Raw genomic sequence first — 54,199 nt, 5'->3', positions numbered from 1 at the left:
ACGCGCGACGGGGTCTCCCTGACCAACCTCGACCAGCCCCTCTTCGACGGCGCCGACGCCACGAAGCGGGACCTGGTCGACTACCTCGACGCGGTCGCGGGCCGGATGGTGCCCGTGCTGCGCGACCGGCCGCTCTCGGTCATCCGGGTACGCCCAGGGCAGGAGCCGTTCATGCAGAAGAACCTGCCCAAATACGCTCCCGACTGGGTGCGGTCGGTGACCGTGTGGGCGGACTCCTCGCGGCGGCAGGTCACGTACGCGCTGTGCGACGACCGCAGGACGCTGCTCTGGTTCGCCAACCAGCGGGCCGTCGAATACCACCCGGCGCTCTACGCCGGTGAGCACCCCACGCACATGGTGCTCGACCTCGACCCGCCCGAGCATGACTCCTTCGCGCCGGCCGTCCGGGGCGCGCACCTCGTCAGGCAGGCGCTCGCCGACTGCGGGCTGGCCGGGGCCGTCAAGACCAGCGGGGCCAAGGGGTTGCACGTGTTCGTGCCCGTGGTGCCGGGCACCGCGATGGACGACCTGGCCGCCGCCACCCGGGCGCTGGCCGCCCGCGCCGAGCGGCTGGACCCTTCGCTGGCCACCACCGCGTTCATCAGGGAGGACCGCGAGGGCAAGGTGTTCCTCGACTCCACGCGGGCGGGCGGCGCGACGGTGGCGGCCGCCTACAGCCCGCGGATCCGGCCCGGCGTGCCCGTCTCGTTCCCCGTGGCGTGGGACGAGCTCGACGGCGTCCGGCCTGGCGAGTTCACCATCCGCACCGCTGTCGAGCGGCTGGGTGAGGGCGACCCGTGGGCCGAGTACATGCCGGCGCCGCAGGCGCTGCCCGCCGACCTCGTCGAGGAGGGGCACACGATCCCGGTGGCGCGTGTGCAGGCGATGCACGAGGGCAAGCGCCGCGCCCGCGCCCGCCGCGTCGATTAGCCGCCCGCGGCGCCGGGCCGCCCTCGCCGCTGGCGGCGCGGCCGGCATCCCGGCCGGCGGCAGTCTTCACCGGCGCGGAGGGCGCTCGACGGCTCGCTTGGCCTTCGACGTGCGCGGCATCCCGCCACGCACCGCCACGCACCGCCCCGTAGCCCGCCCCGTAGCCCGCTTCGCCGGGGCGAGAGCAGTCTCGCCCCGGTCGCGGTCAGCGGGTGATGGTGACGTCGTCCACGCCGGCCTCCACGAGGGAGGCGCCTGAGGCGTCGGCGGCGTCGATGAGGATGCGGACGGTCTGGCCCGCGTAGGCGTTCAAGCTCGCCGACGCGGTGGTCCAGGCGCCGTTGCGGTTGGTGGCGGCGCCGGGCTGGTCGAGCACGGTCGTCGTGGTGCTGCCGACGACGCGGACGCGCAGGTAGTCGGCGCTGGAGGAGTTCGAGCCGTGCGCCAAGTAGTACGACAAGGACAGGTTCAGGGGGCCTGCCGAGGGGAGCGTGATCGGCGGTGACTGGATCGAGGTGACGCCGCCGTCGATGTCGTGGTCGCCCGCCGACGAGCCCGCCAGGCGGCCGGTCACGAGGTCGTTCGTGCCGCTGACCGTGGTGCCGAGCTGCTTGGCGCCGCTTGAGGTGGTGGCCTGCGGGTCGCCGCGTTCCCAGAGCCCGGTGGCGGCGGTGTCGGTGCCGTTCGGGTTCGCCGTCCAGCCCGTGGCCGTCTCGAACGTGTCCTGCCAGACCACGACCGGCGGTACGGCGGTGGCGACGGTCCACACGGCGTAGGCGATGGCGTCGGCGTTCCTGTTCAGCGCGGTGTCGTTGATGTTGGCCGTGGTGTCGCAGGAGCGGTGGTAGCAGACGTCGAACGCCTGCCCCGCGGTGCCGCCCCACAGCGCGGCCTGGGCGCTGGTCTTGATGCCTTCGGCCCCGGTGAACGTGCCACCGGCCGGGATGCCCGCCGCGATGAACGGCCCGTAGTCGGAGCGGCCGTCGAAGTCGGTGCCGCGGGTTTGCACGCCGATGGAGGTGAAGTAGTCCTGGAGGGTGCGCTCCAGGGCCGCGGACCCGGCGGGGCCCGGCCCGGCGCCCGTCCCGTCCGAGTTGTCGCCGTCGTAGACGAAATAGCCGGCGTTGGGGGAGCCGACCATGTCGAAGTTCAGGTACCCCTTGATCCGCGCGCGTTCTGCGGCCGGCAGGTTGTTCACGTAGAACCGCGACCCGCGCAACCCCAGCTCCTCCGCGCCCCACCAGGCGAAGCGCAGGTGCTTGCCCGGCTGCAGCGACTGGCGGGAGACTTCGAGCGCGGTCTCCAGGACGGCCGCGCTGCCCGAGCCGTTGTCGTTGATGCCGGGCCCCGCGGTGACGCTGTCGAGGTGCGCGCCCACCATGAGCACGTCGTCCGGGTCGCCGCCCGGCCAGTCGGCGATGACGTTGTAGCCGGTCGCGCCGTTGTAGGTGAACGACTGCAGGGTGGTGGTGTAGCCGGCCGCGTCGAGCTGCGACCTGACGTAATTGGCCGAGGCGAGGTAGCCGGGCCTGCCGTGCGCCCGGTTGCCGCCGTTGGCGGTGGCGATGGACTGGAGCTGCGACAGGTGGGCCTTGACGTTGGTGAGGGAGATGTCCGGCGGCGCGGCGGCCCGCGCCGGCCCGGCCGGCATCACCGTGATGAGGGACAGTGCCGCGATCGCCGCGATGAGGGGTGATCTCGTTTTCCAGGTCGTACGCCTAGATAAGAGCAAGGCGGCGCCTCCATCCGAGGTCGAGGGTGGAAGATCCCGAGATGGTGCTGAATGGACGGTAACGCCGCGAAGGTGGTTCGCCTAGCTGTTCGTACGAGTGGTGATGCCGGGTTTGAGCGCCGCCACCGCCATCTCGGGATCCTGGGCGAAGAACCGCACCGAGGTCACCTCGGCGCGGCGGCCCAGCGGGCGGACCACGGTGACCGGCTCGGCCAGCTCGACCGTCACGTTCGTCTGCGAGGAGACCGCCACGGTCAGCCGCCCGCCCTCGACCGTGATCATGCCGCCCTGGTGGTACGCCCGCCCGGTCCGTACGCCCGCCACCAGCTCACGGGGCACCCGCAGATCGAGGTAGACGCCGTACCTGACGCGCAGCTCATCGGCGGTGACGACGTGCGGCCTGGTCGCGCAGCCGGCGGCCAGCATGAGGACGTACAGCAGGCCGTACAGGTCGGCGATCAGCACCCCGTACCGCAGCCAGGCGGGCACGCCGAGCGCGGCCAGCAGCAGGTCCACGACCACGGTCTCGACTGCCATCGCGAAGCTCATCAGGCCCAGCATGAACGCCTGCTCCTTGCCGTACGCGAGCGCCGTCGCCCCGTCCGGCACCCCGTGCCGCCGCCGCACGATCCACGCCGCGATGGCGGCCAGGCCCTTGACCTCGAACCCCACGATCCGCAGCACCGCTCTGACCATGTGCTTCCTTCCTCCGGCGGTTTCCCCGCTCATGGGACACGTTGACGTCGCGTCAAGGTCAAGCCCCGCCAGACCCGCTCGGCATGGGTTGAACCCGCCATAAGGGGTGGGCGTACAACCTGTCGGACCTGCGGCACCCGCCGATGACCTGCCGGAACGCGATCACTGGCGGTGCCGCCCACGCTGACCGGCCACCACGGGGACGGCGATGGAATTTCAGGGATGGAGCGACGGCCTGGCTCTTCGGCCGCGCGATTACCTCGGCTTGGGCGAGCCTCTGACCGCCGTCGTCAGGACGGCGGGCCCGCTCACGGGCGAGCGGCTCTACCTGTTCGCCCTCGGCACCGCCACCACGATGGCGCGCCTGCACCTGGGCGGCATCGCGGGGCTGCGGCTCAGCCCGGCGAACGTGCTGATCTCACCCCAGGGGCAGGCGTTCTTCGCGCCGGGGCCCAGGGACAGCCTGTTCCCCGGGCACGACGTCGGCGACTGGGCGGACGTCGTGGTGTTCGCGGCCACGGGGCGGCAGCCGGACGCCGCCGCCGACCTCGACCGGCTGCCGCCCGCCTTGCGCGCGGTGATCGACGAGTGCCGCCGCCCGGATCCGGGTGCCCGCCCGGCGGCGGTGGACCTGGTCCGCATCCTGCTCGGGCATCCAGGGCAGCATGCTGGGCCGCATTCTGGGCCGCATGCTGGGCGGCATCCTGGGCGGTGTCGTGGCGGCTCGGTGCACGAGCTGCTGCTGGCGGCCGAGCGGCGGACGATGCCGTACGAGCGGGTCCGGCATCCTGAGCCCCCGCCGCCTGAGCCGTTGTGGCGGCGGCCCGCCTACCTCGCGGGGCTGGCGGTCGGCGTGCTCGCCGTGGCGGTGGCGGCCGGGGTGGTGATCCTGCTGTCCGGCGGCGAGCGGCGTGCCGCCACGGACGACCTGCTCGACGCGATGGGGGCGCGCACGGCCACGTTCCGGCACGTGAGCGGGGAGACCGTGGCCGAGGGGCGGCTGAGCTTCGACGGAGCGGCGTCCACGGCGTACGCGATGAAGCTGACCTGCGGGAACGCCCCCGCGCCCGTCACGGTCTCGCTGGTCGGGAGCAGGGGCGTGGCGGGCGGCGCGGCGTTCGACGCGGCCAGGCCGCCGAACGGGCCGTGCGCCCAGCAGCAGGCGCCCGGCGTGCGGGAGCTGAGCTCGCCGTACACGATCAAGGCACTGCTGGACGCGGCGGGAACCGCCGTGACCAGCAGAACCGCCGAGGGCGGCGGGCGCGTGCTCACCGGCTCGGCGCTCGCGCACCGGGTGCGGGGCGAGGAGGACGCCGCGTCGTTCGCGGGCGTCGGCGCCGAGGGCCCGGTGCGGTTCACCGTGCAGGTGGACGACGCGGGGCTGCCGGTACGCCTGCGGCTGCGCATGGAGAGCAGGACCGCCGGCGCCCGCGTCGCCGAGACCGTCTACCGCGACTGGCGCGCCTACGAGGACATCAAGGAGGGGCCGCATGGCTGAGGAGTTCAGCGCGAACCGCCTTGAGGCCGCGAGCGTCGCCCGCGACCTCAAGGCCATCCGCGCCGCCCTCGACGGCGGGCCCGCCCAGGCGCAGCCGACCGGCTCCCCGAAGGCGGACGCGGCTCTCCGGTGCTTCGTCGCCGAGTCGTCCGACAACCGCGAACGCATGGACCAACTGCTCGAACGCGCGGCCGGCCTGCTCGACGCCCTGGTGACGGGCACGGGCGAGCTGGACGGTGCGCTCGCGCTGGCCGATCGGCCCGCGCCGCAGGCCCCTGCCGGGGTGGTCGTGGAGCAGGCCCATGGCTGACCTGCCGTACGGCTTCACCGTCCGCGTCCCCGGCTCCTGTTACGCCTTCGACGTCCGGCGCGCGGGACGTACCGGCGACCTGGCCCGGCTGGTGGACGCCAGGGCCGCGGCTGGCAGCTGGAACCCATCACCTGAGCTTCCCGCAGGTGGAGAACAGCGCCACGCGCCTCAACAAGGAGAAGGACATCGAGAGCCGCCTGACCCAGCTCAAGGCGATGATCGGCCAGCGACTTCGTCACCGAGCGCGCCTCGGGCACAGCAGGACCACGATCAGTGGAACAACGGCGCCCGCCAGATCATGCAGGGCCTGGAGGACCTGTCCCCCGATGAGGCGCTCGTCCGCGAGATACGCGAGGAAGTAGGGCTGGAAGTGCGCCCCGGGCGCCCTCTGGCTCTCTGGTCATGGCAACTCGACGGGGAGCGGACCCCGACCGTCGTCGCCGTCGCACATGCTGTGCACAGCCAGCGGCGACCGTGTGGACATGAGCGGGAACGACAAGCAGGACTTCATCGAGAAGTGCGGCTGGTTCGAGCGAGAAGAGGTCCTCGGCCTCAATCTCATTCCCAGTGCCAGGGACGTCATCGAAACTGTTCTGGCGAGCGAGCCTGTGAAGACCCGTACAACTGAATGAGGCTTACAAGCGCGTGGACCAGGGATGAATGTAGGTGCTGACGCGTCAGATCCTCAGGGCTGCTCAGTCGGAGATGAAGCGGCGCATCGAGTTGTGTTTACGACAGGAGGCCGGCTGGCTGCCGGACCGTGCCCTGGCATCGGGTCAGTGTCTCGATCACCCTGACTACGATCAGCGCGGCTTCTGCGGGAACGTACCACCGGCCGATGCCGCATCGATGATCAGGGTCACGACATCGGTGTCCTGCCGCAATCGTGAGCAGGCTCTGCCGGGATCAGTTGGAGTTGCCGTGGCTGGGGTGGAGCACGCCCGGGGTCTCGGCCTTGGTCAGGCGGCGGATGGTGATCGTGGTGCGGTCCTTCCGCTCCTGCTGATTCTGCGGGGCAGGGGGGTTGCTCATGGCACTCCTTACCGGGCAAGTCAGGAAAACAGTGGGATGACGGTATGATTCCCTTCGCATCCCCCTTAATAACAGAAATTACACCCGCTGCGCGTGGGATATCGCGCAAAAACATGCGCATCCGGGTCGAGCAATGACAGGCCGTGGAAATAGCCCGGCGGGGTGACCGACAGCCCGGTCAGCAGTTGCACCACGTCGTACGCCACGAGCTGGCCCGACAGCCCGGCCGACATGCCGGTGACGCCGGGCCAGGCGTAACCGTCGCCGGGCTGCGGCGGGATGCCGGCCCGTACGCACGCGAAACACGGCCCGCCGGGCCCGAAGACGCCCACGCTGACCAGCGGCCCGTTGTAGCCGCCCGTCACCCACGGGATGCCCGCCCGCGCGCAGGCCCGGTTGGCCCACGTCCTGATGCCGTCCGGCTCGCCGGGCCGGTCGGCGCAGAGGGCCAGCACGTCGAAGCCGTCGATCAGGCGGGCCAGTGCGTCGGGGCCGTCCACTGTGAGCGGTTCGCCGGTGACCGAGATGTCGGAGTTGACCCGGCGCAGCCGCTCCACCGCCGCCTCCACCTTCGGGCGGCCGACGTCCGGTTCGGTGTAGAGGACCTGCCGGTTGAGGTTCGACAGCTCGACGACGTCGGGGTCCACCAGGTGCAGCCGGCCCACGCCCGAGGCGGCCAGCGACCAGGCGGCGTGGGTGCCCGTACCGCCGAGGCCGATCAGCAGCACGCGCGCGGACTTGAGCCTGACCTGCGGCTCCCAGCCGTGGTCGCGCGGAGTGAGGTCCACCCAGCGGAAGTAGTCGCGGCTGCGGCTGTAGCGCTCCTTCTCCCGTTCGCCCAGCTCGTCGCAGGGGCCCGGCGCGGTCTCCTCCACGTGGCCCGAGGCCAGCAGCGCGGCCACCAGCTCGTCGGCCTCCTCCTGGGTGAGCATGGCGAAGCCGGCGAGCAGCTCGGCGGCGATCTCGGCGGGCGCGCGGGTGCCGTCCATGAGCGTCAGGGCCGACCAGGCGTGGCCGTCGGCGTCGTGGATCTCCGTGGCCAGGCCGAACATCGCCCCGCCGAGCCGGATGGTCCCGTCGCCGAGCCGCTGCGGGGCGTGCTCGGGCTTGACGCGGGGAAAGCGCATGCCCCCGATCGTGGTCAGCGGCCGGCTACAGGGTCAAGGTCGCGAACTGCACGAGGTCGAGGCGGCGGGCCTGCACCCGGTTCGTGGAGGTGAGCAGCAGCCGTACGCCGGAGCGCAGCGGCGCACGAGCGGGCTCTCGGCCACGGGGGCTCGGGGTCGAGCTTGTCGCTGCCGACGTGGCAGGGCTGGCCTTTGACGGGGAGGGGCAGGGCCCGCAGCAGCGAGCCGATGGGGGTCTCGGGCTCCGCCGTCACCTCGACGTCGGGGCGGTGCCTGCCGCCGGATCGCGGATCGTCAACCGAATGATCATAATCCCCTTTCCAGGGGACTGAAGCAGGATTTACCGGAATAATCTAGTTATGCGGTGAGGTTCGCGAAGTACCCCACCCGCGCGACGCGCCGTCGCTAGAGTGATATTTCCCAATATCAGCGTACCGAGTGCGGTATTTCATGATATCCGCAGCGCGAGGAGCCCGCCCGTGGTGAATCACCGCGTAACGGACGAGGCCATGGTCCGAGCCCTCTATCGCGAATACGGCGCCCCCCTGCTGGCCTTCGCCATCAGACTGACGGGCGGCGATCGCCGCTGGGCCGAGGACGTCGTCCAGGAGACGCTCGTACGAGCCTGGCGCAACCTCCACGACCTGCGCACGGAATCCGGCTCGCTGATGCCCTGGCTCGCGACCGTCGCGCGGCGCGTCGTCATCGACGACCGGCGCCGCAACAGCGCCCGCCCCCTCGACACCGTCGAAGACCTTTCCGACCGTGCCCAGCCCGTGGCCGCCGAGGACGAACAGCTGCTGCGCGAGATCGTCGTGACCGACGCGATGATGTCGCTCTCCCCGGCGCACCGGCAGGTGCTCACCGAGACGTTCCTCCTGGATCGCACACTCCAGGAGGCGGCGGAGACGATCGGCGTGCCCGTCGGCACGGTGAAGTCCCGCGTGTACTACGCCATGCGCGCCTTACGGGTCGCGCTGGAGGAAAGGGGGGTGACGCTGCCGTGACCAAGGTGCGTCACGATGACAGGGGGGTGGCGCCATGACCGAGGTACATCACGAGGATGTGGCCGCGTACGCGCTGGGCCTGCTCGACGGGGATGAGCGGGCGGCCTTCGAGCGCCATCTGCACGGGTGCGGGACGTGTTCCGCCGAGGTGGGGTCGTTCGCCGCCATGGGGGAGCTGATCAAGGGGGTGCATCCGGACGACCTGCTGCCGCAGCCGCCGGATCCGCAGGTCGAATCGCTCCTCGTCCGCCGCGCCGCCACCGAGCGGCGCCGCCGCGGCCTGCACCGCGCGTTCATGACCGCGGCGGCCTGCGTGCTCGTCGCGGCCGGCGTCTATCTCGGCGTCAGCGCCACGACCGCAGGTCCCAATCCCGACAGCATCCACAGCCCGGCCCGCGCCCTGCTCATGACCGGCCGCACCTACTCGGTGACGGACCCGGCCACCGGCGTGACCGGGCTCGTCGGCGTGGAGGACAAGGGCTGGGGCACGCACGTCGCGCTGGAGCTCAAGGGCGTCAAGGGCCCGCTGCAGTGCCGGCTCATGGCGGTCGGCGACGACGGCCGCTCCGAGGTGGTGGCGAGCTGGGGCGTGCCGGACAAGGGGTACGGCGTGCCGGGCTCACCCGACCCGCTCCTCCTGCACGGCGGCACCAGCCTCCCGCAGGACGAGCTCAACCACTTCACCATCCAGACCTTCGACGGCAGAACCCTCGCCACGGTGGCGGTCTGAGGGGGGAGGGCTTCACGCCTCTCGCTCGGCCGGCCGCCTGTGACGGTGGCGGTCTGAGGGGTGAGCGCTTTCGCGTCCTTCGCTCGGCGGGCCGCCGGCGTCGGCGGTCTGAGAGGCGGGCGGGTCAGGGGGCTTGGAGCTGTTTGCGCAGCTCCTCGACCTGCTTCGGCTCGGCGATGCCGTCCCATGGGCGGAGGGCCCTCAAGCCCTTCCTGCGGTGGTCGGCGGCCCGGTCCGGGCGGAGCCTGCTCAGGTGCAGGTGGGCGAGCGCGGTGCTGATGCCGGCGGCGGGCAGGCGGGAGGTGGCCTGGTCGAGCAGGCCCGCCACCGTGTCCGCCCCTGTGCTCGCCCCTGTGCTCGCCACCGTGCCCGGCTCGTGCGCCGGGTCCGCCAGCAGGATCCCGGCCCGGTGCACGAGGCAGCGCCCGCGGCCGAACTCGTCGGCGGTCTCGGCGTAGAGGCGTTCGGCCTCGTCCAGGTGCAGGCCGGCGTCGTGGCTCTGACCCAGGTAGTGGTGGGCGAGCGCGAGCAGCTCGCGCGCGTGCGCCTCCGTCGCCTGGTCGCCGGCCTTCCGCGCCAGGTCGAGCGCCTCGAACAGCACTACCCGGGCGTTGGTGTGCAGGCCGCGGGCCTTGCCGGCGGCGCCCTCGTGGTCGTGCGCCTGGGCCTTGCGCATGAGCAGCGCGGCCACGTTCGCCAGCCTGATGGCCTGCCCGGCCACGTGCCCGCCGGTCAGCGCCTGCCCGTACCTGACCAGCGCGGACTCCACGGCCTCGTACTCGTCGCCGGCCGACAGCAGGATGGCCGCGTGCGCCAGGTGCAGGTCGGCGGGCCATGACTCGACCCTGACGCGCACCGCCGCCGCCCGGTCGAAGTGCCTGCGCGCCTCGCGGGGGTCGCCCGTGGTGAGCAGGATCGCGCACTGCCGCAGCTCGGCCGTGGCCTGCACCTGCTCGTCCCCGAGCGATTCGGCGGCCCGCGCCAGCTCGGCCGCCGCGCGCAGCCGGTCCTCGTGCCGCTGCTCGAGGCGGAACCAGGTCTCCAGCGCGTCGCCGATCTCGGCCAGCGCCCGGCCGGTACGCGGCGCGGGCTCCTCGCGGGCGAGCACCTGCAGCAGCACCCGGTCCTCCATGGCGAACCAGGTTCTCGCCTCCTCGGCGGGCAGCCGCCCGGCGTATCCGGTGGCTTGCTCGGCGAAGTGCTCGACCAGCCGCCGCCAGGCCGCGACCTCCCTCGGCGGGCGCGCGGCCGTGCCGGTGCCGGGGTCCGCCGCGCCGCTGCCGCGGAAGGTCCCCGACACCCGGACCCGCGTCATCCGTACGTTCTCCACCAGCCCCAGCCCGGCCAGCTCCGCGATCGCGTCGGCCGCGGACGGGACGCCGAGCAGCGCGGCGGCCGCCTGGTGGTCGACCTCGGCGATCGGCAGCCCGGCCAGCAGCACGAACAATCGCTTGGCGGTCGGCCGGAGCTGCCTGACGCTGCGTTCGAGCACGAAGTCGAGGGTGTCGGGGATGGACAGGCTGCGCAGGTCGTCCACCAGCGACTGGAGGGAGACGCCGGGGTTGCCGGCCAGCCAGCGGCCGACCCTGACCAGTTCGAGCGGGCTGCCCAGGCAGGCGTCGGCGAGCAGCTCCAGCGCCTTCGGCTCCCGGGTGACCCGGTCGTCGCCGATGTGCCGGGCGAGCAGCGTCCGCCGGGCGTCGGGGGCGAGCGGGCCGAGCTGGATGAGCTCGATGTGCTGCGGCGGCTGGTCGGCGAGCGTGCCCGCGATCACGATGTGCGCGCCGGGCACCCGGGTCGGCAGCCACTCGACCTGGCTCCACGAGCTGACGTTGTCCAGCAGCAGCACCTGGCCGGTGCCGTTGAGCGCCTCGATGACCTCCTCGGTGGCGTCCCCGGGCTCCTGGATGCCGCCGGGCGGGCGGTTGAGCGTGCGCAGCACCCTCTGGGCCACGCTCAGCGGTGTCTCGGGGCGGTCCCGGTCGGCGCCGCGCAGGTCGGCGTAGCGCTGCTTGCGCGCCTCGCCCGCCAGCTCCCACACCGCGTGGACGGCGACCGTGGACGTGCCCATGCCGATGGCGCCGTGCACGACGACGACGCCGCGTTCGAGCGCCTCCGCCTTGATCCGCCGCAGCTCGGCCTCGCGGCCGATCAGTTCGTCGATCCGGTCGGGGAACGGCATCGTGGCCGGCAGCGGCCGCGGCGGGCGGGCGCGGTGACGCCGGATCCGGTACGTGACCAGCCCGGCCACCACCGGCACCACCACCACGAACACCGCGAGCAGCCCGACCACCGCCCAGATCGGCAGCAGCTCGACGAGCTTCTTGGCCAGCTCCTCCTGGAGGATGAGGATCGCGCCGCCCACCGTCAGCGCCCCGCCGACCCCCAGCTCCGCCCAATGCGCCGCGGCCAGCCGGTAGAGCCGCGACAGCCGGAAGCCGAGCCGCTCCCTGCGCGAGATGTCCGTCACCGGCGCACCCCCCGCGTCAGGCCCCGGTACAGCAGGCGCGCGGTCACGGCCAGCACCAGCACGGGCACCGCCGTCGCGAGCACCGCCTGGGCCGCGAGCGGGCTCGCCGCGCTCATGAAGTGGCGGGCCTGCTCCAGCAGGATCAGCGGCAGGTGGTCGCCGGACGGCCAGTTGAGCAGCAGCCCGACGATCGCATCGTTCCAGACCAGGACGAACGTCAGCACTCCTGCCAGCACCACCGAGGGCCGGGCCTCGCGGACGAAGTGGACCAGCTCCCAGCGGTCGCGCGCGAGCATGGGCGCGGGCACCCGGACGAACGCGTTGTGCAGCACCAGCACCGCCAGCGGCAGCACCAGCGCCGCGTGCACGATGGTCAGCGCGGGTGCCGTGCCGAGCGGGCTCAGCGTCTGCTGCAGCGGCACCGCGAACGCCTGCGGCGGCAGCACCGCCAGGGCCACCGAGACCAGCAGGACCGGCCGCCAGGTGCGGCGCGGCAGCAGATGCTCGTGGGCCAGCACGTACGCGGCCGGCACCGCGGCCAGCAGCACCACGCACACCACGGTGACCGCCCGCAGGAACGTGGTGCCGAGCGCCCCGGTGAACGCACTGTCGGACAGCGCCTCCGCGTACGAGCCGAGCGTCCACGGCTCGCCGTTCCACCACCCGCTTCGCGCGGCGGCGACCGGGTCGCGCAGCGAGGTGATGAGCAGCGCCGCGAACGGCAGCAGCCACAGCACCGACACCGCGCCGCCGAGCGGCCAGAGCCGCCGGCCACTCGTGGCGGGCGGCTGCGCGGACGGCGTGGAGCCGGCCCAGGTCACCCGGCCGCGCAGGCCGAGCAGGGCGGGTGCGGCCAGCCCCGCCACCAGCAGGGACATCAGGACGGCCAGCGCGGCGGCCCTGGCGTACCCCAGGTCGTCGTTGTGCCGCCACCAGTACAGCCCGCCGCCCTCGACCAGCGCCTGCATCGACCCTGGCACCCCCATGAGCACCAGGTCGAACACGCGGGCCGCCGCCACCAGCGCGAACAGGTACGCCAGCGCGGCCGGCCCGGCCAGCGCGGGCAGCACCACGGACCACAGCCGGCGCCCGCGGCCCGCGCCGAACGCCCTGGCCACGCGCAGCAGGTGCGCGGGCAGCCTGGCGAGTGCCTCGTGGAAGACGAGGAAGGCGACGCCCGCGTACTGCCAGACGAAGGCCAGGCCGAGCACCAGCCAGATCCAGCCGGGGCCGAGGAAGGCGGTGTCGTGGCCGAGCACGGCGGCGGCCATGCCGCGCTCGCTGCTGGTGTCGAACAGCAGCCGGAAGATCGCCCCCGTCGTCAGCGGCGACACCACGGCGGGCAGCACCAGGATGACCCGCATGACCAGGCCGAGCGCGGGGCCCGCGGTCCTGACCAGCCAGGCCAGGCCGAGCCCCACCGCGCACACCACGACGACCAGGACCCACCAGGTGAGCGTGTTGCCGATCGCCTGCCACGCCTGCGGGTCGGTCAGCACCTCGGACCACGCGCCGGGCCGCGAGAAGCTGATCAGCACGGTCCCGAGCAGCGGCGCCAGGATCACGCCCGCCGACAGCACCACCGCGAGCAGCAGATAGAGCGCCGCCCGCCACCGGCTGATCCCGCGCGCACTGACCGGCCCCCCGCCATCGTGATGCGGCGCCACCTCGAACAAGAACGCGTCACGCCCGCTCATGGCCCGCTCACCCCGGACAGAAGGACGTGAGGTCCGCTCGTTCGCCCGCTCATCGGCCGCTGCCCTTCGCGAGGCTGGTGACGATCTTCTCCCGGGCGGCCTGGGCGGCGCCGGCGGGGGCGGTGGTGCCGGCGGCGACGTCGCCGAACAGCTCCGTGAGGACGCGCCACAGGCCGCGGCCGTCGCCGCCCTCCAGACGGCCGATCAGGCGGTCGGACAGGTCGTAGCGGCGGCCCTCGCGCCCGCGCAGCGCCAGCGCGGGCTCGCGCAGCAGCGGGTGAGACGGCTCGCGGTCGAGGGTGAGGAAGCCGCCCTCGTCGACCCACTCGGTCAGCGCGTCGTGCTCGTCGCTCCCGCGCGGCCTGGTCAGCCACTCCACGAAGTCGAGCGCGTCCTGCCCGCCGCCCCGCATCGCCACCGCCACGTCGCCGCCGGCCACCAGGGGCGGGGGCCCGCCCGCGTGGCCGGGGAAGGAGAAGTGGCGGGCGACGTCCTTGCCGGCGTAGCGCTCGATGACGGGCAGCGCGAAGTCGGGCGCGGCCACCACGTCGGCGCCGCGGTAGCGGAAGACGTCGAGTATCGAGTCGTGGAACTGCAGGGTCAGCGCCCGCCTGCCCTGGTCGGGGGTGAACGCCTCGCGCCAGATGAGCGCCAGCACCGTGAGCGCCTCGGCCACCTCGTTCCTGGCCCACCACTCCGGGTCACCGCGCGTGGCCGCGGTGAAGAGGCCGTCGTAGACCTCGGGCGCGTAGGCGAGCAGCACGTTCTCGAACCAGTCGCTGAGCACCCACCCGTCGGCCGCGCCGATGGCCACCGTGCCGGGGCGGGGCATCCATGAGGTCAGGTTCGGGGGCGCGTGCCGCTCGCCCTTGCGGTGCCAGACGAGCGACTTGTTGGCGAGCTTGAACCAGGCGCCGAGCTCGGGCCCGCCCTCGTACGGCGTCACGAGCCCCCGCCAGAACGCGTCCTGCACGTGCCCGCCCACCCTGGGCTGGATGCGCGGGCTCACCAGCGGGTCGAACAGCAGCCCGAGCCTGGGGATGACGGCCACGTCGGGGATGACGTTCTCGGCGGGGCCGCGCAGCAGCGCGCTGATGTTGTCGCCCGCCGAGTAGACGCTGACCGGCCGCCGGGAGCCGGCCGTGTACGCGTCCACCACCCGCAGGAAGCGCTGTAACTCCGCGCCGCTCCACACCACCGCGACCCGCAGCGGCGGCTGACCCGCGCAGGCCGTGGCGGCCAGTGCGGGCACCCCCAGCAGGAACGCCCTACGGCTGATCGGCATCGGTGATCTCCCAGACGCGCGCGGAGGAGGCGAGGCTGGTCACCCTGGTGCCGTCGTCGGTGACGATGAGCACGGCCAGCTTGCTGTGCAGCGCCCGGCTCACCGCCGCGTGGCACGGCTCGCAGCCCGTACGGTCCTCGACCACCACCATCTTCGGCGGCATCGGCCGGCACATGACCCGCGCGAGCGCGACGGTCAGCCGCTCGTCGTGGGCCAGCTCGTGCGGTTTGGCGCGCATGAAGCCCTGGATGTCCATCCACCCCGACATGTACGCGACCTGCCCGTGCGACACCAGGGCCAGGTCCTTGCGGGCGGCCAGTTCGAGGTTGCGTTTGACGGTCAGGTGCGGCAGCAGCCCGCCGCCCGCGGGCACCAGCCCGATCGCGCGGTCCGCGGTGGACAGCGCGGTGACGTCGCGGCCGTCCAGGCGGAGCCGGCCTTCGTGCGGCGCCTCCAGGCCGAGCAGGACGTCGGCGAACGCCTCGCCCGCCGCCGGGTCGCCGGCCACCACGACCGCGGCCTGCTCGGCGTCGAGGGTGAGCGGGCCGGGTGACAGTCGCTGCCGGACGCCGTGCGTGAGCCAGGTGAGACCGTCGATCTCCAGCAAGGGCACGTGTGCAACCATCCGTCACGTCGGGATGCCGTCCGCCACCTGACGTTCGCACAAACGACGATCTACTTCAACGTGGCCGGGCGACTCCCGCGCGTGTTCACGAAGTGGGTGACGAACCAGCCGCGGGCATGCTCGGCCACGGCGTCCAGCGCGCCCGGCTCCTCGAACAGGTGCGTGGCCCCCGGCACCACCGTGATCCTGGTCTCGGCGCGCAGCCGCCGCGCGGCCTCCTCGTTCAGCTCCATCACCACCGGGTCCCTGCCGCCCACGATGAGCAGGGTGGGGGCGCGTACCGCGGCGAGCCGGTCGCCGGCCAGGTCGGGCCGCCCGCCGCGCGAGACGATCGCGGCGACCGGGTTGTCCGGCTCGGCCGCCGCCCACAGCGCCGCCGCCGCTCCCGTGCTCGCGCCGAAGTAGCCGACCGGCAGCCCGGCCGCGCCGGGATGCTCGCGCACCTGCGCCGTACGCTCCAGCAGCCGCCCGGCCAGCAGCTCGATGTCGAACACGTTCGCCCGGTCGGCCTCCTCCTCCGGCGTCAGCAGGTCGAACAGCAGCGTGCCGAGACCCGCCTCGTTGAGCGCGCCGGCCACGTACCGGTTGCGCGGGCTGAACCGGCTGCTGCCGCTGCCGTGCACGAACACCACCACGCCCAGCGCGCCGTCAGGAACGACCAGATCTCCCGGCATGTCCACCCACTCCCCTCACCGCAGGCTGCCGCTACCCGGTCACGCCCGGCTCTATCCGCCCCTGAGCTGGGCAGTGGCCTGGGAAGGGGGACGGGGACATGAAGACGGAACCGGGGCGCAGGTTCGAGCCGGCCGGTGACCCGCTCGAACGCATCTTCGCGGGCGGGGCGTCGGCGCTCACGCTCGTCCGCACCATGGGGATCGGCCGCTGGCTGCGCATGGAACGCGAGGCGCTGGCCCAGACGGTCAAGGTGACGGCGGCGTGCGCGCTGGCCTGGTGGCTGGCCGCGTACGTGCTCAAGGTCGACCTGCCGGTGCTCGCGCCCATCGGGGTGCTGCTGACCGTGTCGGCGACCGCGTACAGCACGGTCGTGCGCGGCGCCCAGCAGATCCTGGCGGTGATCGTGGGCGTGGCGGCGGCCACCGCGTTCATCTGGCTCATCGGCCCGAACCTGGGCACGCTCGCCGTCCTCGTCGTGGCCGGGCTGGTGCTGACCAGGCTGCTCAACCTGCCGGCCCAGAACGTGCAGATCCCCATCACCGCGCTGCTGGTGTTCGCGCTCGGCAGCACGTACGGCTTCGCCCGCCTCGCCGACGTGCTGCTCGGCGCCGCCATCGGCATCGCGGCGAACCTGCTCGTGCTGCCGCCCCGCTTCGTCGACCACGCGGGCAAGGAGCTGTGCGGCCTGTCGGGGGAGCTGTCGAACCTGGCCGAGGACATGGCCGAGGGGCTGCGCGGCGAGTGGGACCACGAGCAGGCCGCCGAGTGGCTGGACCGGGCGCGTACGCTGTCGCAGCGCCTTGAGGACACCGAGGAGGCCGCCGAGCAGGCCGCCGAGTCCGTACGCCTGTCGCTGCGCCGCCGCCGCTACGACCGCCGCCTGCGCCAGGTCGCCGAGGCGGCCACCTGCCTCGACCATGCCTGCCACCAGCTCAGGGGCGTCGCCAGGGGATTGGTGGACCTGGTCGCGGGGGTGCGCGGGCTGCCCGGCGAGCGTGGCGCCGACCTGCCGGAACCGCTCGCCGACGAGCTGTCGGCGCTGTCGCGCATCTTCCGCCACTTCGGCATGCTCCAGGTGAGCCCGGGCAGCCGCGAGGACATGGAGGACCTGCGCGCCGCACTCGACGACGGCGAGCGCCAGCACCGGCGCATGGCGGGCACCATCCACCGCACGAGCCACCCCGAGCTGCGCTTCCTCCAGGGCGCGCTGCTGGACGACTGCGCCAGGATCCGCCACGAGTTCGACCCCGACGACGGCCCTCACCGCGCCGCCTTCCCGACACCCGACCGCCCGGCCCATCCCGCCGCGACCACCTCTGACTGACCGCCCGGCGCATCCCGGGGCGACCACCTCTGACTGACCGCCCGGCGCATCCCGGGGGCGACCACCTCCGACTGGCCCGCCGAAACCGGCCGCGCGGCCCCCGGCTGATTCCCGCGATCACCCCGCCGACCTCGGAAGAGGTTTGGCATACTGCTCGGATGTCCGATTTCTCCGAGTTCCGCGAGCGAGGGCGGGCGGCCCTGCTGGCCGGCGAGGCCACCCACGACGTGCCCATGGTGGAGGGCGGCGCCCGCTGGGGCGCGGCGGTGGTGCTGCGGCCGGCCGGGGAGGTCGCCGGGCGGCTGACGGACCTGGCGGCCACCGTGCACGCCCCCGGTCACTGGGTGCACGGCGGCCCGGCCCTGCACGTCACGCTCAGGTCGCTGGAGCCGTACCGGAGCGTGATCCCCGAGGACGACCCGCTGCGCCGCGCGTACGCCGCGGCGCTGGCCGAGGCCGCGGACGGCCTGCCGCCCGCCTGGGTCTACCTGGCGGGCGTCGCCCCGCACCAAGGCGGCGTCCTGGTGGGGGCGCATCCCGTGGACGAGACGCTGGAGACGCTGCGCAAGCGCTTCGCCAGGGGCCTGGAGTCGAGGGGCGTGCGCGACCTGGAGTACGGCAGGGTCCGCGACCGCTGGTACGTCAGCCTGGTCCACTTCGCCGCGCCCCTGACGAACGCCGAGGAGATCGTGGCCTGGTGCGACGCCCACGCGGACACCGACTTCGGCCTGGCCGAGCTGCCGGTGGCGGAGCTCGTCCAGTTCGTCCACACCGGCGCGGCGATCAGGGTGGACGAACTGGACCGCGTCCCGCTCAGCTCATCACCAGCGCGGTGAGGAACTGCAGCAGGTGCCAGGCCACGTACGCGCTGAGCGAGCAGAACGCCCACTCCTTGCCCAGCCCGATCCGCGCGACCCAGCGCAGCTCCTCGGCCGGCTCGCGGCGCACCCGCAGGCTCCTGCTGACGAAGAACGCCGAGACGAGCCACGCGGCCCCCGACACCAGGACGAGCGCGGCCGAGAGCGCGAGCAGCACCGGCGACGGGTTCCCGCCCTGCACGTCGGAGAGCTGGCGGGCCCAGGCCGCGAGCAGCCCGCCGAGCACGGCGAGCGTGATCCGCCGGTCCTTGCGCGCCTGTCGCTTGAGCCATTGAAGGTCTTGCCGCAGATGGTTCTTGAGCATCCGGATCACCTCCGCTTGTGAATCGGCCGGTGAGTCCAGGAAACGAGAAGCCGCGCGAAAGATCTGCGACCTCAGAACCGAGATTTCACGACTTTTATCGGTGTTTCACGCGAAAACCCGGAGTTCCTCCGCGGCCCGCCGCGCCTCCACCAGATCGCCCACCTCTTCGAGCGTCCGCACGGCCTCCCGCAGATGCGCGACCGCCGCCTCCTGCCGCCCCAACCGGGCCGAGACGAGGCCGAGCGCCCGCGAGGCGCAGCCGAGGTCGCGCCGCGTCCCGCACTCCTGGTGCACGTCCCTGGCCTGCCGGGCGTACGGCAGCGCCTCCTCGGCCCTGTCGAGGTCGAGCAGGATCATGGCGAGCGTGGTCAGCGCCGCCGCCCAGCGGTCGCGCGTACCGCTCTCGTGCTGCAGCTCGACCGTCTCCCTCGCCGGCTCCAGCGCCGCCGCGGGCCGCCCTGCCGCGTGCAGCGCCTGCGCCACCGACAGCAGCGCGCTCGCCCGGTTGTCGCGCAGCTCCTCCCTGATCGCCAGCGCCGCCTTGGCGGCGCGCAGCGCGGGCCGGTGCTGCCCCAGCGACAGGTACGTGTACGCGAGCGTCTCCTGCACGTCCGCCTCGGCCCGCCTGATGCCCTTGCCCTGCACGATGTCCAGGGCCTCCAGCGCGTACGTGAACGCCACCTGCGGCCTGCCCTGCCGCCGCCGCACCCGCGCCAGCCGGTTGAGCATGCGCGCCTCGACCGGCTCGTCGTTGATCACCCGGCTGATGGCGAGGGCCTGGTTGAGATAGTCGTCGGCGCGCCGGTAGTCGGCCAGCCGCCAGTAGACGAGCCCGATGTCGCCGAGCGTCTCCGCCCTGCCCTGCTCGTGGTGCAGCTCCACCTGGACGGCCAGGGCCTGCTCGTAGCAGGACAGCGCCTCGTCGTAGCGGGAGCCGTTGCGGGCGATGCGGCCGAGCGCGCACAGGGCCCGGCCGCAGCCGTACTGGTCGCCGGTCGCCGTGTAGCCCGCGAGTGCCCGTTCCGCGTCGCGTCGCGCGTCGTGCGGCAGCCGCAGCAGGTCGTAGATCTCGGCCAGGCAGAGCAGCGTCTCCGCCTCGGCGTGCTCGTCGCCCAGCTCGTGGCAGATCGACAGCGCCTCCAGGCCCTCCGACAGCGCGGCGTTCGGCTCGCCCAGGTTGCGCTGCACGGTCGCCAGGATGATCAGGCTCTGGGCGGTGCCGCGCCGGTCGCCGAGCTGCTCGCGTACGTCGAGTGCCTGGCCGGCGTACCGCAAGGCCGGCTCGTGGCGCTCCTGCGACAGGTGCAGCCGGGAGAGCGTGTGCAGGCAGCTCGCCACGCCTGCCTGGTCGCCGATCTCCTCGTACAGGGCGAGCGCCTCGGTGGCGTGGCGCAGCGCCTGCTCGCTGTTGCCGGCGATGCCGTGCACCTCGGCCAGGTCGTTGAGCGCCCGCGCCTGGCCCTCGCGGTCGCCCAGCGAGACGTGGTCGGCCAGCGCCTCCCCGATGAACCTGGCCGCCAGCGTGGACGGCCCGATGTCGCGGTGGATCGAGCCCAGGTTGCCGCGCATGAGCGCGATGGCCCTGCGGTTGCTCACCTGCATGGCCGAGGCCAGCCCGCCCTGCTGCACCTCCAGGTCGTTCTCGTAGTAGCGCAGCCGCCTGAACGGCTCGAACACCGCCGCCGCCAGCCGCCACGCCATGCCGTGCGCGCCGCTCTCCCCGGCCATCCGCACGGCCGAGACCAGCGAGCGCCGCTCCGCCTCGAACCACTCGCCGGGCGTCGCCGGGTCGGCGGCCACCGCCAGGTAGTGGTCGAGCAGCCGCGCCCTGGCCTCGCGCACGCCGGCCTCCGCGTGCCTGCCCAGCTCCCTGGCCAGCCGCTTGACCAGGTCGTGCACCCGGTAACGCGACCCCGGCAGCGGCTCGACCAGGTACGCCCTGTGCAGCCCCGCCAGCGCGGCCACCGCGTCCTCGACCGGCGCGCCGAGCGCCGCCGCCAGCACCTCGGGCGTGAAGTCCCGTCCTGGCAGCAGCCCCACGTGACGGAACGCCCGCCGCTGCGCCGGGCTCAGCGACTCGTACGCGAGGTCGAGCGCCGACCTGAACGCCTCCTCCGGGTCGCCCACCAGCAGCCGATCGGGCTTGCGCAGCTCGCCCACCCGCCCCTGCACGCTGAGCCCGGGGTCCTCGGCGAGCTTGGCGGCCGAGATCCGCAGCGCGAACGGATGGTACGAGCACACCCGCGCCAGCTCGGCCAGCGCGTCCCTGTCGGCCGCCCTGGGCGAGTCCTTGCCCAGCACCGCGATGAGCAGCGCCACCGCGTTGCCCGGGTCGAGCACGCCCAGGTCCATGAGGTCGGCGTGCCCGGTGGCGCGCAGCGGGCCCATCCGCGTCCTGCTGGTCACCAGCGCCACGCAGTCCTTGCCGCCGGGCAGCAGGGCGCGTACCTGGGTGGCGTCCGCGGCGTTGTCGAGGACGAGCAGCAGCCGCCGCCCGGCGATCCTGCTGCGGTAGAGCAGCATCAGCTCGGCCTCGTCCGAGGCCGGCATGTGCTCGCCGACGCCGAGCGAGCGCAGGATCTGCCCGAGCGCCTCCGCCACCGTCATCGGCGGCTGGCTGGGCGACTGCCCGCGCAGGTCGATGACGATCTGCCCGTCGGGGAACCGGTCGGCGTGCTGGTGCGCCCAGCGGGTGACCAGCGCGGTCTTGCCGACGCCGGGCAGGCCCTGCACGACCATGGTGTTGGTGCGCCGCGGCCGGTCGAGCCAGTCGGTCAGCAGGTCGAGGCTCTGCTGCCGGCCGGTGAAGTCGGAGACGTCGGCGGGCAGCTGGCGCGGCTTGGGCATCTCGCGTACGGGCACCGCGCTGTTCGGAGCGGGCCCGCCCGGCCGGGTCAGGAACGGCGTCACCCGTCCCTTCCAGGGTGCCGACAGGTGCTCCCAGCTCCCCGCGGCGGCTCGCAGCGCGACCGGGTCGGCGATGCGCAGCCGCCGGTAGCCCGGCCTGACCAGCCAGCCCCGCTGTGTCCACTGGGTGAGCTGGCGCTGGACCACGTCGGGCGAGCTGCCCACGAGGTCGGCCAGCGTCTCCATGGACAGCGGCGGCGCCGACTCAGAGGCCAGCCCGTAGCGCTCGTCGAGATGCAGCAGCCAGACGGCCAGCCGGGCCGCGACCGGCGCGCGGGCCAGCGCCTCGTGCCTGCGGGCGGCGAGGTTGCGCGCGAACAGCTCCTGCACCAGCGCGGTCGCCACGGCCGGCGCCGCCGCGGCCTGCTCGCGCAGCCGCCGCAGGTCGATGGGCCAGGCGCGGACCTCGGTGAGCGCGTCGACCTTGACGCGGTCGGCGGGGCTCCAGAAGGCCAGCTCGCCGACGATGTCGCCGTCGCCCCGCAGGTCGTGGACGGCTTCGCGGTCGCCGGCCGGGGTGTACTCGCGGGCGTAGCCGTAGTCGATCAGATAAACGCTGTGGGCCGGCCGCAACGGCGAGCACATCGTCTCGTTACGGTGGAACACGTGCGGGCGGGCGCCCTCGTCGACCAGCGCTTCGAACAGACCCACCGTGCACACCACCCCCGGGTGGGACGGCGGTGTCCCTGACATGACAGGCATCAACGGCCTGTGCGACGACCTGTCACATCAGTTGACGACAGCGGGCTGCCGCTGTCAATCGGGGATCAGACGCTCGCGGTGTCGGCCTTGTCGGTGTCGGCGCGGTCGGGGACGAAGCGGTAGCCGACGTTGCGGACCGTTCCGATCAGCGACTCGTACTCGGTGCCGAGCTTGGCGCGCAGCCGCCGGACGTGCACGTCGACCGTCCTGGTGCCGCCGAAGTAGTCGTAGCCCCAGACCTCCTGCAGCAGCTGGGCCCTGGTGAAGACCCTGCCGGGGTGCTGGGCGAGGTATTTGAGCAGCTCGAACTCCTTGAACGTGAGGTCGAGCACGCGCCCGCGCAGCCGCGCGGTGTAGGTCGCCTCGTCGATCGACAGGTCACCGCTGCGGATCTCGTCGGGCACCTCCTCGGCCGCCGCCTGCGAGATGCGGCCGGTGGCCATGCGCAGCCGCGCCTCCACCTCGGCCGGGCCCGCGCTGTCGAGCAGGACGTCGTCGACGCCCCACTCGGCGGTCATGGCGGCGAGCCCGCCCTCGGTGACGATGACGAGGAGCGGGCAGTCGATGCCGGTGGTCCTGATGAGCCGGCACAGGCTCTTGGCCTGCACGAGCTCCTTGCGCGCGTCGACGAGGACCGCGTCGGCGGGCGGGGTGTCGATGAGCGCGGACGCCTCCGCGGGCGAGACCCGGACCGAGTGGAGCAGCAACCCCAGCGCAGGCAGCACCTCGGAGGACGGCTCGAGGGCGTTGGTCAGCAGCAGCAGGTTGCTCATTACGGCCTCCTCAAACACGCAAGGACCCGGGGGCTACGTCGCCCGAGTCCATGTGAGTGAGGATATCCCACGAGTTAGTCGCGTCCATTGCGCGTCCAGCAGGTGAACAGCGCGTCTCCTGAAACAAGCTCGTTAAGGAGAACGCACAATAGAGCTGAAACGATTGTGAGGCAGGCATGGCCACAGGAAAAATACGTTATTGGGCGGCGGCGAAGGATGCCGCCGGAGTCGCGGAAGAGTCGTTCGACGCGGTCACTCTTGGTGAACTCATGACCAAAATCACACGAGATCGTGACGAACTGGCCAGGGTGGTCCTGCGCTGCTCGTTCCTGGTGGACGGCTCACCTGTGGGAAAGCGCGCGCACGATCAGGTCGTGCTCGCCGACGGCTCGGTCGTCGAGGTGCTGCCGCCCTTCGCCGGCGGCTGATCCGCTGGTGAGCAACCGCTTTCCGGGGGAATGAGTCATGCCGGATCGATAGGCTCTTGACCCCCGCCCAAGACAGGGAGCCCCATGCGCAAGCTGATCGTTTCGCTGATCGTGCTCGTCATTCTCCTTGTCGCCGCCGACCGGGTCGCCGTCGCGGGCGTCGAGCGCGATCTCGCCAATCGCATCGCCGCCTCCGCCGACCTGTCCGGCACCCCGACCGTCACCATTACGGGCATCCCCTTTCTGACCCAGGCCATCTCCGGCCACTACCCGGAGGTGCGGTTCGACCTCGGCACGTTCACCTACGGCGGCGTGCCCGTGCGCAACCTGCACGGCGCCGCCCACGACGTGACCGCGCCGCTCGACGGCATCCTGCAGAACCGCCCCGACGTCAGGGCCCGCCGCGTCACCGTCACCGGCACGCTCAGCAGGGCCACCATCGACAAATACGCGCCCCAGGGAGTCAAGATCGGCGGCAACGGCGACAGGCTCACCGCGTCGGGCGAGGTGACGGTGGGCGCCCAGAAGGTGAAGTTCGACGCCGAGATGCGGGTCGAGCTCATCGACGGCGGCATCAGGGTCCAGGCAGAGAAGATCGAGGGCGTGCCCGACCAGGTCGCCAGGCTGGTCTCCTACACCATCCCGTTCAAGGGCGAGCTGCCCTTCGACGTGAAGGTGACCGGGGTCAGGAGCGTGCCGGGCGGGCTGGAGTTCTCGGCAGAAGCGTCTGACGTGCCGATCCGTGGATGAGCGTGAACCGACGCGTCGCCGCGTACGTGATGAGGACGTGACAGCAGCGGACACCGCCGACGAGGAACTCGTGAGGACCCTCTTCGACGAGCACGCTGGGCCACTCTACGGTTACGTGCTTCGCATGACCGGCGACTCGGGCCGGGCCGAGGACGTCGTCCAGGAGACCCTGTTGCGGGCCTGGCGGCATCCCGAGGCCATGTCCGGACGGCCGATCCGCGCGTGGTTGTTCACAGTGGCCCGTAATCTCGTCGTGGACCAGCATCGCGCCAGGAAGGCCAGGCCGCCGGAGACCGGCGACGAGGCGCTGGCGGTCCTGCCGGCCGACGACGAGCTCGAGCGCGCGGTCGAGTCGTGGGCGGTGGCCGAGGCGCTCGCCGCGCTGCGGCCCGAGCACCGCGACGTGCTGCTGGAGGTCTACTACCGGGGGCGATCGGTGAAGGAGGCGTCGGCGACGCTGGGCATACCGCCGGGAACGGTCAAGTCCCGTACGTACTACGCGTTGCGCGCCCTGAAGCTGGCGCTCGAAGAACGGGGGCTGGCGCCGTGATGACGTGTGAGGAGGTCCGGATCGCGCTCGGCGCGCACGCCCTGGGCGCACTCGACCCGGAAGAAGCACTGGAGATCAACCACCACCTGGCCACCTGCGAGGCGTGCGGCGCCGAGCTGGAGGAGCTGGCCGGCCTCACGTCGTTCCTCGGGAAGGTGTCCGAGCGCGACGTCGAGGTGGTGACCAGCCCGCCGCGGCAGGTGCTCGACCGGCTGCTCAACGACCGCGCCAGACGGTCGCGACGCGGCCGGATCCTGACCGCGGTCGCGGCGTGCGCGGCGGTGCTGGTGGTGGGCGGCACGGTCTGGACGTCCATCCAGGTCACGTCGAGCCACGAGGCGACGACCGCCCAGGCGCCCGCGGCCGCGCGGTCCCAGGAGTCGGGCCCGCGGGTCCTGGCCGACCAGGGCGCGTCGGAGGAGAGCGCCGGCGACCGTCCCATGGTCGAGCCCCGCCGCTCCGACCAGCCCGACCAGTCTGACCAGTCCGACCAGTCCGACGCCGCCAAGCAGGCCCCCACCGAGCAGCCGTACGGCGCGGCCGCCACCCCGAGCCCCAGCCGGGCTCTGAAGACCCCGGCCCCGTCCGACGCGGAACTCCGCGCTTCTCCCGCGCCCCGCAAGGCTCAGGAAGGACGCGAGTTCACCGGCGAGAACCGCGCGGACGGCTACCGCGCCACAGTCCAGGCCCTTCCCGCCGAAACCGGCACCGAATTGGGCGTCCGCGTCACGGGCATCCCCGTCGGCACCACGTGCGGCCTGGTCGTGGTCGCCGCCGACGGCCGCCGCGAAACTACGCAGACCTGGCAGATCGCCCCCGACACCTACCGCGAAAGAACGGTCTTCTCCCGCCGCACCTCACTGGCGCTGTCGGAGATCACCCACTTCGAAGTGGTGGACGACTCAGGCAACCCCCTGATCAAAATCCCCGCCGGCAAGTGACCCGCGGCCTCGGCCCGCCCGCGTTTCTCGCTCAGCCGCGCGGGCCTCGCGGCTGAGCGTGCCTTCCGGCGGGGCTCGCCCCGCCGACACCCCTTCCCCCACCTCCAGCCACCGACGGTGGGAAGGAAACGCGGGGGTGGGAGGTTGCACCGGGGGATGACCGGAGGGCGTCGGCGGCGGCGCTCGGCTTGTTGATCGGGGTGAGTCACCTGCGTCGGGACGATCGCGCACATGAGGCTGCCCCCGAGCGTCTTTCCGCGGAGGAGCTCGGGGAAGGGCTGGGGGAGCGGGCGACGCTCGTGCAGTTCTCGACGGCGTTCTGTCAGCCGTGCCGGGCGACCCGCAGGATTCTGGCCGATGTGAGCGCGCTGGTTCCGGGGGTGCGGCACGTCGAGGTGGACGCCGAGTCGCGGCTGGAGCTCGTCCGCAGGCTGGGGATCACCGGCACGCCGACCGTGCTGGTGCTCGATCCGGCGGGGACGGTGGTGAAGAGGGCTTCTGGGCTGCCCAGAAAGACCGAGGTGCTGGCGGCGCTGGCGCTGGCCGTACCGAAAGTGTGACCGGAAGTGTGACCGGATGTGTGAGAGGCGATGCGTCTCACATGTCGTCTCACCAACCGGACGAGATGTGACAGATGACGAGACGCCGAGTACTGTCATGTTCATGAACCCATCGACAGAGCTGCTGACGAAGCGGCGCGCGGTTGATTTCTGCCGCGTCGCCACCGCGCTCTGTCGCGCTGCCTGAGGACGATCTCGCGCGGATTCGCCATCCGCCTCAAATCGACCCTTCAGGAGCATCCTGCGATGCGTGCCGATCCTAGAATGCTGCGCTTCGGCGCGGCCGTCATCACCCAGATCCTCGCCTCCGCCCTGATCTCCGAGAGCCTCCGGCTGCTCGCCGTCAGGGCGCTGAGTCGCGCACTGGGTGCGTTCCGTCGCTCACCGCAAATGATGCTCCGCCCGGCGCCCGGCGCCGGGAAGGACCCCGGACTCGTCCGGCCGGTCCTCGCGGTCGTGGGGCCGGCCGGATTCGCCGCCGTAATCACGCCGCAGGCCCTTTCGGCCTCGGCCGCGGCCACCCTCGCCGCCTTCCTCATCGCAGCCTGCGGATTCTGCCTTGGCTGCGCGATGTACCTGCTCATTCGCCGACTACTGCCCGCCGCCAACATGGAGGTATCCCAATGAGCCGCTCCGCCGCCCTGGTGGACGCCGACTGGGTCGAGGCCAACCTCGACACGCCCGGAGTCGTCCTCGTCGAGGTCGACGAGGACGTCAGCGCCTACGACAAGGGCCACATCCGTGGCGCCGTGAAGGTCGACTGGCGTCAGGACCTGCAGGACCCGGTGCGACGCGACTTCGTCGACAAGACCGGTTTCGAGGCCCTGCTGTCCGACCGTGGCATTTCCAACGACGACACCGTCGTGCTCTACGGCGGCAACAACAACTGGTTCGCCGCCTACGCCTACTGGTACTTCAAGCTCTACGGCCACGCGAACGTCAAGCTGCTCGACGGCGGCCGCAAGAAGTGGGAGCTCGACTCCCGCGAGCTGGTGCGCGACGTGCCCCAGCGGCCCAAGACGCAGTACGTCGCCAAGGACCAGGACACCGCGATCCGCGCCTTCCGCGACGACGTGGTGTCGGCGATCGGCAAGCTCAACCTGGTCGACGTGCGCTCGCCCGACGAGTTCACCGGCAAGCTGCTGGCCCCCGCCCACCTGCCGCAGGAGCAGGCGCAGCGCGGCGGCCACGTGCCGACGGCCCGCAACATCCCGTGGTCCAAGGCGGCCAACGACGACGGCACCTTCAAGTCCGACGACGACCTGCGCGCCCTCTACCAGGAGGCCGGGGTCGACTTCGGCAAGGACACCATCGCCTACTGCCGCATCGGCGAGCGGTCGGCGCACACCTGGTTCGTGCTCCACGAGATCCTGGAGCAGTCCAACGTGAAGAACTACGACGGTTCGTGGACCGAATACGGCTCGCTCGTGGGCGTGCCGATCGAGCTGGGGGAGGCCCGCTGATGAGTGCACAAGGGTGCGGGGCGCCGGAGCAGACCGTGGCGCTGCCCGCCGGCATCGATCTGTCCAACCAGGCCGTCATCCAGGGCGTCGTGACCGGCGCCGGCACCGCCTACGCGCGGCTGCTCGACCACTCGGGTGAGTTCACCGGCGAGGTCGTGGTCTCCGACGACGGTGTCTTCCGTTTCTTCGCCGCCCCTGGCGACTGGACCGTCCGCATCATCGCGGGCGGCGGCGTCACCCGTGACGTCCAGGTCCAGGCCAAGCTGGGTGAGGTCGCCCAGCTCGCGGTGGCCGTCTGACCCATGACGAAGGGCCCGCGTCCGGCTGACGGACGCGGGCCCTTCGCGTGTCTCACGCTGGTGGGGTGGGGTAACGCATGAGGAGCGTGGCGCGTACGACGTCGGGACCGTGCGCGCGGTAGCCGTGCGGCACGTCGGACCGCCACGAGATGTGGTCGCCCGGGCCGGCCGTGAGCGGCGCGTCGACGGGGCCGGCGCTCAGGGTGCCGGTGAAGACCGTGACGTGCTCGCTCACCCCCTCGTGATGGGCGGGTGAGGTCTGGGTGAGGCCGGGCGGGACGCGTACGCGGTAGAGCTCGTACGTGACCCGGTCGTCCTCGAAGACCTCGAGCAGCTCGGCCTCGATGGCCGTGCCCCGCATGACCTGCGGCTCCGGCGGCGCGTCGAGGATGGCCCCGATGGGCACGCCCAGCTGCGCGGTGATCGCCCACAGGGTTTCGAGCGTGGGGTTGCGGGTGCCGGTCTCCACGCCCGACAGCGTGGCCTTGCCGATGCCCGCCCGCTTGGCCAGCTCGGAGAGCGAGACGCCGCGCGCCTGTCGCAGCCGCCGCAATCGATCGCCCACCACGCGGGGATCGGTGTCGATCGCGGGTTGCGGTTTCATACCGCAATGGTGCCGCACGGGAGGCGGGTCGTGACCCCGTTCGCCGAGGGGAAACCTTTGTCACCGCCGGGGTAAGGCGCCGCTCACCTGGCTCTTGATCGCGCAGCGTCTTCAAGGGTTGCGGCTGCGTCACATGGGACAGAACGCTACGATTCCACAGATGTCCGGTTCGACAGGTGTGACGGCGCCGCCGCAACCAGGGCCCCCGCCGGCTCAGCAGATGCCGTCGCCGTACTCACTGCCCCTGCACGCCCTCCGCCTGGCGGGCAAGTGCGCCGCGCCGCTGATCCTCTGGTACGCCGCGGGCCAGCTCGTCCGCTTCGTGCTGCTCTACGCCGCATCCGAGGTCGCGTACGGGGACTACCGGCAGGTCCGCCTCGTCGCCGTCATGACCCTGCTGACGCTCATCGTGCTCGCTGCGATGACCGTCACCGCCGGCATGCTGCACAGCCTGCGCGGCGCGCTGTGGGAGGTGCGCGCACGAGCCGGGGACGGCGTCAGGGAGGAGAAGTTCTTCCGCACCCTCGACCGGATCGCGCCCGCGTTCGCGGTGCTCTATCTGGCCTGGGGCTTCCAGAAGGAGGACGCCAGGGACGTCTTCCAGATGGACATCTTCCACCACCTCTACGACCAGCAGGACGCGTCCTTCTTCGGTGAGCAGAGCGACGTCGGCCGCGGCCTGGTCGACCTGGACTGGCGGGTCTCGCTCGGCGCCATGGCCGTCACCTTCGGGCTCAAGTGGCTGTTCTCCAAGTTCGTCGAGCAGAACAAGGGCAGGTTCTTCGGCTTCCTCGCCGCCTTCTCCGAGTTCGCCTTCGTCTTCTACGGCCTGAACGCCACCGTCGCCTTCAGCGACGCCCGCTCGGAGTGGGTGCAGCACCGCAAGGCCATCGCCGGCACCGAGGAACTGCTCACCCAGGCCAAGGAGAACGTGCCGCTCTGGGACACCGTCACGAGCTGGTGGGGCGAGGTGTGGCCGCTGTTCCTCGACGGCGTGGCCGTGCCGCTCGCCTGGCTCACCGTGGCCATGCTGGTCTTCGGCGCGTTCTCCGACGAGGCCCGCACCCTGCTCAGGGGCACCCGCCTGGAGCGCGGCATCGACCGGCTGGAGAGCAGCCACGACATCACGCAGAAGTCGTTCGACCAGCTCACCGGCGGGTTCAGGGACCGCTGGGTGCCGCTCGCCAACTCGCTGCGGATGATCTTCAACGGCGGGATGCCGCTGTTCGGCATGATGTGCCTGTGCTACGCCGCCCTCGAGATAGGCGGCCAGTACGCGCAGCGCGGCGTCATGATGCTCATCGGCGTCCGGGACGAGTGGGTCGGCGTCTACCAGGCGGTGCCCGTGTCGTTCGTCCGGGACATGGTGGTGACCGTGCTCAGCATGGCGCTGCTGGCGGCCACGTACGATCTCGCGGCCACCCGCGCCCGCCTGGCCGGCCGCCCGCTCGAGGACGGGTGACCGGCCGGCTCAGCGGCGCCTGAACCGCAGCACCTCCACGTCCGGCACCAGCTTCTCCGCGCCCTCGCGGGTGAACAGCTCATCGGTCGGGGTGTCGGAACGGTAGTTGCTGGGCCGGAACGACAGCTCCACCTCGTTCGCCACCGGCGTCGGCACGATCGCCAGCCCCTGGATCCTGTACTCCCTGCCCACCACGAGCCGGTCCGTCGGCCGGTCGCCCACCGCCTCGATGGGCGCCGTCCAGATCCGTCCCGCGCGGTCCTGCACCTGGACGTCGGTGGGCTCCGCCACCATCGTGGCGCTGCCCTTGTCGACGACCTTCCTGGAGATGTCCACCTTGAGCCAGGTCACCTCGGGGCCGTGCGCGCTGCCCGGGGGCGCGTCGGTGCGGGACAGGGCGGCCTTCCACTCGACGCCGTTCACCTTGCCCGCCTGGCCCGCCGCGACGACGATCTCCTTCGTCTCCTTCTCGGTGGTCTTCTCGTAGAAGACGTGGCCGTCGTAGGTCTGTGCGGCGGTCGTCAGCAGGCACGCCAGCACGGCCGCCGCGGCCACCAGCGCCGTACGCCGCTTCGACCTGCCCCCGCCTTGGGCCCCGGTGCTTTCCGCGGGCCCCTGCCCGCTCGCTTCGGGGCCGGGGAACGGCTCGGCGCCTGGGGCCGGGGCGCCCTGCGCGAAGGACTGCCCCTCTCCGGCCGCGAGACCCGGCGCTCCCGCCGCGATGGGCGGGGCAATGGGTGGGGCGATGGGCGGTTGAGCCGGGGCGCCCGGCCGGTACTGCGGCGGCGGCCCGGCCGTCCTGACGGCGGGAATGGGTTGCGTCGCACCGCTGACCGGCTCGCGAGGAGCGGGCGGCCACACCTGCTGATCACTGGTGGCCCGCCGCCCCCGCACATCACCGACCTGCGGCCCGCCCCCCGGCCCGAACCGCCGCCCCCGCCCGGACCCTTGACCGGCCCCCCGCCGGTCACCGGGCCCCTGGCCGGGCCCCCGCTGGTCGCCGGGCCCTTGACCGGGCCCCCGCTGGTCGCCGGGCCCTTGACCGGGACTCCACTGGTCACCGGACCCCTGATCAGGGCCACGCTGGTCGCCGGGCCCTTGGCCGAAGCCGCGCCCGTCGCTCTGTCCGAACGCCGCCTCAGGGCCTTGCTCGCCGTAAGCGGGCCCACCGGAGTGCCTGCCGCCGCGCTGCCCGCCCCCGCCATCACCCGGCACCGCCGGCGCGCTGCCGGGCCCGAACACGGGATCACCCGCCGGCGCCTGGGCATGCCTGGGCGCTCCGGCCGGAGTGCCGCCCCAGCCCTGCTCAGGGGCGTAGGCGGGGGTGTCGGCCCGGCCCTGGTGAGGGGCGTGGGGAGGGGTGTCGGTCGGTGGGCCGGCCCAGGCTTGCTGAGGGGCGTCGGGGTGTGCGGCGCTCCAGGCTTGGTCTGAGCCGTAGGAGGGGCCGCTTGGCTGCGGGGCACGGGGGGCTGGCGCGGGCGCTTGTGCGGGGTCGTAGGCGCCTCTGGGAGCCCAGCCGGCGGGTTCGGCCGGGTGGCCGTGGGGCGCAGAGGGGTCAGGGGCGGCGTGGCGGCGGCGGGGCTGAGGGGCGGGCGCGTTCCCGGGGGTCCAGTCGTGTTCGGACGGGGACCAGTCATAGGCGGACGGGGCGCCCTGACCGGACGCGCGGCCGGGGAGCCCGCCCCGCATGCCGGGCCCCGGCGGAAGGCCCTTGCCAGGGGCCTGCTCGTGGGCCGACCGCGGCGGGACGTCGGACCCGGGCCCGACGGCGGGTTCTGCGGCGTGTCTTGCGGTGGGCCCGACGGTGGGCCCGGGGGTGCGCCCGACGGTGGGGCCGACGGTGGGGCCTTTGTCGGGGGTTGCGGTGGGTTCTGTGTCGGGGTCGGGCTTGGGGTCTCTGCGGGGCGAGAACCAGTCGTTCGTGCTCATCCTGAGCTCACTTCTCAACGATCGAGTAGACGTCCTGCGGCGAGTCGGCGAGCTTGCGCGCCGCCGCCTCGTCCAGGCCGAGATCGATCTCGACCTCAGGCCGGTACGGCTCCTGGGCCCCCGCCTGCGGCGGCAGCTTGAACACCACGCGCGCCCCCGGCAGCGCACCGGCGGGGACTTCGAAGAAGAACGGCCCGCTGACCCAGATGTCCGGCTGCACCCACACGTTGGCCAGCGTCTTCTGGCTGTCCACCCGGTCGGTGGCGGCGAACCGCACGCCGTCGGGGGTGAGCAGGTCGGGCTGCCCCAGGTGGTACGGCTTCATGCTGGACCTGGCCGACGCCCGGACGATGAGGAAGACGTTCCCCGTCTCGATGGTCTCGGTGTCGGAGAGCTGGATCTTCCTGGCGGTGGTGAACGAGTCGAGCCGTACGGAGAACCGCTGGGCGTCCACGACCTCGCCCTTGCCGCCCGTGTAGCTGAGCGGGTCGCTGACGGTGCCTCCGAGCGCCTTGGTCTGCAGCCCGACGGCGGCGAGCAGCATCACGAGCCCGGCGGCCACGCCGGCGATCCCGGAGCCGCGGCCACGACGCCGGCCGCCCCGCCTGGACTGGGGGCCGGGGACGGCCTCCGAGCGTTGGTCCGTGAGGGTCATGCCGTGCCGCCCTTCTTCACCGGCAGGGTCACGCGGGCCTTGACGACGGGCCGCAGGGACCGCTCGCCGGCCTCCTCGGTGACCATGGTCCACTCGAGCCGGGCGTTGTTGAAGCTCTCGCGCTCCTCGAAGGAGGCCACGTCGAGGGTGACCTTGTCGGGCACCTGCACGCCGTCCTGCAGCCGGTACCTGACGACGACCTCGCTGGTCACGCCGGGGTGCAGCTGCCGGGTCTCGCCGCCCTTGCTGAGCGCGAACACGGCCGGCCCCCACTCCTCCTTGATCGTCGGCGTGATCTTCACGAGCGACCCGGCGAAGGTCGTGGACGTGAACGCCTGCTCGGGCTTGGCGGGCGGCGTGCCCACGGGGAGGGTCTCGTCGCCCTTGTTGGTGACGTCGAAGACGAGCTCGAGGAAGCGCTTGTCCTCGTCCCACGTGTTCTGGGCCCGCTCGACCCTGAAGCGTGACTCGACGAACTTGGTGTCGTACAGGCCCTGGTCGAGCACGGCGCCCGGGCTCAGCGGCTCGACCTCCTCGGGAGCCTCGCCGAGGCCGCCCAGCAGGGCGGTGATGCCGATGACGGTCAGAGCCGTCAGGGCGATGGCGGGCACCACTACCGGGCGTCTGGGCTTGTCAGTGCGGTCGCCGGAGGGTTCCGTCATGGGTAAGGATGGTAATAGCTCACGTTCGTCTCATCTGCCGCAATGCTCCCATCGGACTGGTCAAATTGCCGAGAACCCTGCCGCTACGGTGGTTCTAGCTCATACGCTGTCACGGAGCGGGAATGGGCTGAGCCCTACACCTAATGACATATCGGCGGCCGGAGGGTCACGTGGCGGACGTGCATCCCGAGCATGCCCAGCTCCAGGCGGACCGCATCTACCTGGGCTGGCAGTACATCCTGCTCCATCCCGATCCGGGGCCGCCGCCCAAACGCCCCTCGCCGGGCGAGGAGGCCGCCGCGCAGGAGCCGCCCGACCCCGCCGCGTCCGAGCTGCTGCGCCGCGAGCGGCAGCTGGAGGACATGCTCAACCGGCCGGTACGCCACGTCCGCCTGTTCATGCTCGTCCTCACCGTGCTCATCCTGGGCGCCGCGCTGTCCGGCTACCTCGCCTGGCCCTTCGCCCTGCTCGGGCTGGTCGCGGCCGGCGGCGTGGCGGGCATCTGCAGCTACGCGCTGCTGCAGGGCGACCGCGCGGTCAGGTACCGGGTCCTCGAACAGCAGGCCAAGGACGAACGGCGACGTCAGGAACGTGACAAGGAGCTGTTCCGCGCGCAGGAGGAGCACGCCCAGCGCTACCGCGAGTGGCAGGAGTCGAAGGAGCGCCACGACAGGCAGCTGACCTGGTACGCCGTCTCGGTGCCCGACGAGATCGACCGCATCGACGTGGCGGGCGGCACCTTACCCGGCTGGTCGGCGCTGGTGACGCTGATCGGCGCGACCCGGCTCTACAGCGGCGGCCACCTCACGGTGCTCGACCTGTCGGAGGGCGCGATCGCCAAGGACCTGATCGAGCTGGCCCGCAAGGGCGGCGACGACCCGCTGGTGTGGGTGCTGCCGGTCGACCTGCCGCGGCTCGACCTCGGAGCCACGCTCAAGCCTGAGGCGTTCGCCGACGTCCTGGCCCATGTGGTGAGCGTCAGCGAGGAGCACCGCACCACCCGCGACCTGAGCTTCGACAACGCGATCCTGGAGCGGGTGCTTGAGGTGCTCGGCGAGAACGCCACGATCAGCCAGGTCACCGCCGCGCTGCGGGCCCTGGCGCAGGTGGGCGACCCGCGCGACGACCTGAGGTACGGGCTGATCACCGCCACCCAGCTCGAACGCATCGGCACGCTGTTCGGGCGCGGGGTGAGCGACCGGGTGGTGATCGAGCGGGCCTGGGCGCTGGAGTCGCAGCTGCGCAAGCTGGAGTCGCTCGGCACCCAGGCCGTGCGCCTGCCGCCGGCCCGGCTGCGGGTGGTGAGCATGGACCGGCAGGCGGGCGTGTTCGGCAACCGGGTGCTCGGCACGTACGTCGCGACGGCCCTGACCCACATCCTGCGCCAGTCGCCCGCCTCCGATCGTCCCTGGTACCACACGATCATCGTGGCGGGCGCCGACAAGCTCAGGGGCGACGTGCTCGACCGGCTCATGGACGCCTGCGAGACCTCGCGTACGGGACTCGTCCTCACCTACCGCTCGCTCACCCCCACGGTCAGGGAGCGGCTCGGCAGGGGCCACGCGGCGGTGGCGTTCATGCGGCTCGGCAACGCCGAGGACGCCCGGGTGGCCAGCGAGCACGTCGGCACCGAGCACCGGCTCGAGCTGGCCCAGCTCACCGAGACGATCAGCGACTCGCTGCCGGGGCTCGACGGCGGCTACACCTCCACGATCGCCCAGGTGGACGACGAGCACGAGGACCGCGACGAGCACGCGCCCGACCTCGCGGGCGACATCACCGAGTCCACCGAGTGGGGGCGCACCGCCGACAAGATCTCCGAGAAGGAGCGGGTGCTGCAGCGCTCGCGCGAGTTCCTCGTCGAGCCGCACCAGCTCCAGCAACTCCCCACCACGTCCGTGATCGTCACGGACGCCACCGCCGAGGGGCGCCGGGTCCGCCTGGCCGACGCGAACCCGGCCATCCTCACCTTCCCCAAGACCACGCTCGGCGAGCTGGAGGAGGTCCGCGAGGCGGTGCTGGCACTCGACCCCAGGGCCGGCGACGGCGACGGAGAGCCGCCACCGAACCTCGGGCCACCACCGCCACGCCTGGACTGGCGCAAGGACAGGCAATGACATGGTCAATGTCAAGGTGACGAGCTGACGGTTGGCGGAATTTAACTACGAACCGTCTGTGGGGGATTGAAATGCAGCCGAGCGTCGCGTTGAGCGGGCCCTGGTATCGAATTCAGTCGATCGCAGCACCCTCGCGAAGCTCGTCGGCGGAATGGGATTTCGTCACCGTGCTTCCCGCGGTGTTGTCGGCGGCGCAGCGTGACCGGCCTTTCGTGATCGGGTGGTTGTCGCGTGGATCGGGGGCGCCGCTAGAGCTGATCACGAACGCGGGGCCGCTGTCGCCGCCGCGCCAGCCGCGCAGGTCCACCGACCTGCCCGACCATCCGAGCGGGCCGCAGCCGCTGCTGTTCCCAGGGGGAGCGCGCGGGATGCGGCTGGACGAGGAGTACCTGGCCGACCTGGCCGACCTGGTGTGGACGCCGTGTCCTGGACGCCAGGCGCCGCCGCTGGGCAGCAGGGGGCGCGAGTTCGACCCCGACGAGCTCAGGCGGCCCACGTTGTTCGAGTCGACGCTGGTCACGCTCATGTCCCGGCCGTTCGCCTGGCTGGTGGTCGCCGAGCCGACCGACCTGCTGGACGCCGAGGTGGCGCACCTGCGCACCCAGCTCAACGTGCTGCGCCAGTACGGCGACGCCTCCGAGCGCTCCCGCTTCGACGCGGAGCGGGCCGAGCGGCGCATGCAGGAGCTGGACGCCTTCCGCGAGGCGGGCCTGTGGAACGTGCGCGTGCTGGCCGGGGGCGCCACCGCCGAGGAGCTGCGGCAGATCGCTCCCGTGCTCGTGGGGTCGGTCGAGATGAGCCATCATCCGTACCGGCTGCGCAGCTCGCACGGGGCCGCGTACGCGCTGCCCGAGGCGCTCGCCATCACCATGCAGGACCCGGCCGACGGCGCCGCGGCCCCCTTCGCCGCGACGGCGGGCGCGCTGGCCGCGCTGGCCGGGCTGCCCCGGCGTGAGGTGCCCGGCGTGCGGGTGCTGGAGTCGGGCTTCTTCGACGTGACGTCCGAGTCGGACGGCGGCGTGGACGGCGGCGAGCTGCTGCTGGGCGAGATCCTCGACGGGCAGGACAGGGGCGTCGGCTCGTTCCGTGTGCCGCTCGCCACGCTCAACCGGCACGCGTTCGTCACCGGCGCGACCGGCTCGGGCAAGTCGCAGACCGTACGCCACCTGCTGGAGCAGCTCAGCCGCGCCCGCATCCCCTGGCTCGCGATCGAGCCCGCCAAGTCCGAGTACGCCGCCATGGCGGGCCGCGTCCCCGACCCGGTCACCGTGATCAACCCGTCGGCCCCCGACGGCGTGCCGTTCAGCGTCAACCCGCTCGAACCCGAGCCCGGCTACCCCGTCCAGGCCCACATCGACATGGTCAGGGCGCTGTTCATGGCCGCGTTCGACGCCGAGGAGCCGTTCCCGCAGATCATGTCGCTGGCCCTGCAGCGCGTCTACGAGGCCACCGGCTGGGACGTCGTCACCGGCGGCGCCGTGCCGGGCTCCGACGTCCCGCCCAGCATCCCCACCCTCGAACAGCTCCAGCAGCACGCCATGGACGTCATCAAGGAGATCGGCTACGGCCGCGAGGTGCAGGCCGACGTCGAGGGCTTCATCTCGCTGCGGCTGCGCTCCCTGCGCGTCGGCTCCGCAGGGCGTTTCTTCGAGGGCGGCCACCCCGCCGACATCGGCGGCCTGCTCGAACGCGACGTCGTGCTCGCCATCGAGGACGTCGCCAACGACGAGGACAAGGCGTTCCTCATGGGCACGCTGATCATCCGCATCGTCGAGCACCTGCGCATGCGCGCCCGGCGCGAGCGCTCGACCGGGCTGCGGCACGTCATCGTCATCGAGGAGGCGCACCGGCTGCTGCGCGACCGCGGCCACGGCCGGGCCTCCACCCACGCCGTCGAGCTGCTGGCCGGGATGCTCGCCGAGATCAGGGCGTACGGCGAGGGCATCGTGGTGGCCGAGCAGATCCCCACCAAGCTCGTCACCGACGTGGTCAAGAACACCGCGCTGAAGGTCGTGCACCGGCTGCCCGCCGAGGACGACAGGCGGCTCGTCGGCGCGGCCATGAACCTCAGCGACGAGCAGTCGCGCCACGTCGTCTCCCTGCAGCCCGGCTCGGCGGCGGTGTTCGCCGACGGCATGGACCGGCCGCTGCGCGTGCGGGTGCCGCTCGGCGAGTCGCGGGAGAAGGTGCTGCCCGGGCCGCCGCCGCCCATCAGGGGGCGCAGGTCGGCCGCGTGCGGGGCGCAGTGCCGTACCGGGCAGGCGTGCACGCTGGTCGAGCTGCGCGAGGCCGACGTGCTCGCCGGGGCGCAGGAGTGGGCCTGGCTGCGCATCTGGTGCGACACGGTCGTGCTGGCCTTCGTCAGCAACCGGCCGCTGCCCGGCGTGCCGCGCGCGCTGTCGGCCGCCTGGGGCGAGCTGCCCGCCCGGCGCAGGGAGTGCCTGCTCGCCACCCTCATCGAGCGCTGCGTGCAGCGGCGCGCCTGGTCGCTGCGCACGTGGTTCGACCCTTCGCTGCTCACCGAGAAGGCCGCGGAGGCCGCCGGCCGGCTGCTCGGCGGGCTCGACAGCGGCGGCGAGCGGCCGGGCGCGTCGTGGGTCATCCCGCAGGTGCGCTGGCTGCACGAGGTGGAGCGGCTCTTCCCGTACGGCCACCCCGCCCCGAACCTGCGCAGCCCCGCGCCGCCCATGGAGTACGCCCTGTTCCGCCCGTCCGCGGGCACCGGCGACCTCGGCCACACCGAGCTGCTCGGCCACCGGGCCAAGGCGCTGCGCCACCACCCGCTGTCCATGGAGGTGGACCACAACAGGGAGCTGGCCTGGCGGGTGATCCTCGGCGACGACGAGCACGAGAGCGTCCAGCGCGACATCCTGACCGTGGCCATCGGGGTCGAGGCGGCGGCCAGGATCCGGCACGTCGGGCAGACCATGGGGGCGGGCTGGCTGGAGGGCGTGCTGTCGTGGCCGCGCCGGTTCGTGCTGCCGTTCGAGCAGGGCGGCGCCCCTGAGATCACCTTCGCAGAGCCGACGGGCCCTCCGGTGAACGCCACCCCTGCCTACAGCACCCCCTCCCCGTGACACGTTTGTGGCACAGCGGAGATCGGGTGGGGTGAACCTTCGCTTGGGCGGTCAAACCGGGCGGGGTTTTCGCGCGCCCCTCCGAACCAGGCGGTAACCCGGACTAGGATCCATGCACATGACCCAGCTTCCTCTGCGGGCCCAGCTCGCCAGCGCCCTGGGACGCAGTGCCGCCACGCTGTCCAGGATGACAGGGCGCGGTGACGGATCGGTGATCGGCGGGCGGGTCGGTCTGCTCCTTGAGCCCGACCTCCTCCGCAAGCTGGCCCGTGACCGCAAGCTGGCTCTGGTCAGTGCGACCAACGGCAAGACCACCACGACCCGGCTGATCACCTCGGCCCTGCTGGAGCTCGGCGAGGTCGCCACCAACGCGTTCGGCGCCAACATGCCGGCCGGCCACGTCTCGGCGCTCTCCCAGCACAAGCGCGCCCCCTACGGCGTGCTGGAGGTCGACGAGAAATACCTGCCCGAGGTCCTCGACACGACGGGCGCGGGCGTCGTCTGCCTGATGAACCTCAGCCGCGACCAGATGGACCGCGCGGCCGAGATCTGGCTGCTGGCCCAGAAGTGGCGCAGGGCGCTGTCCGGCAAGCCCACCCACGTCATCGCCAACTGCGACGACCCGCTCGTCACCTGGGGCGCCTCCACGGCCGCGAAGGTCACCTGGGTGGCCGGCGGCCAGCGCTGGAAAGAGGACTCGTGGTGCTGCCCCGAGTGCGGCGGCCCGCTCGACCGCAAGGACGCCGACTGGGCGTGCCGCGAGTGCACGTTCCACCGTCCTGAGCCGCAGTGGGTGGTCGACGACGATGCGGCGATCGACCCGCGCGGCCAGCGGTGGCTGCTCGACATCCAGCTTCCCGGCCAGGCCAACCGCTCCAACGCGGTGATGGCGCTGGCCGTGGCCGAGGCGTTCGGACTGCCGGTCGAGCAGGCGCTGCCCCGGCTGCGCGAGGTCACCTCCGTCGCGGGCCGCTACACCACGGTCGAGCGCGACGGCCGGCACGCCAGGCTGCTGCTGGCGAAGAACCCGGCGGGCTGGCTCGAGGCGTTCGACGTCGCCGACCCGCAGCTGCCGATCATCCTGTCGGTCAACGCGCAGGGCCCCGACGGCCGCGACACCTCGTGGCTGTGGGACGTCGACTACCGCATCCTGCGCGGGCGCCCGGTGTTCGTCACCGGCCAGCGCCGGCTCGACCTGGCGTTGCGGCTCGACGTGGCGGAGGTGCCGTTCACGCTGTGCGAGTCGTTCAACGAGGCCCTGGCGATGCAGCCGCCCGGCCGGGTCGACGTGATCGCCAACTACACCGCCTTCCAGCAGATCCGATCGGAGTTCGGCCGTGCCGTCTGACAGCGCCCTTCGCATCGTCTGGATCTATCCCGACCTGCTGAGCACCTACGGCGACCAGGGCAACGTGCTGGTCCTGGAGCAGCGGGCGCAGCGGCGGGGCATCGAGACGGAGACGATCCACGTACGCTCGGCCGACCCGGTGCCCGAGACCGGCGACATCTACCTCATCGGCGGCGGCGAGGACCGCCCGCAGATCCTGGCCGCAGGGCGCCTGCGTAAAGACGGCGGCCTGCACCGCGCCGTCGCGCGGGGGGCGTCGCTGCTCGCGGTGTGCGCCGGCTACCAGATCATGGGCAGCACGTTCGGCGGCGAGGAGGGCCAGCCGGTCGACGGCATCGGCCTGCTCGACATCTCCAGCGCGCGCGGTCCCGCGCGTGCGGTGGGCGAGCTGGTGGCCGAGGTGGACGCCGCGCTCAACATCCCCACGCTGACCGGCTTCGAGAACCACATGGGCGTCACCCGCCTGGGCCCCGGCGTCAAGCCGCTGTCGAAGACGATCGTCGGCACCGGCAACGGCGACGGCTTCGAGGGCTGCTACGCCGGCCACGTCGTCGGCACCTACCTCCACGGCCCCGCCCTGGCCCGCAACCCCGGCCTGGCCGACCTGCTGCTGTCGTGGCGTGTGGGCGACCTCGCCCCCCTCGACGACACCCGCTACGAGGCCCTCCGCCAAGAACGCCTCACCACGGTCCTCCAGCAGCAACACTGACCCAGCAGGACACCCCCAGCCCCGCCCGCGCCCCCGCCGCTTGCAGCTCCGCCGTCCGCGGCTGCGCCGTCCGCGGCCCCGCGACCTGCGGCTCTGCCGTCTGCGGCTCTGCCGTCTGCGGCTCTGCCGTCTGCGGCTCCGCCGTCCGCGGCGCGCCGCTGAAGGGTTGTGCTCGCACTCTCTCGCATCCCTCCCTTCCCCTTACCCCTTCCGGCCCGGCTCCCGCCTGCGGGAGCCGGGCCGTTGGTTGTTCCCCGGTTGACAGGCAGCCGTATGGCTGCCTATTTTGGCGATAGGCAGCCGGACGGCTGCATGTCAGGATGGCGAAACGATGGACGACGTGTTCAGGGCGCTGGCCGACCCCAGCCGCCGCCGCCTGCTCGACAGCCTCAACGCCCGCGACGGGCAGACGCTGCGCGAGCTGTGCGCGGGGCTCGACATGGCCAGGCAGTCGGTCAGCAAGCACCTCGCCGTGCTGGAGGAGGCCAACCTGGTCACCACCGTGCGGCGCGGGCGGGAGAAGCTGCACTTCCTCAACGCCGTACCGATCAACGCCATCGCCGAACGCTGGATCAACCGGTACGACCGCCACCGGGCAGGCGCCCTGGCGGACCTCAAGACGGCCTTGGAGGAACGTCCCATGGATCAGGACGTCGTCTACACGACCTACATCCGCACCACCCCGGAGCGCCTCTGGCAGGCGCTCACCGACCCCGCGTGGACCCGGCGCTACTGGGGGGTCGAGCTGGAGTCCGACTGGCGGGAGGGGTCGGCGGTCACCTGGACGTACAAGGGCGTCAGGATGGCCGACCCCGAGCAGGTCGTGGTGGCCTCGGAGCCGCACCGGCGGCTGGCGTACACGTGGCACTCGATCACGCCCGAGTTCGCCGAGCTCGTCGGCCTCAGCCCGGAAGGGCGGGAGGAGATGGCCAAGGAGGCGCGCTCGACGGTGTCGTTCGAGATCGAGCAGGCCGGCGAGCTGGTCAGGCTGACCGTCGTGCACGGCGGGTTCGAGCCGGGCAGCTCGATCAGGGAAGGCGTCGGCCAGGGCTGGCCGGAGATCGTCTCCAGCCTCAAGACCCTGCTGGAGACCGGCGAGCCCCTGCCGTCAAGCGATCAGTAGCCGACTCAGTAGACCAGCGCCTGCACGCCCTCGGCGGTGACCTCCTCGACGAACGCCGGCGCGCCCGCGATGCGGATGCCGTCGATGAGGTCGTCGACGGTGATGTTCCTGCGGGCGGCGCACTGCGTGCAGAGCGTCACCCGCCCGGCCGCGAGCAGGGCGTCGAGCAGGTCGGTGAGCGGCGCGGCGTGCGGCAGGCTGAACTCCTTGGCCCGGCCGGGCAGCGCGAACCACGACGACTCCCCGGTCAGCCACAGGGAGACGGGTACGCCGCTCGCGAGCGCGGCGGCCGCGACCGTGAACGCCTGGTTGCAGCGCTCGGGGGCGTCGGCCCCCGCGGTCACCTTGATCACCAGTGATCGTGCCATGTCCGCCACCCTAACGCCCCGCAGCTCCACCGCCACCGGTCGCCGCCACTAGTCTTGGACACCATGGAAGAACCTGAGCTGCACCCCGGCCTGGAGCCGATCGCGTTCCTGCTGGGGCGGTGGGAAGGCGCCGGCGTGGGCGGCTACCCGACGATCGAGAGCTTCAACTTCGGCCAGGAGATCGAGTTCGGCCACAACGGCAAGCCGTTCCTGACTTACGTGAGCCGCACCTGGCTGCTCGACGACGCGGGCAACCGCGTCAGGCCGCTCGCCACGGAGTCCGGCTACTGGCGTTCGCTGCCCGAGCGGCAGATCGAGGTCGTGCTCTCCCACCCGACGGGCATCGTCGAGATCTACATCGGCGAGGTCGTCTTCCACAAGATCGAGCTGCGCACCGACGTCGTCGCCCGCACCGCCTCGGCGAAGGAGTACACCGCGGGCCACCGCCTCTACGGCCTGGTCAACGGCAACCTCATGTGGGCCTACGAGATGGCCGCCGTGGGCCACCCGCTCACCGACCACATGTCGGCAGAGCTGAAGAAGGTCGCCTGATGAGCACGCCGTTCACCCCTGACGTGGTCGAGGCGATCAAGCGGCACATGAACGACGACCACGCCGAGGACGGCCTGCTCATCGTGCGCGCGCTGGGCGGCAGGCCCGACGCGGGCACCGCGGTCACGAGCGACGTCGACGCCGAGGCGATCACGTTCACGATCGACGGCGGCGAGCGGGTGCGGGTGCCGTGGGGCGAGACGCTGACCGAGCGCGCCCAGGCGCGCAAGGCCGTCGTGCGGCTCTACCGCCAGGCGTGCGAGAAGCTGGGAGTGCCCGCCCGCGGGGAGCACTGAGGCTCCGGCCGAGGGCGGGCATGAAAAAGGGCCCCGGACAACACTCCGCCGCGCTGCGCGGGCGGGCCGGATGGACCAATGGCCGGGATCAGACGTCCCGCCCTCCGGCTGTCAGGGGCCCCGGTGGTTGCCTCGTATTCGCTGACGTCACGAGACAACAGTCCGCGAGGTCAGCGGACAACCACCTCGCTAGCCCGACTATGACTAACCATTATTCGGACCACCTCCTTTCCGCGTACCAACGAAGCTATGCGGTCTGCCGCGAAACGGGCAAGTGAATATCGTCGCGGCATAGACTCGGTGCATGACGGAGACGCAGTGGCACGAAGAACTCCGCGCCAAGGGCTACCGGGTCACCCCGCAGCGTCAGCTCGTCCTCGAGGCCATCAAGGAGCTTGAGCACGCCACGCCGGAGGAGATCTGCGTCAAGGTGCGCGAGACGGCGCGCGGCGTGAACATCTCGACCGTCTACCGCACGCTGGAGCTGCTGGAGGAGCTGGGCCTGGTCACCCACACCCACCTCGGCCACGGCGCCCCCACCTACCACCTGGCCGCCGAGGCCGACCACGTGCACCTGGTGTGCAGGGGCTGTGACCAGGTGTTCGAGGTGCGTCCCGAGCTGGCCGAGGGCCTGGTGAAGGGGCTCGACCAGGAGATGGGCTTCGTGGCCGACGTCCATCATCTGACCGTGTTCGGCCGCTGCCGCGACTGCCGCTGACCCGGCGAAAAAGCGACCGGCCGGGCGGATAGCCTGGAAGGCATGCGTAGCCCTCTGCTCGATCTCCCCGGCGCAGTCGCCGCCGACGCGCCGGACTCCGACGTAGCCGCCCACTACGGCGACCTGTTCGCCGAGCAGCGCGCGCTGGCGAAGGGAGAGGCGGTCGTCGACCGCAGCAACCGCGAGGTCGTCCGCATCTCCGGCGCCGACCGGCTGAAATGGCTCAACGATCTGACCTCGCAAAAGCTCGACACGCTGCGTCCAGGTGAGTGGACGCAGACGCTCGACCTCGACCTGCAGGGCCGCGTGCAGCACCACCTGACGCTGGTCGACGACGGCGAGACCATGCTCGCCCACGTCGAGCCCGGCACCGGGCAGAGCCTGGTCGACTACCTCGACCGCATGCGGTTCATGCTGCGGGTCGAGGTGTCGCGGGCCGACGACCTCGCGGTGCTCTCCACGGCGTCCGAGGACTTCCTGGTGCCGCGGTCCGAGCTGGCCGAGCATCTCGGGCGGCCGCTGGCGGGGCTGTGGGCGTACGAGGCGCTGCGCATCGAGGCGCACCGGCCGCGGCTCGGGTTCGAGACCGACCACAAGACGATCCCCCACGAGGTGGGCTGGATCGGCGCGGCCGTGCACCTCAGCAAGGGCTGCTACCGCGGCCAGGAGACGGTGGCGCGGGTGCACAACCTCGGCCACCCGCCGCGCCGCCTGGTCTTCCTCCACCTCGACGGCAGCGTCGACACGCTGCCCCCGCACGGCGCCCCGGTGATCTTCGAGAGCCAGGAGGTCGGCGTGGTGGGCTCGGCGGCCCGCCACCACGAGCTGGGCCCGATCGCGCTCGCGGTGGTCAAGCGCACGGTGCCGATCGACGCGCCGCTGCTGGCCGGCGGGGTGGCGGCGGCCCAGGAGGTCGTCGTGCCGCCGGACGCGGGGCGTAACGTCAGCATCGACCCGTCGCTGCGCCGCCGCATCCGCTAAAACTCGAGGACGACCGTGATGGGGCCGTCGTTGACCAGGGACACCTGCATGTCGGCCCCGAACACCCCCGTCTCCACGTGCGCGCCGAGCGCCCGCAGCTCCTCGACCACGGCGTCCACCAGCGGCTCGGCCACCGGGCCTGGGGCCGCGGCCTGCCAGGTGGGGCGGCGGCCCTTGCGGGCGTCGCCGTACAACGTGAACTGGCTGATCACCAGCAGCGGCGCCGACACGTCGGAGCAGGACTTCTCGCCGTGCAGGAGCCGCAGCCCCCACAGCTTGGCGGCGAGCTTGGCGGCCTCGGCGCGCGTGTCGGTGTGCGTGACCCCCACGAGGACCAGCAGGCCGGGCTCCGCGATGGCCCCGACCGTGCGCCCCTCGACCTCGACCGAGGCCGACCTGACTCTCTGTACGACTGCTCGCATGGGATCCCATTCTGGACCAGGTCAAACCCCTCCATACACTCGTGTCGAAAGGGGTTAAGAACATGTCGATGGTTGTGGAAGTCGTCCGGTCCGGGTTCGTGGAGTCCACTCACCTGGCCCGCATGCTGACCGTGGACGCCGCGGGGTGCCCGGTCGAGACCAGGGGAGCGGTGCACGTGCCGGCCTCGCCACGGTCGTCGATGAAGCCGCTCCAGGCGCTCGGGATGCTCCGGGCCGGCCTGGACCTGGAGGACGAGCTGCTGGCGCTGGCCTGCGCCTCCCACTCGGGCGAGCCGTTCCACGTGGAGGGCGTCAGGAAGATCCTGGCGGGTGCCGGGCTGGACGAGTCGGCCCTGCTGTGCCCTGAGGACTACCCGTTCGACCGCTCGGTGACCGAGCGCGGGCGGGTCTACATGAACTGCTCGGGCAAGCACGCCGCCATGCTGGCCACCTGCGCGCTCAACGACTGGCCGCTGACGACGTACCTGGAGCCGGCGCATCCGTTGCAGCGCGCGATCAGGGAGACGGTGGAGGAGCTGACCGGCGAGCGGGTCGCCGCCTCCGGCGTGGACGGGTGCGGGGCGCCGCTGTTCTTCGTCTCGATGCTCGGGGTGACGAAGGCGTTCCGCGCGTTCCCTATGTCGTCGCCCGACTCCTGCGAGCGAAAGATATTCGACGCCATGCGCAGCTACCCGGAGTGGACGTCGGGCACCGACCGGCCCGAGGCGAAGCTGATGCGCGCGCTGCCCGGCCTGATGCTGAAGGCCGGGGCCGAGGCGTTCGACGCGTTCGCCTTCGAGGACGGCAGGGCCGGCACGGTCAAGGTCGAGGACGGCTCGCCGCGCGCCCGCGTCGCGGTCACCGTGGCGGCGCTGCGCTCGCTCGGCCTGGACGCGCCCGAGCTGGCCGAGCTGGGCGCCCCCGCCGTGCTCGGCGGCGGCCGCCCGGTCGGCGAGCTGCGGGTGCGCTAGAGGCTGCGGAACTGGCGGGTGGCGGAGATGGCCCCCGAGGTCGTCGTGGTGAACGTGCGCATCGACCCGGCGAACTTGGACAGGTCCCACTCCGCCGGCCCGTGGTACCAGTAGAGGTTGTCGGCCCGCTGCCCGTTGCCGGTGACGGAGGCCACCACCCGCGACCAGTGCTCGACCCCGTCGAAGATCACGGCGTACGGCAGGTAGCGGGAGAACAGCTCCACCCGGTGCTGCTCGGGCACGTCGCCCAGTTCGCCGGAGAACAGATATTGGCGAAAGCGCATCGTCTGGGCGAGCGCGGCCGAGCCCTTGGCGGTCTTCGCGGGCATGTACTGCCCGCCGGCCGCCAGCGCGCCGCCCGCGATGACGACGGCCAGGCCGAGCAGCCCGTACGTGGTGAACCAGGCCAGCGCGACGGTGGCCAGCAGGCCCACCCCGATGAGCACCACGCCGAGCGTCGTCCAGCGAGTGCGCTCGGTGTCGGGCCTGCGGGCGAACCAGCCCTGCTTGACCACGTCGGCGTAGAGCGCGTCGCGCACCTCGCCGAGGTGGCTGGCGAAGGAGCCGGTCAGCTGCGACAGCAGCACGTGGTCGCGGCCCTCGAAGACGGCGTCGTACAGCGCCCGCTCGTAGGGCAGGAGCGCGTCCACGGGCGCGCTGGGCAGCTTGACGAGCATCCAGTCGGGCGCGTCGTACGTCTGCCGCGGCTGCTCGTCGATGCGCAGATAGCCGCGGACGGCCAGGTCGACGATGGTCGCGGTGACGTCGACGACGTCGGCCTGCTCGTCCACCAGCGTACCGATCTGGCCGGGCCGGACGCCGTCGGGCGGGGTGAAGTGGCCGTTCTGCACCGCCGCCATGGGGCCGCCCTCGTGGCCCGCGGCCCTGGCGTCGCGCCCGCGCGTCCAGTAGAGCAGCCCGATGCCGCCGAGCAGCAGCACCAGCAGGCCGGTCAGGGCGCCGCCGGTGATGGCGTCGAGGGTGAAGGCGGCCGACAGGGAGAAGCGCCGGTCGAGGATGGGCTCGGCGCCCGTGACGCCCTCGGGGTAGCCGACGACGACGGTCAGCGTCTCGCCTGACGCGAGGTCGTCCTGCTCGAATTCGGCCTCGGTAGCCTCGTGGTTCATCGAGGCCGAGGTGCAGCCGACGGCGGAGGTCAGCTCACCGGCGAAGCACGACAGGCTCTGGATCTGGCCCGGGCCTTTGACGTGCACGGTCGCCTTGGTGACGGGCTGGTTCCAGCCGCCGACCGCGAACCAGCGCAGCTCGTCGACGTCGCCCGAGGGGGTCACCGCGCCCTTGACGTCGTACTCGACGGTCTGGCCCGTCACGGTGAGCTCGTCGCCCGACAGGGTGCCGCCCTTGACGTTGGCGATCTGGTAGAGGCGGTCGCTGGCGTCGTCGTAGCGGGTCCGGGTGAGGAACGTCCGCTTGAGCTCTCCCGACGCCCCGCCGATCTTCTCGACGACGTGCAGGGTGCCGTCCTTGCCGAGGGTCATCGTCACCTCGTCCGTGATCCCGGCCTGCGCCGCTGCGGCCGGGGCTGCGGCTGAGGCTGCGGTCAGCGTCAGAGCGGTGGCCGCGAGGGCGGTCAACGTGAGTCTGAAACCCGTCATGGCGGGACATCGTAGCGGTTTGTACCGTCAGTCCAGCGTGATGGCGTTGGCCGCCCGCTGCACGCTCTCCGGGGAGGCGGGCCCGCCAGGGTTCTCCACGGCGAGCGCCTGGTTGGCCGCGACGAAGGGCCGCAGGCGCCGCTCGTAGCGCTCTCCGGCGCCCAGCGGGTCCGCGATCAGCTCCTCGGCCAGCACGTACGCCCCCACCATCGCCAGGCTCGTGCCCTGGCCCGACATCGGCGAGGCGCAGTAGGCGGCGTCGCCGACCAGCGCCACCCGCCGGGTGCTCCAGCGGTCCATCCTGACCTGGGCGATGGCGTCGAAGTAGAAGTCGCCGGCCTTCCACATGGCTTCGAGGAGCCTGGGCGCCTCCCACACGTGGGCGCAGCGCTCCTGCACCAGCCGCTTCTGGCCCTCGACGTCGCGGTGGTCGTACGGGAAGGGCTCGGCGGCGAAGCCCAGGTTGACCAGCATCCGCGCCGGGTCGCGGTCGCTGAACACCACGCCTCCCGCCTCGCCCTCGGTGAACCAGGTCTGCCAGTGGTCGAGGCCGAGGAAGTTGTCGGCGGTGAAGATGGAGATGTACTGGCCGAGGTGGTGCACGTACCGCGACTCGGGGCCGAAGGCCAGCGCGCGCACCTTCGAGTGCAGGCCGTCGGCGCCGATGACGACGTCGTAGCGGTCGTGGCCGCCGCTGTCGTACGTCACCTCGCCGTCCTCGGTCAGGGTGGCGATCGAGTCGCCGTAGACGCGGCGGGCCGGGCTCGCGGCGGTGAGGACGGCGATCAGGTCGCCGCGCATGATCTCGACGTCGGGGCTGTCGAAGCGGCCGCCGCTGACCGTCTGCTCGGTGTCGCGCATCAGCTCGGTGCCGTGGCTGTCGACCATGGACATGCCGCGCATGGTCGTGCGCAGGCCCCTGATCTCCTCCAGCACCCCCATCCGCTCGGCGACGGTGAGTGCCGCGCCCCTGACGTCGATGGCCTGCCCGCCCTCGCGCGGGGCCGGTGCCCGCTCGACCACGGTCACCTCCGCCCCCGCGCGCCCGAGGAAGTGGGCCAGCACTGCACCGCCCACCCCCGCACCGGAAACCAGGACTCTCATGGTGTCGCTCCTCGCTGTTGACATTGTACGCAGACGTGAATGTATGCAGTACATACAGCGGGTAGCAAGCTATAGTTGGAAAGATCTGTACTAGTACAGGAGGGAAATCGATGGCCGACCCGGTCCCGCCCCACGCCCGCATCGCCGCCGACATCAAGCGGCGCATCGCGGACGGCAGGCTCCGCCCGGGCGAGCGCGTGCCCTCGACCAGGCAGCTCGCCAGAGACTGGAACGTCGCCCTGGCCACCGCCGCCAAGGCGCTCACGCTGCTGGCCAGAAAGGGCGTCGTGGTCGCCGAGCCCAGGGTGGGCACCGTCGTGGCCGAGAGCCGCACCCCCAAGCTCAGGCCGGCGTCGCACGAGCACGACCTGACCCGCGAGCGCATCGTGCGCGCGGCCGTCGAGATCGCCGACGAGGACGGGCTGGAGGAGCTCACCATGCGGGGCCTCGCCACCCGCCTGGGCGTCGCCACCATGTCCCTCTACCGCCACGTGGGCGGCAAGGACGACCTGGTCATGCTCATGGTGGGTGCGGTGATCGGCGACTTCCCGCTGCCGCAGGAGGCGCCCGAGGGCTGGCGGGCGGCGATGGAGATCGCCGCCAGGACGCAGTGGGCCGTCTACCGCGCCCACCCCTGGGTGGCCGGCACGACCTCACTGACCAGGCCGATGCCCTCACCGGCGCTGCTGGAGCACGCCGAGTGGGCGATGCGCGCGCTCGCCGGCACGAGCCTCGACCCGGTGACCAAGATGCACGTGCACACCCTGCTCTTCAGCTACGTGCAGGGCATGGCGGCCAACCTGGAGCTCGAACGGCGGGCCCGCGCCCACACCGGCATGACCGCCGACGAGTGGATGGACGCGCAATATCCGGCGCTGCTGGGTCTCACCGCGTCGGGCCGCCATCCCGCCTTCACGCGGCTCATCGAGGAGCTGGGCGACGACTTCGACCTCGACCTCGACCTGCTCTTCGAGTTCGGCCTGACGCCGCTGCTCGACGGCCTGGAGAAGGTGATCGGCTAGTCGGCGACGCGGATGCGCAGGCGGCGGAAGCCGCGCCCCTTGCTCTCGACCTTGGCCACCTCGATGCGGCCGATCTGCTTGGTGGAGGCCACGTGGGTGCCGCCGTCGGCCTGGGTGTCGAGGCCGACGATGTCGACGATGCGGACGTCCTGCACGCTCTCGGGCACGAGGTTGGTCGCCGTGCGCACGATGTCGGGGATGGCGAACGCCTCGGTCCTGGGCAGCACCCGTACGTCGATGCGCCGGTCGGCGGCGATCTCGGCGTTGCAGGCGTGCTCCACGGCCTCCTTGAAGCCGGGCGGCACCTCGGGCAGGTTGAAGTCCATGCGGGCGCTCAGCGGGTCCATGTTGCCGCCGGTGACCAGGCAGCCGTAGTCCCTGAACACTACGCCGCACAGCACGTGCAGGCCGGAGTGCGTACGCATGAGCGCCGAGCGCCGCTCGTCGGCCACCGCGCCCCTGACGACCGTGCCGGCCGGCGGGATCGGATCGTCCTCCGCCGGAATCAGGTAGAGATCGTCGCCTTTGCGCACCCCGACGATGCGGGTTTCGACGCCTTGCCAGATCAGAACGCCGTGATCCGCCGGCTGGCCGCCCCCACCTGGATAGAATGCCGACCTGCTCAGCACGATGCCCTCGGGTGTGGCGTCCAGGACGACGGCCTCGAAGTCACGCAGACTCTGGTCGGACAACTCCAGTCGTTGCGTGCGTCCGTGGAGATCAGTGCTCATATCGGCAGCCTAGTGCCCTGGGGTGGTCATGCGGAGCCTGACGCGAAGCGCCGCGGTCCTCGTGCTGCTGGCCCTGCCGGCCTGCGGCGACGTCGCCGACCCGCCGCTCGGGGCGCGGCTGCCCGCGCCCGTGCTGATGTTCGTGGGCGACAGCTTCGCCGTGGGGTCAGGGCCGGTGCCGCGCTGGGAGAGCTACGCCTCCCAGACCGCCAGGCTCATGGGCTGGCAGCCGATCATCGCGGGCGCGAGCGGCACCGGCTTCTGCAACGCCGGGCGGGCGGGCCGCACGTTCCGGCGCTCGTACGAGCTGGAGCTGGCCTGGCGGCCGGCCCCCGACCTGCTCGTCATCTCCGGCGGCCACAACGACCGCCGCTGGAGCCCCGACGACGTACGCCGCGCCGCCACCGCCCTGCTCGCCCAGGTGCGCACCCACTGGCCCGAGACCAGGACGGTCATGGTGGGCCCCATCTGGCTGGAGGACCCGCCGCGCCGCGCGTACGGCGTGCGCGACGCCCTCGCCCAGGCCGCCGCGGCCGGGAAGGTGCCCTTCCTCGACCCCATGCTCAGGACGTGGCCGCGCGAGGCGGTGCTGCCCGACGGCATCCACCCGACGCGCGCCGGCCACGAACGGCTGGCCGCCTGGCTGGCCGGCGAGCTCAAGGCTCATCAGAGGGCTTACCAGGGGCCGTAGGGGCCGCTGTTGCCCCGGCCGCCCATGCCCTTGACGGCCGGCTTCACGTCGACGATGTAGACGGTGGCCGCGATGACCGCCGCGATCGAGAAGATGCCGAGCCCGATGCCGAGGAACCCGCTGCCGCCGACCATCATGAACCCCTGGAAGTAGCTCAGCGCGCCGGCGGCGGAGAACAGCGTGGCCAGGGCGAGGATCAGCAGCCACAGGTTCTTCTGCAGCTTGCCCGCCGCGACGAAGGCGTTGGCCGGCACCCGCAGCGCGTGCACCAGCGCGTAGACCGCCATGCCGAGGATGGCCACGGCGAGCACCAGGAAGAGGAGGTTGAAGACCCCGTAGATCATGTTCATGTAGTCGTCTCCGCCCAACGCCGCGAACCAAACGGCTTCAGCCTAATAGGCGCCCCCGACCCGCGGGCACCCCGGAAAGGAAAGGCCCGCCTCCGCGCTGGGAGACGGGCCGCGGGCATGGGTCAGGCCTTGGCGGCCTTGCCCGTGCCGGACGCGCGGGTCGCGCGCGGCTTCTTGGCCGGCTCGACCGGCTCGGCGACGGGCGGCTCGGCGGCCACCGACACCTCCTCCAGCTCAAGGGCGGCCTCGCCGGTGGTCTTGCTGACGACGCGGCGGCCACGGGTGGCGAACTCGTCGTAGACCTCGGTGGCCTTGTGGGTGAGCGTGTCGGCGTACGTGCGGGCCTTCTCGGGCAGCTCCCTGGCGATGCCCTCGGCCTTGTCGGCGTACTCGCGGGCCTTGACCGGCAGGTCCTTGGCCAGGTCGTAGCGGCGGGACTGGAGCTTCTGCAGCTGCTCGGGCAGCTCGCGCAGCTTCTCCACGGCGAAGTCGCCGACGCCGGCCACGGCGTAGAACGGCTTGGACTCGGTGAGCTTCTTGACCTCGGTGGCGAGCGTCATGGGTTAACCTTCCTTGGTTTCCTGGGTGACGTTGCCGTTGCGTGAGGTCGCCGCATAGGGCTCAAGAGCGGCGAGAAACTCCTCGGGCAGCGGCTCGTCGTCCGAATCGGCGTCGCGCCGGGGGCGGGCATTCTGGGAGGTCTGCTCGTCCTCGGCGGGATGCTCCTTGCGGAACGACTCATAGATGTCGATCAGCACCTGGCGCTGACGTTCGCTGAGATGCGAGTCGGCTCTGATCGCGGTGAGCACGTCGCTCGGCGGCTCACGGTCCTCGATGAGGCCCGCCTGCACATAGAGCGCCTGCGAGGAGATGCGCAGACCTTTGGCGATCTGGTTGAGAATCTCCGCGCTCGGCTTGCGCAGGCCGCGCTCGATCTGGCTCAGGTAGGGGTTGGACACCCCTGCCGCCGCGGCGAGCTGGCGCAGCGAGATCTTCGCCTGCTGCCGCTGATCGCGGATGTATTCACCGATCGAGCCGACTTTGGGTAGTGCCATGCCTCATAGTCTGCCTCGCCCTGCTTGCAATTGCAAACAGAGTGGTTAACAGCTGCAAGCGCTAGAGCTGGAAGAACCAGAGCAGCGGAGCGCTCGTGACCAACGTCACAGACAGGGCGATGTAGCTGGAACGGACCGTCATGGTCAGCTCTGGCAGCGGCTTGACCAGGCGATCGACCCTGGCCATGACGTTGTGGACGTGGACGCCGAGCATGCCGTGGGGCGTCGGCATCGCCCCTGACGCGCCGAAGCGCAGCAGCGCCGTCGCCAGCCGGCGTGGCGAGCAGTAGCGGCGGGCGCGGTCGTCGGCGGCCATCTCGATCAGCAGCTCGACCTGGGCCTGCGCGTCGGCCACCACCTTCGACCAGGGCAGCGCCCTGCGCAGCGCGGCGAACGGCAGCAGCACGAGGTCGTGGCGCTCGCGTACGTGGGCCGCCTCGTGAGCGAGCACGGCGGCCAGTTCGTCCTCCGACAGCAGCTTGAGCGCGCCCTCGCTGACCACGACCTGCGAGCGCAGCCCCGGCACGCAGTAGGCGGCGGCGCTGGGATGGTCGAGCACCCGCACGCCCGGCACGCCCGGGTCGTCGTGGGAGATCAACGCGAGCAGCACGCGGTGCCTGCGGCGGGCCCGCAGCGCCTGCACACCCGCGGTGAGCAGCACCGCGACCAGGACCGCGAGCGCGGTGAGCCCGGCGATCAGCGCCAGCACGTGGAGCGGGTCCCACGCCTGCGCGGGCGTCTCCCCGCGCGCGAACGCGAGAAGCCCGGGGATCACGCCGGTGCCATAGGGCTGGACGGCGAAGGCGAGCATGGCGCCCGTGGTGGCGAGGCCCCAGGACACGCCGAGTGACTGCCAGACGATGATGGCCAGCCTGGGGGCGCGGGAGGTCCACCGGGCCGTGGTGAAACGCCAGGAGCCGACCGCGCACGCCAACGCGAGCGCTGCCAGGACCGCTGCCGTGATCACTCGTCCTCCAGCTCCGTAAGGGCTCTGCGCAGGATCTCCGCCTCCGTGCCCGACACGGCCTGGGCGAAGCGGGTCAGGGCGGCCGATCGGTCGCCCGTCAGGTCCAACGCCTCCAGCATAAGCTCGGCGATGTATGCGTCGCGGCTTTCGGCCGGCTGATATCTCCACGCGCGGCCGTCACGGGTGCGCTCGAGAAAGCCCTTGCGGGTGAGGCGGTCGAGAACGGTCATGACCGTCGTGGGTGCGAGATCGCGGTCGGCGATGAGTTTGCCGACCTCGCGGGCGGTCAGCGCCGTGCTCTCCGCCCAGAGGATGTCCATGATGCTGCGCTCAAGCTCGCCAAGACCCTTCACGTCTTTCAGAGTAGCTCTACAACGTGTCGAGCTGGCATCCGGGGCTGAGGACTCCCTAACGTTGCTACGGTGTCACCTTCCGTAACCGACAAAGGAGTACGCCGAGCGTGGATCTGGAAGACGAGCGGCGGCTCGACCAGCTGATCCGGCGGCTGGAGACGTGGGCGGTCTTCGCCCGCGAGCCGGGCGTCACCGCCTCCGTCCAGGCCGCCCTCCAGCGGCACTGCCGGATCGACCACGCCGCCATCCTCATGTTCCCCAGCGGGCTCGACGACCTGCGCGCCTCCCTGCGGATGCGTGGCTTCGAGATCCTGCGCACCTGCCCCAGCACGGTCGTGCGCGGGCGGCTGGCCGAGCGCTACGACCTCGACCTGCCCGTCCTCATCGCCTACGCCGTGCGCGCCACCGGCGGCCCCGCCCTGGAGGTGTTCGTGCCCGAGCACGGCCCCGGCATCGGGCGGGTCGCGGTCCGCGAGCGCGAGCGCAACGAGGAGACGCACCTCGCGCTCGAAGTCATCAGGCCCGACGAGATCGTGGTGCGCGGCCTCGGCAGGCTGCTCACCTCGGTGCTCGGGTTCGCCCCCGACGGCGGCGGGTTCAACCCGTACGAGGACGAGAGCAGG

The 54,199-nt window shown here is 72.1% G+C and carries 57 protein-coding genes (2 of these 57 running past the window's edge); 31 read left to right on the top strand and 26 right to left on the bottom strand.

Translation table 11 applies throughout. The annotated features are described in order from the left end of the window. Window positions 1-930, top strand: the 3' portion of a protein-coding gene (locus tag ACFFR3_RS23475; RefSeq protein ID WP_345395161.1) for a DNA polymerase domain-containing protein. The gene continues 15 nt to the left of window position 1, outside the view; only the last 930 of its 945 coding nucleotides appear in the window; its start codon lies off the left edge, out of view; its stop codon occupies window positions 928-930. A 205-nt stretch (window positions 931-1,135) separates the two neighbouring features. Here the strand turns inward: ACFFR3_RS23475 and ACFFR3_RS23470 are convergent, their stop codons facing one another. Then, on the bottom strand, window positions 1,136-2,662 hold the full coding sequence (locus ACFFR3_RS23470; protein ID WP_379483844.1) for a M28 family peptidase: 1,527 nt from the start codon (window positions 2,660-2,662) through the stop codon (window positions 1,136-1,138). 81 nt (window positions 2,663-2,743) lie between these two features. Further along, window positions 2,744-3,358 carry a hypothetical protein gene (locus ACFFR3_RS23465; RefSeq protein WP_364377928.1) on the bottom strand — a complete coding sequence of 205 codons (615 nt, stop codon included), beginning with the start codon at window positions 3,356-3,358 and terminating at the stop codon, window positions 2,744-2,746. 265 nt (window positions 3,359-3,623) lie between these two features. Here ACFFR3_RS23465 and ACFFR3_RS23460 point away from each other — a divergent pair, with 265 nt between their 5' ends. From ACFFR3_RS23460 to ACFFR3_RS23445, 3 genes are all read left to right on the top strand, one after another. Beyond that, window positions 3,624-4,856 (top strand): serine/threonine-protein kinase, encoded by a 1,233-nt coding sequence (locus ACFFR3_RS23460; RefSeq protein ID WP_379483843.1) that lies wholly within the window; start codon window positions 3,624-3,626, stop codon window positions 4,854-4,856. Then, entirely contained in the window at window positions 4,849-5,166 is a 318-nt protein-coding gene (locus ACFFR3_RS23455) for a hypothetical protein (RefSeq protein WP_345395176.1), read from the top strand. The genes ACFFR3_RS23460 and ACFFR3_RS23455 overlap by 8 nt, the downstream gene beginning before the upstream one ends. Window positions 5,167-5,648: 482 nt before the next feature. Further along, window positions 5,649-5,798 carry a hypothetical protein gene (locus ACFFR3_RS23445; RefSeq protein WP_345395182.1) on the top strand — a complete coding sequence of 50 codons (150 nt, stop codon included), beginning with the start codon at window positions 5,649-5,651 and terminating at the stop codon, window positions 5,796-5,798. Window positions 5,799-6,072: 274 nt separating this feature from the next. Here ACFFR3_RS23445 and ACFFR3_RS23440 read toward each other — a convergent pair whose 3' ends face one another. After that, on the bottom strand, window positions 6,073-6,198 hold the full coding sequence (locus ACFFR3_RS23440) for a hypothetical protein (RefSeq protein ID WP_379483842.1): 126 nt from the start codon (window positions 6,196-6,198) through the stop codon (window positions 6,073-6,075). A gap of 65 nt (window positions 6,199-6,263) precedes the next feature. Further along, window positions 6,264-7,325, bottom strand: coding sequence for a HesA/MoeB/ThiF family protein (locus ACFFR3_RS23435; protein ID WP_364377949.1), 1,062 nt, complete (start codon window positions 7,323-7,325; stop codon window positions 6,264-6,266). Between the two features lie 482 nt (window positions 7,326-7,807). Between ACFFR3_RS23435 and ACFFR3_RS23430 the strand changes: the two genes are divergently transcribed. Both ACFFR3_RS23430 and ACFFR3_RS23425 read left to right on the top strand, forming a co-directional pair. Beyond that, on the top strand, window positions 7,808-8,332 hold the full coding sequence (locus ACFFR3_RS23430) for a sigma-70 family RNA polymerase sigma factor (protein WP_446686054.1): 525 nt from the start codon (window positions 7,808-7,810) through the stop codon (window positions 8,330-8,332). 34 nt (window positions 8,333-8,366) lie between these two features. Continuing rightward, the gene (locus tag ACFFR3_RS23425) at window positions 8,367-9,062 is read left to right on the top strand and encodes a zf-HC2 domain-containing protein (RefSeq protein WP_364377951.1); all 696 of its coding nucleotides are present in this window, start codon (window positions 8,367-8,369) and stop codon (window positions 9,060-9,062) included. Window positions 9,063-9,186: 124 nt separating this feature from the next. On the opposite strand, the gene ACFFR3_RS23420 is transcribed toward ACFFR3_RS23425, so the two are convergent. From ACFFR3_RS23420 to ACFFR3_RS23400, 5 genes are all read right to left on the bottom strand, one after another. Next, the gene (locus ACFFR3_RS23420) at window positions 9,187-11,532 is read right to left on the bottom strand and encodes a hypothetical protein (protein WP_379483841.1); all 2,346 of its coding nucleotides are present in this window, start codon (window positions 11,530-11,532) and stop codon (window positions 9,187-9,189) included. Continuing rightward, window positions 11,529-13,229: an ABC transporter permease subunit gene (locus ACFFR3_RS23415; RefSeq protein ID WP_379483840.1), complete on the bottom strand. Its 1,701-nt coding sequence runs from the start codon at window positions 13,227-13,229 to the stop codon at window positions 11,529-11,531. Before ACFFR3_RS23415 ends, ACFFR3_RS23420 begins: the two co-directional genes overlap by 4 nt. Window positions 13,230-13,278: 49 nt before the next feature. After that, the gene (locus ACFFR3_RS23410; RefSeq protein ID WP_364377957.1) at window positions 13,279-14,514 is read right to left on the bottom strand and encodes a hypothetical protein; all 1,236 of its coding nucleotides are present in this window, start codon (window positions 14,512-14,514) and stop codon (window positions 13,279-13,281) included. Beyond that, the gene (locus ACFFR3_RS23405; protein WP_345395214.1) at window positions 14,498-15,127 is read right to left on the bottom strand and encodes an ATP-binding cassette domain-containing protein; all 630 of its coding nucleotides are present in this window, start codon (window positions 15,125-15,127) and stop codon (window positions 14,498-14,500) included. The genes ACFFR3_RS23410 and ACFFR3_RS23405 overlap by 17 nt, the downstream gene beginning before the upstream one ends. Window positions 15,128-15,189: 62 nt before the next feature. Further along, window positions 15,190-15,813 carry a dienelactone hydrolase family protein gene (locus tag ACFFR3_RS23400; protein WP_364377959.1) on the bottom strand — a complete coding sequence of 208 codons (624 nt, stop codon included), beginning with the start codon at window positions 15,811-15,813 and terminating at the stop codon, window positions 15,190-15,192. Window positions 15,814-15,911: 98 nt separating this feature from the next. On the opposite strand from ACFFR3_RS23400, the gene ACFFR3_RS23395 reads away from it, so the two are divergent. Next, the gene (locus ACFFR3_RS23395; protein ID WP_345395220.1) at window positions 15,912-17,138 is read left to right on the top strand and encodes an FUSC family protein; all 1,227 of its coding nucleotides are present in this window, start codon (window positions 15,912-15,914) and stop codon (window positions 17,136-17,138) included. A gap of 158 nt (window positions 17,139-17,296) precedes the next feature. Further along, window positions 17,297-17,974, top strand: a complete 678-nt coding sequence (locus ACFFR3_RS23390) for a hypothetical protein (protein ID WP_379483839.1) — start codon at window positions 17,297-17,299, stop codon at window positions 17,972-17,974. Here ACFFR3_RS23390 and ACFFR3_RS23385 read toward each other — a convergent pair. The 3 genes from ACFFR3_RS23385 to ACFFR3_RS23375 form a co-directional block, all read right to left on the bottom strand. Continuing rightward, on the bottom strand, window positions 17,952-18,320 hold the full coding sequence (locus tag ACFFR3_RS23385) for a hypothetical protein (RefSeq protein WP_355417097.1): 369 nt from the start codon (window positions 18,318-18,320) through the stop codon (window positions 17,952-17,954). The two genes, ACFFR3_RS23390 and ACFFR3_RS23385, sit on opposite strands and share 23 nt — an antisense overlap. Window positions 18,321-18,425: 105 nt before the next feature. Beyond that, a complete protein-coding gene (locus ACFFR3_RS23380) occupies window positions 18,426-21,878 on the bottom strand; it encodes a tetratricopeptide repeat protein (RefSeq protein ID WP_345395232.1) in 3,453 nt (1,150 codons plus the stop codon). Window positions 21,879-21,994: 116 nt separating this feature from the next. Further along, on the bottom strand, window positions 21,995-22,702 hold the full coding sequence (locus ACFFR3_RS23375; protein ID WP_345395235.1) for a response regulator transcription factor: 708 nt from the start codon (window positions 22,700-22,702) through the stop codon (window positions 21,995-21,997). A gap of 176 nt (window positions 22,703-22,878) precedes the next feature. On the opposite strand from ACFFR3_RS23375, the gene ACFFR3_RS23370 reads away from it, so the two are divergent. From ACFFR3_RS23370 to ACFFR3_RS23330, 9 genes are all read left to right on the top strand, one after another. Continuing rightward, on the top strand, window positions 22,879-23,130 hold the full coding sequence (locus ACFFR3_RS23370) for a MoaD/ThiS family protein (protein ID WP_364377966.1): 252 nt from the start codon (window positions 22,879-22,881) through the stop codon (window positions 23,128-23,130). Window positions 23,131-23,214: 84 nt separating this feature from the next. Further along, entirely contained in the window at window positions 23,215-23,880 is a 666-nt protein-coding gene (locus ACFFR3_RS23365; RefSeq protein ID WP_345395238.1) for an LmeA family phospholipid-binding protein, read from the top strand. 37 nt (window positions 23,881-23,917) lie between these two features. Continuing rightward, entirely contained in the window at window positions 23,918-24,430 is a 513-nt protein-coding gene (locus ACFFR3_RS23360) for a sigma-70 family RNA polymerase sigma factor (protein ID WP_355417109.1), read from the top strand. Continuing rightward, window positions 24,430-25,371 (top strand): anti-sigma factor family protein, encoded by a 942-nt coding sequence (locus ACFFR3_RS23355; RefSeq protein WP_379483838.1) that lies wholly within the window; start codon window positions 24,430-24,432, stop codon window positions 25,369-25,371. The genes ACFFR3_RS23360 and ACFFR3_RS23355 overlap by 1 nt, the downstream gene beginning before the upstream one ends. Before the next feature lie 209 nt (window positions 25,372-25,580). Then, the gene (locus tag ACFFR3_RS23350; protein ID WP_379483863.1) at window positions 25,581-25,931 is read left to right on the top strand and encodes a thioredoxin family protein; all 351 of its coding nucleotides are present in this window, start codon (window positions 25,581-25,583) and stop codon (window positions 25,929-25,931) included. A 16-nt stretch (window positions 25,932-25,947) separates the two neighbouring features. Further along, complete coding sequence (locus tag ACFFR3_RS23345) at window positions 25,948-26,118, top strand: putative leader peptide (RefSeq protein ID WP_379483837.1); 171 nt, start codon at window positions 25,948-25,950, stop codon at window positions 26,116-26,118. A 59-nt stretch (window positions 26,119-26,177) separates the two neighbouring features. After that, window positions 26,178-26,558, top strand: coding sequence for a DUF4395 family protein (locus ACFFR3_RS23340; protein WP_379483836.1), 381 nt, complete (start codon window positions 26,178-26,180; stop codon window positions 26,556-26,558). After that, complete coding sequence (locus tag ACFFR3_RS23335) at window positions 26,555-27,394, top strand: sulfurtransferase (RefSeq protein ID WP_364377972.1); 840 nt, start codon at window positions 26,555-26,557, stop codon at window positions 27,392-27,394. The genes ACFFR3_RS23340 and ACFFR3_RS23335 overlap by 4 nt, the downstream gene beginning before the upstream one ends. Continuing rightward, window positions 27,394-27,693, top strand: coding sequence for a DUF1416 domain-containing protein (locus ACFFR3_RS23330; RefSeq protein ID WP_355417121.1), 300 nt, complete (start codon window positions 27,394-27,396; stop codon window positions 27,691-27,693). Before ACFFR3_RS23335 ends, ACFFR3_RS23330 begins: the two co-directional genes overlap by 1 nt. A gap of 52 nt (window positions 27,694-27,745) precedes the next feature. On the opposite strand, the gene ACFFR3_RS23325 is transcribed toward ACFFR3_RS23330, so the two are convergent. Further along, entirely contained in the window at window positions 27,746-28,297 is a 552-nt protein-coding gene (locus ACFFR3_RS23325) for a helix-turn-helix domain-containing protein (RefSeq protein ID WP_345395247.1), read from the bottom strand. Window positions 28,298-28,457: 160 nt separating this feature from the next. Here ACFFR3_RS23325 and ACFFR3_RS23320 point away from each other — a divergent pair, with 160 nt between their 5' ends. Beyond that, window positions 28,458-29,759: a hypothetical protein gene (locus ACFFR3_RS23320; protein WP_345395250.1), complete on the top strand. Its 1,302-nt coding sequence runs from the start codon at window positions 28,458-28,460 to the stop codon at window positions 29,757-29,759. Between the two features lie 9 nt (window positions 29,760-29,768). Here the strand turns inward: ACFFR3_RS23320 and ACFFR3_RS23315 are convergent, their stop codons facing one another. Genes ACFFR3_RS23315 through ACFFR3_RS23305 form a run of 3 tightly spaced genes read right to left on the bottom strand, consistent with a single transcriptional unit; the run spans window position 29,769 to window position 33,005 of the window. Next, complete coding sequence (locus tag ACFFR3_RS23315; protein ID WP_364377977.1) at window positions 29,769-31,688, bottom strand: hypothetical protein; 1,920 nt, start codon at window positions 31,686-31,688, stop codon at window positions 29,769-29,771. A gap of 7 nt (window positions 31,689-31,695) precedes the next feature. Continuing rightward, window positions 31,696-32,343 (bottom strand): hypothetical protein, encoded by a 648-nt coding sequence (locus ACFFR3_RS23310; RefSeq protein WP_364377979.1) that lies wholly within the window; start codon window positions 32,341-32,343, stop codon window positions 31,696-31,698. Beyond that, entirely contained in the window at window positions 32,340-33,005 is a 666-nt protein-coding gene (locus tag ACFFR3_RS23305) for a hypothetical protein (protein ID WP_345395259.1), read from the bottom strand. Before ACFFR3_RS23305 ends, ACFFR3_RS23310 begins: the two co-directional genes overlap by 4 nt. A 170-nt stretch (window positions 33,006-33,175) precedes the next feature. On the opposite strand from ACFFR3_RS23305, the gene ACFFR3_RS23300 reads away from it, so the two are divergent. The 5 genes from ACFFR3_RS23300 to ACFFR3_RS23280 all read left to right on the top strand — a co-directional run bounded on the left by ACFFR3_RS23300 (window position 33,176) and on the right by ACFFR3_RS23280 (window position 41,379). Then, window positions 33,176-35,122, top strand: a complete 1,947-nt coding sequence (locus ACFFR3_RS23300; protein ID WP_364377981.1) for a hypothetical protein — start codon at window positions 33,176-33,178, stop codon at window positions 35,120-35,122. Between the two features lie 224 nt (window positions 35,123-35,346). Further along, window positions 35,347-38,199, top strand: a complete 2,853-nt coding sequence (locus ACFFR3_RS23295) for an ATP-binding protein (protein WP_364377983.1) — start codon at window positions 35,347-35,349, stop codon at window positions 38,197-38,199. 118 nt (window positions 38,200-38,317) lie between these two features. Then, on the top strand, window positions 38,318-39,547 hold the full coding sequence (locus ACFFR3_RS23290) for a Mur ligase family protein (protein WP_345395268.1): 1,230 nt from the start codon (window positions 38,318-38,320) through the stop codon (window positions 39,545-39,547). After that, entirely contained in the window at window positions 39,537-40,256 is a 720-nt protein-coding gene (locus ACFFR3_RS23285; protein ID WP_364377985.1) for a type 1 glutamine amidotransferase, read from the top strand. Before ACFFR3_RS23290 ends, ACFFR3_RS23285 begins: the two co-directional genes overlap by 11 nt. Before the next feature lie 331 nt (window positions 40,257-40,587). After that, window positions 40,588-41,379, top strand: a complete 792-nt coding sequence (locus ACFFR3_RS23280; RefSeq protein ID WP_364377987.1) for an ArsR/SmtB family transcription factor — start codon at window positions 40,588-40,590, stop codon at window positions 41,377-41,379. A 5-nt stretch (window positions 41,380-41,384) separates the two neighbouring features. On the opposite strand, the gene ACFFR3_RS23275 is transcribed toward ACFFR3_RS23280, so the two are convergent. Further along, window positions 41,385-41,747: a DsrE family protein gene (locus tag ACFFR3_RS23275; protein ID WP_364377989.1), complete on the bottom strand. Its 363-nt coding sequence runs from the start codon at window positions 41,745-41,747 to the stop codon at window positions 41,385-41,387. Between the two features lie 63 nt (window positions 41,748-41,810). Here ACFFR3_RS23275 and ACFFR3_RS23270 point away from each other — a divergent pair, with 63 nt between their 5' ends. The 4 genes from ACFFR3_RS23270 to ygfZ all read left to right on the top strand — a co-directional run bounded on the left by ACFFR3_RS23270 (window position 41,811) and on the right by ygfZ (window position 44,294). Continuing rightward, a complete protein-coding gene (locus ACFFR3_RS23270) occupies window positions 41,811-42,299 on the top strand; it encodes a heme-binding beta-barrel domain-containing protein (RefSeq protein ID WP_345395271.1) in 489 nt (162 codons plus the stop codon). Continuing rightward, on the top strand, window positions 42,299-42,595 hold the full coding sequence (locus ACFFR3_RS23265) for a DUF2470 domain-containing protein (RefSeq protein WP_345395274.1): 297 nt from the start codon (window positions 42,299-42,301) through the stop codon (window positions 42,593-42,595). Before ACFFR3_RS23270 ends, ACFFR3_RS23265 begins: the two co-directional genes overlap by 1 nt. 304 nt (window positions 42,596-42,899) lie before the next feature. Next, complete coding sequence (locus tag ACFFR3_RS23260; RefSeq protein ID WP_345395277.1) at window positions 42,900-43,313, top strand: Fur family transcriptional regulator; 414 nt, start codon at window positions 42,900-42,902, stop codon at window positions 43,311-43,313. Between the two features lie 42 nt (window positions 43,314-43,355). Continuing rightward, window positions 43,356-44,294 (top strand): CAF17-like 4Fe-4S cluster assembly/insertion protein YgfZ, encoded by a 939-nt coding sequence (gene ygfZ / locus ACFFR3_RS23255; RefSeq protein ID WP_364377992.1) that lies wholly within the window; start codon window positions 43,356-43,358, stop codon window positions 44,292-44,294. Here ygfZ and dtd read toward each other — a convergent pair. After that, the gene (dtd, locus tag ACFFR3_RS23250; RefSeq protein WP_364377994.1) at window positions 44,291-44,716 is read right to left on the bottom strand and encodes a D-aminoacyl-tRNA deacylase; all 426 of its coding nucleotides are present in this window, start codon (window positions 44,714-44,716) and stop codon (window positions 44,291-44,293) included. The genes ygfZ and dtd overlap by 4 nt on opposite strands. 62 nt (window positions 44,717-44,778) lie before the next feature. Here dtd and ACFFR3_RS23245 point away from each other — a divergent pair, with 62 nt between their 5' ends. Beyond that, window positions 44,779-45,687: an asparaginase gene (locus tag ACFFR3_RS23245; RefSeq protein ID WP_345395280.1), complete on the top strand. Its 909-nt coding sequence runs from the start codon at window positions 44,779-44,781 to the stop codon at window positions 45,685-45,687. Here ACFFR3_RS23245 and ACFFR3_RS23240 read toward each other — a convergent pair. Further along, complete coding sequence (locus ACFFR3_RS23240; RefSeq protein WP_364377998.1) at window positions 45,684-47,303, bottom strand: DUF2207 domain-containing protein; 1,620 nt, start codon at window positions 47,301-47,303, stop codon at window positions 45,684-45,686. The genes ACFFR3_RS23245 and ACFFR3_RS23240 overlap by 4 nt on opposite strands. 27 nt (window positions 47,304-47,330) lie before the next feature. Then, window positions 47,331-48,407 carry an FAD-dependent monooxygenase gene (locus ACFFR3_RS23235; RefSeq protein WP_379483835.1) on the bottom strand — a complete coding sequence of 359 codons (1,077 nt, stop codon included), beginning with the start codon at window positions 48,405-48,407 and terminating at the stop codon, window positions 47,331-47,333. Between the two features lie 110 nt (window positions 48,408-48,517). On the opposite strand from ACFFR3_RS23235, the gene ACFFR3_RS23230 reads away from it, so the two are divergent. After that, window positions 48,518-49,429, top strand: a complete 912-nt coding sequence (locus tag ACFFR3_RS23230) for a TetR/AcrR family transcriptional regulator C-terminal domain-containing protein (protein ID WP_379483834.1) — start codon at window positions 48,518-48,520, stop codon at window positions 49,427-49,429. On the opposite strand, the gene ACFFR3_RS23225 is transcribed toward ACFFR3_RS23230, so the two are convergent. Further along, window positions 49,426-50,160, bottom strand: coding sequence for an alanyl-tRNA editing protein (locus tag ACFFR3_RS23225; protein WP_364378004.1), 735 nt, complete (start codon window positions 50,158-50,160; stop codon window positions 49,426-49,428). The genes ACFFR3_RS23230 and ACFFR3_RS23225 overlap by 4 nt on opposite strands. Window positions 50,161-50,188: 28 nt before the next feature. Here ACFFR3_RS23225 and ACFFR3_RS23220 point away from each other — a divergent pair, with 28 nt between their 5' ends. Beyond that, a complete protein-coding gene (locus ACFFR3_RS23220; protein ID WP_364378006.1) occupies window positions 50,189-50,851 on the top strand; it encodes an SGNH/GDSL hydrolase family protein in 663 nt (220 codons plus the stop codon). Here ACFFR3_RS23220 and ACFFR3_RS23215 read toward each other — a convergent pair. The 5 genes from ACFFR3_RS23215 to ACFFR3_RS23195 all read right to left on the bottom strand — a co-directional run bounded on the left by ACFFR3_RS23215 (window position 50,836) and on the right by ACFFR3_RS23195 (window position 53,576). Continuing rightward, complete coding sequence (locus tag ACFFR3_RS23215; protein ID WP_345395292.1) at window positions 50,836-51,201, bottom strand: DUF2516 family protein; 366 nt, start codon at window positions 51,199-51,201, stop codon at window positions 50,836-50,838. The genes ACFFR3_RS23220 and ACFFR3_RS23215 overlap by 16 nt on opposite strands. A 122-nt stretch (window positions 51,202-51,323) precedes the next feature. Next, window positions 51,324-51,761: a hypothetical protein gene (locus ACFFR3_RS23210; protein WP_345395295.1), complete on the bottom strand. Its 438-nt coding sequence runs from the start codon at window positions 51,759-51,761 to the stop codon at window positions 51,324-51,326. Between the two features lie 3 nt (window positions 51,762-51,764). Continuing rightward, a complete protein-coding gene (locus ACFFR3_RS23205) occupies window positions 51,765-52,256 on the bottom strand; it encodes a helix-turn-helix domain-containing protein (protein WP_345395298.1) in 492 nt (163 codons plus the stop codon). A 61-nt stretch (window positions 52,257-52,317) separates the two neighbouring features. After that, window positions 52,318-53,223 carry a M56 family metallopeptidase gene (locus ACFFR3_RS23200; RefSeq protein WP_364378013.1) on the bottom strand — a complete coding sequence of 302 codons (906 nt, stop codon included), beginning with the start codon at window positions 53,221-53,223 and terminating at the stop codon, window positions 52,318-52,320. Continuing rightward, window positions 53,220-53,576: a BlaI/MecI/CopY family transcriptional regulator gene (locus ACFFR3_RS23195; RefSeq protein ID WP_345395304.1), complete on the bottom strand. Its 357-nt coding sequence runs from the start codon at window positions 53,574-53,576 to the stop codon at window positions 53,220-53,222. The genes ACFFR3_RS23200 and ACFFR3_RS23195 overlap by 4 nt, the downstream gene beginning before the upstream one ends. 107 nt (window positions 53,577-53,683) lie before the next feature. Between ACFFR3_RS23195 and ACFFR3_RS23190 the strand changes: the two genes are divergently transcribed. After that, a protein-coding gene (locus ACFFR3_RS23190) for a hypothetical protein (RefSeq protein WP_364378016.1) crosses the window boundary here: on the top strand, window positions 53,684-54,199 show its 5' portion. The gene runs 135 nt beyond the window's last position; the window shows 516 of its 651 coding nt (coding positions 1-516); it begins with the start codon at window positions 53,684-53,686; its stop codon lies off the right edge, out of view.

The sequence above is a fragment of the Nonomuraea salmonea genome, assembly GCF_042428605.1.
Classification (GTDB): Bacteria; Actinomycetota; Actinomycetes; order Streptosporangiales; family Streptosporangiaceae; genus Nonomuraea; species Nonomuraea salmonea.
Note: the sequence above shows the minus strand (reverse complement) of the source record. Positions and strands in the feature narration are given on the sequence as shown.

Excerpts from the sequence above, each read along its gene's own strand:
- ACFFR3_RS23325 (WP_345395247.1), bottom strand. The coding sequence starts at position 28,297 with ATGAAACCGCAACCCGCGATCGACACCGATCCCCGCGTGGTGGGCGAT.
- ACFFR3_RS23340 (WP_379483836.1), top strand. The coding sequence starts at position 26,178 with ATGCGTGCCGATCCTAGAATGCTGCGCTTCGGCGCGGCCGTCATCACC.
- ACFFR3_RS23265 (WP_345395274.1), top strand. The coding sequence starts at position 42,299 with ATGAGCACGCCGTTCACCCCTGACGTGGTCGAGGCGATCAAGCGGCAC.
- ACFFR3_RS23385 (WP_355417097.1), bottom strand. The coding sequence starts at position 18,320 with ATGCTCAAGAACCATCTGCGGCAAGACCTTCAATGGCTCAAGCGACAG.
- ACFFR3_RS23275 (WP_364377989.1), bottom strand. The coding sequence starts at position 41,747 with ATGGCACGATCACTGGTGATCAAGGTGACCGCGGGGGCCGACGCCCCC.
- ACFFR3_RS23440 (WP_379483842.1), bottom strand. The coding sequence starts at position 6,198 with ATGAGCAACCCCCCTGCCCCGCAGAATCAGCAGGAGCGGAAGGACCGC.
- ACFFR3_RS23435 (WP_364377949.1), bottom strand. The coding sequence starts at position 7,325 with ATGCGCTTTCCCCGCGTCAAGCCCGAGCACGCCCCGCAGCGGCTCGGC.
- ACFFR3_RS23410 (WP_364377957.1), bottom strand. The coding sequence starts at position 14,514 with ATGCCGATCAGCCGTAGGGCGTTCCTGCTGGGGGTGCCCGCACTGGCC.
- ACFFR3_RS23345 (WP_379483837.1), top strand. The coding sequence starts at position 25,948 with ATGTGTGAGAGGCGATGCGTCTCACATGTCGTCTCACCAACCGGACGA.
- ACFFR3_RS23215 (WP_345395292.1), bottom strand. The coding sequence starts at position 51,201 with ATGAACATGATCTACGGGGTCTTCAACCTCCTCTTCCTGGTGCTCGCC.
- ACFFR3_RS23370 (WP_364377966.1), top strand. The coding sequence starts at position 22,879 with ATGGCCACAGGAAAAATACGTTATTGGGCGGCGGCGAAGGATGCCGCC.
- ACFFR3_RS23270 (WP_345395271.1), top strand. The coding sequence starts at position 41,811 with ATGGAAGAACCTGAGCTGCACCCCGGCCTGGAGCCGATCGCGTTCCTG.
- ACFFR3_RS23330 (WP_355417121.1), top strand. The coding sequence starts at position 27,394 with ATGAGTGCACAAGGGTGCGGGGCGCCGGAGCAGACCGTGGCGCTGCCC.
- ACFFR3_RS23210 (WP_345395295.1), bottom strand. The coding sequence starts at position 51,761 with ATGACGCTCGCCACCGAGGTCAAGAAGCTCACCGAGTCCAAGCCGTTC.
- ACFFR3_RS23240 (WP_364377998.1), bottom strand. The coding sequence starts at position 47,303 with ATGACGGGTTTCAGACTCACGTTGACCGCCCTCGCGGCCACCGCTCTG.
- ACFFR3_RS23235 (WP_379483835.1), bottom strand. The coding sequence starts at position 48,407 with ATGAGAGTCCTGGTTTCCGGTGCGGGGGTGGGCGGTGCAGTGCTGGCC.
- ACFFR3_RS23320 (WP_345395250.1), top strand. The coding sequence starts at position 28,458 with ATGTCCGGTTCGACAGGTGTGACGGCGCCGCCGCAACCAGGGCCCCCG.
- ACFFR3_RS23205 (WP_345395298.1), bottom strand. The coding sequence starts at position 52,256 with ATGGCACTACCCAAAGTCGGCTCGATCGGTGAATACATCCGCGATCAG.
- ACFFR3_RS23315 (WP_364377977.1), bottom strand. The coding sequence starts at position 31,688 with ATGAGCACGAACGACTGGTTCTCGCCCCGCAGAGACCCCAAGCCCGAC.
- ACFFR3_RS23415 (WP_379483840.1), bottom strand. The coding sequence starts at position 13,229 with ATGAGCGGGCGTGACGCGTTCTTGTTCGAGGTGGCGCCGCATCACGAT.
- ACFFR3_RS23310 (WP_364377979.1), bottom strand. The coding sequence starts at position 32,343 with ATGACCCTCACGGACCAACGCTCGGAGGCCGTCCCCGGCCCCCAGTCC.
- ACFFR3_RS23280 (WP_364377987.1), top strand. The coding sequence starts at position 40,588 with ATGGACGACGTGTTCAGGGCGCTGGCCGACCCCAGCCGCCGCCGCCTG.
- ACFFR3_RS23355 (WP_379483838.1), top strand. The coding sequence starts at position 24,430 with ATGACGTGTGAGGAGGTCCGGATCGCGCTCGGCGCGCACGCCCTGGGC.
- ACFFR3_RS23220 (WP_364378006.1), top strand. The coding sequence starts at position 50,189 with ATGCGGAGCCTGACGCGAAGCGCCGCGGTCCTCGTGCTGCTGGCCCTG.
- ACFFR3_RS23425 (WP_364377951.1), top strand. The coding sequence starts at position 8,367 with ATGACCGAGGTACATCACGAGGATGTGGCCGCGTACGCGCTGGGCCTG.
- ACFFR3_RS23365 (WP_345395238.1), top strand. The coding sequence starts at position 23,215 with ATGCGCAAGCTGATCGTTTCGCTGATCGTGCTCGTCATTCTCCTTGTC.
- ACFFR3_RS23445 (WP_345395182.1), top strand. The coding sequence starts at position 5,649 with ATGAGCGGGAACGACAAGCAGGACTTCATCGAGAAGTGCGGCTGGTTC.
- ACFFR3_RS23455 (WP_345395176.1), top strand. The coding sequence starts at position 4,849 with ATGGCTGAGGAGTTCAGCGCGAACCGCCTTGAGGCCGCGAGCGTCGCC.
- ACFFR3_RS23225 (WP_364378004.1), bottom strand. The coding sequence starts at position 50,160 with ATGAGCACTGATCTCCACGGACGCACGCAACGACTGGAGTTGTCCGAC.
- ACFFR3_RS23245 (WP_345395280.1), top strand. The coding sequence starts at position 44,779 with ATGTCGATGGTTGTGGAAGTCGTCCGGTCCGGGTTCGTGGAGTCCACT.
- ACFFR3_RS23305 (WP_345395259.1), bottom strand. The coding sequence starts at position 33,005 with ATGACGGAACCCTCCGGCGACCGCACTGACAAGCCCAGACGCCCGGTA.
- ACFFR3_RS23465 (WP_364377928.1), bottom strand. The coding sequence starts at position 3,358 with ATGGTCAGAGCGGTGCTGCGGATCGTGGGGTTCGAGGTCAAGGGCCTG.
- ACFFR3_RS23290 (WP_345395268.1), top strand. The coding sequence starts at position 38,318 with ATGACCCAGCTTCCTCTGCGGGCCCAGCTCGCCAGCGCCCTGGGACGC.
- dtd (WP_364377994.1), bottom strand. The coding sequence starts at position 44,716 with ATGCGAGCAGTCGTACAGAGAGTCAGGTCGGCCTCGGTCGAGGTCGAG.
- ACFFR3_RS23395 (WP_345395220.1), top strand. The coding sequence starts at position 15,912 with ATGAAGACGGAACCGGGGCGCAGGTTCGAGCCGGCCGGTGACCCGCTC.
- ACFFR3_RS23390 (WP_379483839.1), top strand. The coding sequence starts at position 17,297 with ATGTCCGATTTCTCCGAGTTCCGCGAGCGAGGGCGGGCGGCCCTGCTG.
- ACFFR3_RS23400 (WP_364377959.1), bottom strand. The coding sequence starts at position 15,813 with ATGCCGGGAGATCTGGTCGTTCCTGACGGCGCGCTGGGCGTGGTGGTG.
- ACFFR3_RS23260 (WP_345395277.1), top strand. The coding sequence starts at position 42,900 with ATGACGGAGACGCAGTGGCACGAAGAACTCCGCGCCAAGGGCTACCGG.
- ACFFR3_RS23375 (WP_345395235.1), bottom strand. The coding sequence starts at position 22,702 with ATGAGCAACCTGCTGCTGCTGACCAACGCCCTCGAGCCGTCCTCCGAG.
- ygfZ (WP_364377992.1), top strand. The coding sequence starts at position 43,356 with ATGCGTAGCCCTCTGCTCGATCTCCCCGGCGCAGTCGCCGCCGACGCG.
- ACFFR3_RS23230 (WP_379483834.1), top strand. The coding sequence starts at position 48,518 with ATGGCCGACCCGGTCCCGCCCCACGCCCGCATCGCCGCCGACATCAAG.
- ACFFR3_RS23335 (WP_364377972.1), top strand. The coding sequence starts at position 26,555 with ATGAGCCGCTCCGCCGCCCTGGTGGACGCCGACTGGGTCGAGGCCAAC.